General features: G+C 76.0%; 57 protein-coding genes, 1 tRNA gene, 1 rRNA gene and 1 pseudogene (1 of these 60 running past the window's edge). 39 read left to right on the top strand and 21 right to left on the bottom strand.

Annotated elements, in window-relative coordinates:
• Positions 1-9 precede the first annotated feature (9 nt).
• The 3 genes from rrf (at position 10) to ACI78S_RS19050 (ending at position 2,419) form a co-directional block, all read left to right on the top strand.
• Positions 10-126 (top strand): 5S ribosomal RNA (rrf, locus tag ACI78S_RS19040).
• 953 nt (positions 127-1,079) lie between these two features.
• A complete protein-coding gene (locus tag ACI78S_RS19045; protein WP_456976219.1) occupies positions 1,080-1,955 on the top strand; it encodes a tetratricopeptide repeat protein in 876 nt (291 codons plus the stop codon).
• A 101-nt stretch (positions 1,956-2,056) separates the two neighbouring features.
• Positions 2,057-2,419: a single-stranded DNA-binding protein gene (locus tag ACI78S_RS19050; RefSeq protein WP_456976221.1), complete on the top strand. Its 363-nt coding sequence runs from the start codon at positions 2,057-2,059 to the stop codon at positions 2,417-2,419.
• Positions 2,420-2,422: 3 nt separating this feature from the next.
• Here the strand turns inward: ACI78S_RS19050 and ACI78S_RS19055 are convergent, their stop codons facing one another.
• Positions 2,423-3,724, bottom strand: a complete 1,302-nt coding sequence (locus ACI78S_RS19055; protein ID WP_456976223.1) for a DUF1015 domain-containing protein — start codon at positions 3,722-3,724, stop codon at positions 2,423-2,425.
• A 109-nt stretch (positions 3,725-3,833) separates the two neighbouring features.
• On the opposite strand from ACI78S_RS19055, the gene ACI78S_RS19060 reads away from it, so the two are divergent.
• Together ACI78S_RS19060 and ACI78S_RS19065 are read left to right on the top strand one after the other, a co-directional pair.
• On the top strand, positions 3,834-4,229 hold the full coding sequence (locus ACI78S_RS19060; RefSeq protein WP_456976225.1) for a tetratricopeptide repeat protein: 396 nt from the start codon (positions 3,834-3,836) through the stop codon (positions 4,227-4,229).
• A complete protein-coding gene (locus ACI78S_RS19065; protein ID WP_456976227.1) occupies positions 4,226-5,317 on the top strand; it encodes an HAD-IIA family hydrolase in 1,092 nt (363 codons plus the stop codon). The genes ACI78S_RS19060 and ACI78S_RS19065 overlap by 4 nt, the downstream gene beginning before the upstream one ends.
• Positions 5,318-5,322: 5 nt before the next feature.
• On the opposite strand, the gene ACI78S_RS19070 is transcribed toward ACI78S_RS19065, so the two are convergent.
• Positions 5,323-5,652, bottom strand: coding sequence for a sterol-binding protein (locus ACI78S_RS19070; RefSeq protein ID WP_456976397.1), 330 nt, complete (start codon positions 5,650-5,652; stop codon positions 5,323-5,325).
• 117 nt (positions 5,653-5,769) lie between these two features.
• Here ACI78S_RS19070 and ACI78S_RS19075 point away from each other — a divergent pair, with 117 nt between their 5' ends.
• From ACI78S_RS19075 to ACI78S_RS19095, 5 genes are all read left to right on the top strand, one after another.
• Positions 5,770-5,943: a hypothetical protein gene (locus tag ACI78S_RS19075; RefSeq protein ID WP_456976229.1), complete on the top strand. Its 174-nt coding sequence runs from the start codon at positions 5,770-5,772 to the stop codon at positions 5,941-5,943.
• Positions 5,943-6,755 (top strand): TlyA family RNA methyltransferase, encoded by an 813-nt coding sequence (locus ACI78S_RS19080; RefSeq protein WP_456976231.1) that lies wholly within the window; start codon positions 5,943-5,945, stop codon positions 6,753-6,755. Before ACI78S_RS19075 ends, ACI78S_RS19080 begins: the two co-directional genes overlap by 1 nt.
• Positions 6,752-7,780, top strand: a complete 1,029-nt coding sequence (locus tag ACI78S_RS19085) for an NAD kinase (RefSeq protein ID WP_456976233.1) — start codon at positions 6,752-6,754, stop codon at positions 7,778-7,780. Before ACI78S_RS19080 ends, ACI78S_RS19085 begins: the two co-directional genes overlap by 4 nt.
• Positions 7,758-9,536, top strand: a complete 1,779-nt coding sequence (gene recN / locus ACI78S_RS19090) for a DNA repair protein RecN (protein WP_456976235.1) — start codon at positions 7,758-7,760, stop codon at positions 9,534-9,536. The genes ACI78S_RS19085 and recN overlap by 23 nt, the downstream gene beginning before the upstream one ends.
• Before the next feature lie 160 nt (positions 9,537-9,696).
• Complete coding sequence (locus tag ACI78S_RS19095) at positions 9,697-10,413, top strand: methylase (RefSeq protein ID WP_456976237.1); 717 nt, start codon at positions 9,697-9,699, stop codon at positions 10,411-10,413.
• A 15-nt stretch (positions 10,414-10,428) separates the two neighbouring features.
• On the opposite strand, the gene ACI78S_RS19100 is transcribed toward ACI78S_RS19095, so the two are convergent.
• Positions 10,429-11,091, bottom strand: a complete 663-nt coding sequence (locus tag ACI78S_RS19100; protein WP_456976239.1) for a TetR/AcrR family transcriptional regulator — start codon at positions 11,089-11,091, stop codon at positions 10,429-10,431.
• 380 nt (positions 11,092-11,471) lie between these two features.
• Between ACI78S_RS19100 and steA the strand changes: the two genes are divergently transcribed.
• The 8 genes from steA to ACI78S_RS19140 are packed head-to-tail and all read left to right on the top strand — an operon-like array spanning position 11,472 to position 21,926.
• Entirely contained in the window at positions 11,472-12,659 is a 1,188-nt protein-coding gene (gene steA / locus ACI78S_RS19105) for a putative cytokinetic ring protein SteA (protein WP_456976241.1), read from the top strand.
• The gene (locus tag ACI78S_RS19110; RefSeq protein ID WP_456976243.1) at positions 12,656-13,603 is read left to right on the top strand and encodes a copper transporter; all 948 of its coding nucleotides are present in this window, start codon (positions 12,656-12,658) and stop codon (positions 13,601-13,603) included. The genes steA and ACI78S_RS19110 overlap by 4 nt, the downstream gene beginning before the upstream one ends.
• A complete protein-coding gene (locus ACI78S_RS19115; protein WP_456976244.1) occupies positions 13,600-14,436 on the top strand; it encodes a hypothetical protein in 837 nt (278 codons plus the stop codon). Before ACI78S_RS19110 ends, ACI78S_RS19115 begins: the two co-directional genes overlap by 4 nt.
• Positions 14,433-16,079, top strand: a complete 1,647-nt coding sequence (gene murJ / locus ACI78S_RS19120) for a murein biosynthesis integral membrane protein MurJ (protein WP_456976246.1) — start codon at positions 14,433-14,435, stop codon at positions 16,077-16,079. Before ACI78S_RS19115 ends, murJ begins: the two co-directional genes overlap by 4 nt.
• A complete protein-coding gene (locus ACI78S_RS19125; protein WP_456976248.1) occupies positions 16,072-17,199 on the top strand; it encodes a glycosyltransferase family 4 protein in 1,128 nt (375 codons plus the stop codon). The genes murJ and ACI78S_RS19125 overlap by 8 nt, the downstream gene beginning before the upstream one ends.
• A complete protein-coding gene (locus ACI78S_RS19130; protein ID WP_456976250.1) occupies positions 17,196-19,604 on the top strand; it encodes a hypothetical protein in 2,409 nt (802 codons plus the stop codon). Before ACI78S_RS19125 ends, ACI78S_RS19130 begins: the two co-directional genes overlap by 4 nt.
• Positions 19,597-21,327, top strand: a complete 1,731-nt coding sequence (locus ACI78S_RS19135; protein WP_456976252.1) for a CTP synthase — start codon at positions 19,597-19,599, stop codon at positions 21,325-21,327. The genes ACI78S_RS19130 and ACI78S_RS19135 overlap by 8 nt, the downstream gene beginning before the upstream one ends.
• Positions 21,327-21,926 carry an NUDIX domain-containing protein gene (locus tag ACI78S_RS19140; protein WP_456976254.1) on the top strand — a complete coding sequence of 200 codons (600 nt, stop codon included), beginning with the start codon at positions 21,327-21,329 and terminating at the stop codon, positions 21,924-21,926. Before ACI78S_RS19135 ends, ACI78S_RS19140 begins: the two co-directional genes overlap by 1 nt.
• 22 nt (positions 21,927-21,948) lie before the next feature.
• Here ACI78S_RS19140 and ACI78S_RS19145 read toward each other — a convergent pair whose 3' ends face one another.
• Positions 21,949-22,890 (bottom strand): helix-turn-helix transcriptional regulator, encoded by a 942-nt coding sequence (locus tag ACI78S_RS19145; protein ID WP_456976256.1) that lies wholly within the window; start codon positions 22,888-22,890, stop codon positions 21,949-21,951.
• 88 nt (positions 22,891-22,978) lie between these two features.
• Between ACI78S_RS19145 and ACI78S_RS19150 the strand changes: the two genes are divergently transcribed.
• Positions 22,979-23,386: a VOC family protein gene (locus ACI78S_RS19150; RefSeq protein ID WP_456976258.1), complete on the top strand. Its 408-nt coding sequence runs from the start codon at positions 22,979-22,981 to the stop codon at positions 23,384-23,386.
• Between the two features lie 50 nt (positions 23,387-23,436).
• Here ACI78S_RS19150 and ACI78S_RS19155 read toward each other — a convergent pair whose 3' ends face one another.
• Complete coding sequence (locus ACI78S_RS19155) at positions 23,437-24,069, bottom strand: hypothetical protein (protein WP_456976260.1); 633 nt, start codon at positions 24,067-24,069, stop codon at positions 23,437-23,439.
• A gap of 187 nt (positions 24,070-24,256) precedes the next feature.
• Here ACI78S_RS19155 and ald point away from each other — a divergent pair, with 187 nt between their 5' ends.
• The 7 genes from ald (at position 24,257) to scpB (ending at position 31,416) form a co-directional block, all read left to right on the top strand.
• Positions 24,257-25,372 carry an alanine dehydrogenase gene (ald, locus tag ACI78S_RS19160; RefSeq protein ID WP_456976262.1) on the top strand — a complete coding sequence of 372 codons (1,116 nt, stop codon included), beginning with the start codon at positions 24,257-24,259 and terminating at the stop codon, positions 25,370-25,372.
• On the top strand, positions 25,351-26,340 hold the full coding sequence (gene xerD, locus ACI78S_RS19165; protein ID WP_456976264.1) for a site-specific tyrosine recombinase XerD: 990 nt from the start codon (positions 25,351-25,353) through the stop codon (positions 26,338-26,340). Before ald ends, xerD begins: the two co-directional genes overlap by 22 nt.
• A gap of 217 nt (positions 26,341-26,557) precedes the next feature.
• Complete coding sequence (locus ACI78S_RS19170) at positions 26,558-27,487, top strand: ParA family protein (RefSeq protein WP_456976266.1); 930 nt, start codon at positions 26,558-26,560, stop codon at positions 27,485-27,487.
• On the top strand, positions 27,484-27,963 hold the full coding sequence (locus tag ACI78S_RS19175) for a hypothetical protein (protein ID WP_456976268.1): 480 nt from the start codon (positions 27,484-27,486) through the stop codon (positions 27,961-27,963). The genes ACI78S_RS19170 and ACI78S_RS19175 overlap by 4 nt, the downstream gene beginning before the upstream one ends.
• Positions 27,964-27,980: 17 nt before the next feature.
• Positions 27,981-28,805, top strand: coding sequence for a segregation and condensation protein A (locus ACI78S_RS19180; protein ID WP_456976270.1), 825 nt, complete (start codon positions 27,981-27,983; stop codon positions 28,803-28,805).
• A gap of 169 nt (positions 28,806-28,974) precedes the next feature.
• Positions 28,975-30,537, top strand: a complete 1,563-nt coding sequence (locus ACI78S_RS19185) for a hypothetical protein (protein ID WP_456976272.1) — start codon at positions 28,975-28,977, stop codon at positions 30,535-30,537.
• Between the two features lie 24 nt (positions 30,538-30,561).
• Positions 30,562-31,416, top strand: coding sequence for an SMC-Scp complex subunit ScpB (gene scpB, locus ACI78S_RS19190; RefSeq protein ID WP_456976274.1), 855 nt, complete (start codon positions 30,562-30,564; stop codon positions 31,414-31,416).
• 136 nt (positions 31,417-31,552) lie between these two features.
• Here the strand turns inward: scpB and ACI78S_RS19195 are convergent, their stop codons facing one another.
• The gene (locus tag ACI78S_RS19195; RefSeq protein ID WP_456976276.1) at positions 31,553-32,365 is read right to left on the bottom strand and encodes an alpha/beta fold hydrolase; all 813 of its coding nucleotides are present in this window, start codon (positions 32,363-32,365) and stop codon (positions 31,553-31,555) included.
• Between the two features lie 67 nt (positions 32,366-32,432).
• Here ACI78S_RS19195 and ACI78S_RS19200 point away from each other — a divergent pair, with 67 nt between their 5' ends.
• From ACI78S_RS19200 to der, 4 genes are all read left to right on the top strand, one after another.
• Complete coding sequence (locus ACI78S_RS19200) at positions 32,433-33,275, top strand: pseudouridine synthase (protein WP_456976278.1); 843 nt, start codon at positions 32,433-32,435, stop codon at positions 33,273-33,275.
• A 250-nt stretch (positions 33,276-33,525) separates the two neighbouring features.
• The gene (aroH, locus tag ACI78S_RS19205; protein WP_456976280.1) at positions 33,526-33,888 is read left to right on the top strand and encodes a chorismate mutase; all 363 of its coding nucleotides are present in this window, start codon (positions 33,526-33,528) and stop codon (positions 33,886-33,888) included.
• Complete coding sequence (cmk, locus tag ACI78S_RS19210) at positions 33,885-34,577, top strand: (d)CMP kinase (RefSeq protein ID WP_456976282.1); 693 nt, start codon at positions 33,885-33,887, stop codon at positions 34,575-34,577. Before aroH ends, cmk begins: the two co-directional genes overlap by 4 nt.
• On the top strand, positions 34,574-35,914 hold the full coding sequence (gene der / locus ACI78S_RS19215) for a ribosome biogenesis GTPase Der (RefSeq protein WP_456976284.1): 1,341 nt from the start codon (positions 34,574-34,576) through the stop codon (positions 35,912-35,914). Before cmk ends, der begins: the two co-directional genes overlap by 4 nt.
• A 12-nt stretch (positions 35,915-35,926) precedes the next feature.
• Here the strand turns inward: der and ACI78S_RS19220 are convergent, their stop codons facing one another.
• A complete protein-coding gene (locus ACI78S_RS19220) occupies positions 35,927-38,080 on the bottom strand; it encodes an MMPL family transporter (RefSeq protein WP_456976286.1) in 2,154 nt (717 codons plus the stop codon).
• A 205-nt stretch (positions 38,081-38,285) separates the two neighbouring features.
• Between ACI78S_RS19220 and ACI78S_RS19225 the strand changes: the two genes are divergently transcribed.
• Together ACI78S_RS19225 and ACI78S_RS19230 are read left to right on the top strand one after the other, a co-directional pair.
• Positions 38,286-38,359: transfer RNA gene (locus tag ACI78S_RS19225), tRNA-Pro, on the top strand.
• A gap of 445 nt (positions 38,360-38,804) precedes the next feature.
• The gene (locus ACI78S_RS19230) at positions 38,805-39,794 is read left to right on the top strand and encodes a patatin-like phospholipase family protein (protein ID WP_456976288.1); all 990 of its coding nucleotides are present in this window, start codon (positions 38,805-38,807) and stop codon (positions 39,792-39,794) included.
• Positions 39,795-39,900: 106 nt separating this feature from the next.
• Here the strand turns inward: ACI78S_RS19230 and ACI78S_RS19235 are convergent, their stop codons facing one another.
• Positions 39,901-40,071 carry a hypothetical protein gene (locus ACI78S_RS19235; protein WP_456976290.1) on the bottom strand — a complete coding sequence of 57 codons (171 nt, stop codon included), beginning with the start codon at positions 40,069-40,071 and terminating at the stop codon, positions 39,901-39,903.
• A gap of 248 nt (positions 40,072-40,319) precedes the next feature.
• On the opposite strand from ACI78S_RS19235, the gene ACI78S_RS19240 reads away from it, so the two are divergent.
• Both ACI78S_RS19240 and ACI78S_RS19245 read left to right on the top strand, forming a co-directional pair.
• Positions 40,320-40,820, top strand: coding sequence for a pyridoxamine 5'-phosphate oxidase family protein (locus ACI78S_RS19240; protein WP_456976292.1), 501 nt, complete (start codon positions 40,320-40,322; stop codon positions 40,818-40,820).
• Positions 40,821-41,063: 243 nt separating this feature from the next.
• Positions 41,064-41,882 (top strand): GAF and ANTAR domain-containing protein, encoded by an 819-nt coding sequence (locus ACI78S_RS19245; RefSeq protein ID WP_456976294.1) that lies wholly within the window; start codon positions 41,064-41,066, stop codon positions 41,880-41,882.
• A gap of 87 nt (positions 41,883-41,969) precedes the next feature.
• On the opposite strand, the gene ACI78S_RS19250 is transcribed toward ACI78S_RS19245, so the two are convergent.
• Both ACI78S_RS19250 and ACI78S_RS19255 read right to left on the bottom strand, forming a co-directional pair.
• Entirely contained in the window at positions 41,970-42,758 is a 789-nt protein-coding gene (locus ACI78S_RS19250; RefSeq protein WP_456976296.1) for a hypothetical protein, read from the bottom strand.
• Between the two features lie 343 nt (positions 42,759-43,101).
• The gene (locus tag ACI78S_RS19255; protein ID WP_456976298.1) at positions 43,102-43,905 is read right to left on the bottom strand and encodes an ANTAR domain-containing protein; all 804 of its coding nucleotides are present in this window, start codon (positions 43,903-43,905) and stop codon (positions 43,102-43,104) included.
• Between the two features lie 326 nt (positions 43,906-44,231).
• Here ACI78S_RS19255 and ACI78S_RS19260 point away from each other — a divergent pair, with 326 nt between their 5' ends.
• The gene (locus ACI78S_RS19260) at positions 44,232-44,771 is read left to right on the top strand and encodes an ANTAR domain-containing protein (RefSeq protein ID WP_456976300.1); all 540 of its coding nucleotides are present in this window, start codon (positions 44,232-44,234) and stop codon (positions 44,769-44,771) included.
• Between the two features lie 49 nt (positions 44,772-44,820).
• Here the strand turns inward: ACI78S_RS19260 and ACI78S_RS19265 are convergent, their stop codons facing one another.
• Positions 44,821-45,156 carry a YnfA family protein gene (locus ACI78S_RS19265; RefSeq protein ID WP_456976302.1) on the bottom strand — a complete coding sequence of 112 codons (336 nt, stop codon included), beginning with the start codon at positions 45,154-45,156 and terminating at the stop codon, positions 44,821-44,823.
• An 81-nt stretch (positions 45,157-45,237) separates the two neighbouring features.
• Between ACI78S_RS19265 and ACI78S_RS19270 the strand changes: the two genes are divergently transcribed.
• Positions 45,238-45,618, top strand: a complete 381-nt coding sequence (locus ACI78S_RS19270; protein WP_456976399.1) for an ArsR/SmtB family transcription factor — start codon at positions 45,238-45,240, stop codon at positions 45,616-45,618.
• Positions 45,615-46,418: a cation transporter gene (locus ACI78S_RS19275; protein ID WP_456976304.1), complete on the top strand. Its 804-nt coding sequence runs from the start codon at positions 45,615-45,617 to the stop codon at positions 46,416-46,418. The genes ACI78S_RS19270 and ACI78S_RS19275 overlap by 4 nt, the downstream gene beginning before the upstream one ends.
• Positions 46,419-46,450: 32 nt before the next feature.
• On the opposite strand, the gene ACI78S_RS19280 is transcribed toward ACI78S_RS19275, so the two are convergent.
• The 9 genes and pseudogenes from ACI78S_RS19280 to ACI78S_RS19320 all read right to left on the bottom strand — a co-directional run.
• Positions 46,451-46,858: a hypothetical protein gene (locus ACI78S_RS19280; protein WP_456976306.1), complete on the bottom strand. Its 408-nt coding sequence runs from the start codon at positions 46,856-46,858 to the stop codon at positions 46,451-46,453.
• Positions 46,859-46,921: 63 nt separating this feature from the next.
• On the bottom strand, positions 46,922-48,346 hold the full coding sequence (locus ACI78S_RS19285) for an FAD-binding oxidoreductase (RefSeq protein ID WP_456976308.1): 1,425 nt from the start codon (positions 48,344-48,346) through the stop codon (positions 46,922-46,924).
• Between the two features lie 15 nt (positions 48,347-48,361).
• Complete coding sequence (locus ACI78S_RS19290) at positions 48,362-49,081, bottom strand: Crp/Fnr family transcriptional regulator (protein ID WP_456976310.1); 720 nt, start codon at positions 49,079-49,081, stop codon at positions 48,362-48,364.
• Between the two features lie 97 nt (positions 49,082-49,178).
• Complete coding sequence (locus ACI78S_RS19295; protein WP_456976312.1) at positions 49,179-49,916, bottom strand: ANTAR domain-containing protein; 738 nt, start codon at positions 49,914-49,916, stop codon at positions 49,179-49,181.
• Between the two features lie 72 nt (positions 49,917-49,988).
• Positions 49,989-50,186: a hypothetical protein gene (locus tag ACI78S_RS19300; protein ID WP_456976314.1), complete on the bottom strand. Its 198-nt coding sequence runs from the start codon at positions 50,184-50,186 to the stop codon at positions 49,989-49,991.
• A gap of 194 nt (positions 50,187-50,380) precedes the next feature.
• Positions 50,381-51,427, bottom strand: a complete 1,047-nt coding sequence (locus ACI78S_RS19305; protein ID WP_456976316.1) for a fatty acid desaturase family protein — start codon at positions 51,425-51,427, stop codon at positions 50,381-50,383.
• A gap of 187 nt (positions 51,428-51,614) precedes the next feature.
• Entirely contained in the window at positions 51,615-51,818 is a 204-nt protein-coding gene (locus ACI78S_RS19310; RefSeq protein WP_456976318.1) for a cold-shock protein, read from the bottom strand.
• 219 nt (positions 51,819-52,037) lie between these two features.
• Positions 52,038-52,187, bottom strand: coding sequence for a hypothetical protein (locus ACI78S_RS19315; protein ID WP_456976403.1), 150 nt, complete (start codon positions 52,185-52,187; stop codon positions 52,038-52,040).
• Between the two features lie 52 nt (positions 52,188-52,239).
• Positions 52,240-52,740 (bottom strand): annotated as a pseudogene (locus tag ACI78S_RS19320) (hemerythrin domain-containing protein); the annotation flags it as partial.
• Position 52,741: 1 nt separating this feature from the next.
• On the opposite strand from ACI78S_RS19320, the gene ACI78S_RS19325 reads away from it, so the two are divergent.
• Both ACI78S_RS19325 and ACI78S_RS19330 read left to right on the top strand, forming a co-directional pair.
• Positions 52,742-53,149, top strand: a complete 408-nt coding sequence (locus tag ACI78S_RS19325) for a YciI family protein (RefSeq protein WP_456976320.1) — start codon at positions 52,742-52,744, stop codon at positions 53,147-53,149.
• Entirely contained in the window at positions 53,146-54,303 is a 1,158-nt protein-coding gene (locus tag ACI78S_RS19330; RefSeq protein ID WP_456976322.1) for an RNA polymerase sigma factor, read from the top strand. Before ACI78S_RS19325 ends, ACI78S_RS19330 begins: the two co-directional genes overlap by 4 nt.
• Before the next feature lie 39 nt (positions 54,304-54,342).
• On the opposite strand, the gene ACI78S_RS19335 is transcribed toward ACI78S_RS19330, so the two are convergent.
• A protein-coding gene (locus ACI78S_RS19335; RefSeq protein WP_456976324.1) for an FAD-binding oxidoreductase crosses the window boundary here: on the bottom strand, positions 54,343-55,331 show its 3' portion. Its footprint extends 379 nt past the window's final position; only the last 989 of its 1,368 coding nucleotides appear in the window; its start codon lies off the right edge, out of view; it ends in the stop codon at positions 54,343-54,345.

Raw genomic sequence — 55,331 nt, forward strand, 5'->3', positions numbered from 1 at the left:
TCACAGCGTTACGGCGGCCATGGCGAGAGGGAAACGCCCGGTTCCATTCCGAACCCGGAAGCTAAGCCTCTCAGCGCCGATGGTACTGCCCCGGAGACGGGGTGGGAGAGTAGGACGCCGCCGGACATACCTTCCAGAACGGGGGTCGGAGCCAGGTGCTCCGGCCCCCGTTCTCTTTGTGTCCGGCTCCATGGGCTCGAGCCCGAATAGGCCCCCGATGCGTGAGGTACCCAGACGTCATGACAGCTCCGCGAGGCGGATCCGGCGGCTCGTCCCGGCGGGGAGGGCCGGCGCGCGGTGGCGGCTCCGCTGGGGGATCCCGCGGCGGAGCCGGCCGCCAGCAACGGGGCGGCCCGGTCCGCGGTAGCGGCTCCGGCGGGTCCGGTCGCCGGGCCGGTGGCGCCGAGGGCCGCGGCGGGCGGACCGAACGGCCGCGGTGGAGCGCGGGCGACCGGCCGCAGCGGCCCGCCGGGGGCTACCGGGGACGGCCGGACGGCGACGTCGGCGGCGACCGGCGGAACGCCGGCGGTCCCGGCGAAGGGCGCGGACGGGAGCGGGGCAGTGGTCCCCGCGGGGGCGAGCGACCGCAGCGCAGCGAGTGGCAGGACCGGCGCGCCGGCAGCGGCCGGGCGTCATGGCAGGACCGGCGTCCCGGCGAGGAATCGTCGTGGCGCGACCGGCGTCCCGGCGAGGGGTCGTCGTGGCGCGACCGGCGTCCCGGCGAGGGGTCGTCGTGGCGCGACCGGCGTCCCGGCGAGGGGTCGTCGTGGCGCGACCGCCGTCCCGAGGGGGAGCGAGCGGGGCGTGACCGGCGTCCCGCTGCTGGGCCTCGCGACGGCGCGGACTCCTGGCGTGACCGGCGGGCAGGAGAGGACCGGCCGCGCCGCTCCGGCGGCCCCCGCGGTGAGCAGCAGGGATCCGGTGACCGCCCGCAGTGGGAGGGGCGGCGGTCCCCGTCGTCCCGCACCGACCGCCCGGCCGGTGGACGAGGCCGGCAGGACTGGCGCGACCGGCGTCCCGGGGACGACCGTCGTGCCCAGCGACCCACCGACCAGCCGCCCCGTCCGGCTGGTCCCGAGGTGCCGGACTGGGCCGACCCCAAGGAACTGGACGGCTCGGTACGCGCCGCGCTGCGCGGGCTCGACCCCCGCAACGCCGATCGCGTCGCCCGCCACCTCGTCGTGGCGGGGACGCTCGTCGACGAGGAGCCCGAACTGGCCCTCGAGCACGCCCGTGCCGCCCGCGACCGGGCATCGCGCGTCGCCGCCGTGCGCGAGGCCGTGGGCGTGGCCGCCTACCACGCCGGAGACTTCGCCGAGGCGGCCCGTGAGCTGCGGGCCTACCGGCGGATGAGCGGGGACGAGGGGTACCGCGCCGTCCTCGCCGACTGCGAGCGAGCCCTCGGCCGACCGGAGGTGGCCCTGCGCCTGGTGGCCGAGGCCCTCGCCGGCGCGCCGGACGCCGAGGAGCGGGTGGAGCTGCGCCTGGTGGAGGCCGGCGCCCGACGTGATCTCGGTGAGGCGGCCGCCGCCCGGCTGGTGCTGGAGGACGCGCTCGGCGGTCGTCCCGACCCGGCATCGCTGACCGGAGCCGACCCGGGCCGCCTGCGGGTGGCCGCCGCCTATGCCGACCTGCTCGCCGACCAGGGCGACGAGGGGCGCGCCGCGGTCTGGCGGGAGGCCGTGGCCGAGGCCGACCCCGACGACGTCGCCGGCCTCGGCGACGGCCCCGCGGTCGTGTTCTCCGAGGAACCGGTCGAGGAGCCGGCGGTCGAGGAGCCGGCGGTCGAGGAGCCGGCGGTCGAGGAACCGTCGGCGGAGGAGCTGTCGGTCCCGCTGCCGGCTCTCGACGAGGACGACGAGCTCGACCTCGGCGACGACATCGAGGCCGAGGTCGCCGAGCTGCTCGGCGAGGACCACCCGCTGGCCCGGCCCGACCGCGACTCGGGGGACTGACCACCGACAGGACCGGCGTCGGACGTCCACAGCACCGCTGCGCGTCCACAGATCACCGCCGTGCCGGGGCCGCGGCCCGACCGGTGGCCAGGCTCTGTGGCATGAGCGTGGCTGTGATCGATCGGAACGACGTGCTGCTGCGGGGTCGGCTGTCCGCCCCCGCGGAGATGCGCACCCTGCCCAGCGGGGACGCGCTGGTGACCTTCCGGCTGATCGTCCGCCGGCCCGAACCCCGGGCCCGCGGGCGGTCGGTCGACGTCCTCAACTGCGTGACCTACGACCGGGCCCTGCAGCGCCGCGTGGCGCTGTGGCAGCCCGGCGACGTGGTGGAGGTCGAGGGCGCGCTGCAGCGCCGGTTCTGGCGCACCGGCGGCGGCACGAAGACCTCCGTGTGCGAGGTCAACTGCCGCAAGGGGCGCAAGGTGCCGCGGGCGACGGCCGCGGCCGACGTCCGGACCGCCTGAGGATCAGCCGGCGTGCGGTCGCAGGACCAGCCCGGTGCGGGGCTTCGGCACGAACAGCGTCGACTTCCGCGGCATCCGCGCACCCGCCCGGGCCACGGCGGCGACGTCCGCGGGCGAGGGCGCGCGGAGCAGGACGGCGGTGCCCCGGCGTTCGCCGGCCGTCCGCAGCGCCTCGGGCACGTCGTGGGCCACGAGGACCGACGCGGGGTCGTCCCGGCGCCCCCAGAGGCGCTCGAACAGGCCGTGGTGCGCCAGGACGACGTCCAGGCCCCGCCACGCCGCGGGCGCCTCGGACGGCACCGCCCGCCGGACGGGCTCCGACGGGTCCCGCAGTTCCACCAGCCGCTGCCCGTCGCTGAGCAGGAACCCCTCGGCGGCGGGGTCGGCCAGCCACCGACGGGCGGGCGGCTCGGCCGATCCGCCGTCGGTCGGCAGCTCGGTGACCCGGAAGCCGGCGGCCGCCCGTTCCGCAGCCGCCTCCAGCGGCAGGTCGGGGAGGACGCGGTGGATCGCCTCCACGCGCAGCCCGCCCGGGCCCATCGGCGTCAGCAGCGCCAGGATCGCGTCGTCGCCCCCGCCGGCGCCGCGGGCGTGCGCCTGGGCCGCGGCGAACCGGTGGTGCCCGTCGGCGATGACGGCGCCCACGCCGGCGAAGGCGGCCGCCAGCGCGGCGAGCGCCGCCGGGTCCGACACCCGCCACAGCCGGTGCGACACGCCGTCGGAGTCGTCGAGCCGCAGGGTCGGCTCGCCCTGCTGCGCCGCCTGCGTGAGCGCGGCGATGGCCGTGTCGGGGTCGTGGGCGAGCACGATCGGCTCGAGGTCGGTCCGGGTCGCGGCCAGCAGGGCACGCCGGCCCTCGACGGCCACGGGGTAGGTGTCCTCGTGCGGCAGGACCGCCCGCGAGCCGGGCTCCGGGAGGGCGACCGCGCCGAGCCAGCCCACGGTGGCCGGTGCGCCGCTCGCCGGCCGCATCTCGTAGCGCCAGAGGGCGGGTCGCTCGTCGCGCTCGAGCACGCCGGCGGCCCGCCAGTCGCGCAGCGTCCGGGCCGACAGCTCCGCCGACGGGTGCGGTCCGCCGGCGCCCGGGCTGCCGGGTTCGACGCGGGGGAGGATGAGGCGCACGATGTTGTGCGGGTCGGTCTCGGCCAGGCGCTCCCGGCGACTGGGGGTGACCAGGTCGTAGGCTGGCGAGCTCACCCGGGCCAGGTGCCCGGGGTCTCGACGCCGGTAGGTGAGGGCTCGGAAGGGCCGCACCTCCAGCCCCGTCGCCGGCAGCGACGAGGCCTGCGCCGACGACGAGAACACGACGGTGATCGTAGGAGCGCCCCGCCACCGGCTCGCCGCCGCCACCGGTCCCGCACGGGCACCGGCCGCGGCGCGCCGCGGAGGGGAGGGCGACGCGGAAGGGGCAGCGGTGTCCGAGGAAGGCTCCCCGGAGGGCGGCGTCTACGAGTGGTACCAGCGTGGGCTGCAGCTGCTCAACAACGGCGACCCGGCGGCCGCGGCCACGATCCTCGGCCGCGCCGCGGAGGCCGAGCCCGCCTCCCGCAGCGTGCTGGAGGCGCTGGCCCGGGCGCAGTACGACGCCGGTCGGTACGACGAGGCGATCGCCTCGTTCACCGAGATCATCGCGGTCAACCCGACCGACGACTACGCGCACTTCGGGCTCGGGCTGGCCGCCAGCCGTGCCGGCAACCTGACGCTGGCCGCCGAGCACCTCGCGCTGGCCGTGGCCATGCGCCCCGACCTCGGGCACTACTCGCGGGCGCTGCGCGGAGTCCGCGCCCGCCGCGCCGGGGAGTCGGCGTGAGCGGCCGCGAGGTGCCGTCCCTGGCCCGGGGATGCGTGCGGCCCCCGGCCACCGCCTTCGACGTCGCGCTGCTCGATCTCGACGGCGTGGTGTACGTCGGCCCCGACGCGGTCCCCGGCGTCCCCGACGCGCTCGCCGCGGCCCGCCGGGCGGGCATGCGGCTGGGCTTCGTCACCAACAACGCCGCCCGACCACCGGCCGAGGTGGCCGACCACCTCACCGAGCTGGGGGTCCCGGCCGAGCCGGCCGACGTGATCACGAGCTCCCAGGCGGCGGCCAGCGTGGTCGCCGAGCGGTTCGGCCCCGGTGCCCGCGTGCTGCCCGTCGGCGGGCCGGGCGTCGCGACCGCCCTGCGCGCCGCGGGGCTCACCGTCGTGTCGGGCGCCGAGGACGCCCCGGAGGCGGTCGTGCAGGGCTACGGCCGCGAGGTCGGCTGGGGCCAGCTGGCCGAGGCCGTCGTCGCGATCCGCAACGGGGCGCGGCACGTGGCCACCAACACCGACGCCACCATCCCGTCGCCCCGCGGGCCGCTGCCCGGCAACGGCGCCATGGTCGGCGTGGTCCGCGGCGTGACCGGCCAGGAGCCGCTGGTCACCGGGAAGCCCGATCCGGCCATGCACGCCGAGTGCGTCCGCCGCACGAATGCCGGACGCCCCCTGGTGGTCGGCGACCGGCTCGACACCGACATCGAGGGCGCCCGCCGGGCCGGCGCCGCGAGCCTGCTGGTGTTCACCGGCGTCACCGACGCGGCCACGCTGCTCGCCGCCCGCCCCGACCAGCGGCCCGATCTCATCGCGCACGACGTCGCCGGCCTGCTGGTCGCCCACCCGCCGGTGACCGCGGACGGCGCGGGGTGGCGGTGCGGCGCCTGGGCGGCGGCGCACGACGACGGCGGCAGCCTGGTGCTCCGGCGAACCGCGCCGCCGGCCCCGGGCGACGACGGCTCCGACGACGGCCTCGACGGGCTGCGGGCGCTGTGCGTGGCCCGCTGGGCGGCCGCCCCGGACGTCGGCGGCGCGCCGCGGGTGGTCGGGGCCGACGAGGCGGCCCGCCGGGCGCTGGCCGGCTGGCGCCTGCCGCCGGCCTGACGGGTTCAGAGCAGCTTGCGCAGCCGCAGCAGGTCGCGGAACCCCGCCTCGAGCTTCACCCGGCCCGACGCCCACGCCGGGCCGAAGGACAGCCGGCCGTCGGTCAGGGCGACCAGGTCGTCGCTGGTCATGGTCAGGCGGATGTCGGCCTTGGGCACCGACGGGCCGTCCGGCACGGGGCGCACGTCCTGCACCTCCCGGTCGCGGAGCCGGCCGAGGACGACCTGCTGCAGGTCGGTGAGCCGGCAGGACAGGCTGCGGTCCAGGTCGGCGGCGGCCGGGTTCGCCGCCAGCGGCCCGAGGATCTTGTCCAGCGCCTCGAGCGACTGCTCCATGGTGGCCACGCGGCGGTGCCCCTCCCTCGACGTCGTCCCCGGGCGGCCCGGGTCGGGGCACGGTATCCCCCTGCTGGGCACCGGTGCCCGTCGTCCCCGGCCGGTAACCTCGCTGGCATGACCGAGCCCACCCCGCCCGACGACCGGGCGGAACGCCCGACGCCGGACCAGGGGAGCGGCGCCGGCCGGTTCGCCGAGCTGGCGGAGCGCCCGGTGGCCGAGCACGTCGGGGTCTTCGAGGCCGAGCACGACCGCCTCGCGCGCGAGCTCGGCACGATCGACCAGCTCTGATGCCGCGCCGCAGCCGACTCGACGCCGAGCTGGTGCGCCGGGGCCTGGCCCGCTCGCGCGAGCACGCCGTCGCGCTCATCGCCGAGGGCCGGGTCGCCGTCGCCGGGCGCGCCGCCACCAAGCCGGCCACCGGCGTGGAGGCGGGCACCCCGGTCGTCGTGCGCACCGACCCCGACACCCCCACCTGGGTCTCCCGCGGCGCGCACAAGCTGCTCGGCGCCCTCGACGTCTTCCCGGTGCCGGTCGCGGGCCGCCGCGCCCTCGACGCCGGCGCCTCCACCGGCGGCTTCACCGAGGTCCTGCTGCGCCGCGGCGCCGCCGAGGTCGTGGCCGTCGACGTCGGCTACGGCGAGCTGGCCTGGTCGCTGCGCACCGACGAGCGGGTCCACGTGCACGAGCGCACCAACGTCCGCACGCTCACGCCCGAGGCGATCGGCGGCACCGTCGACCTCGTCGTCGCCGACCTGTCGTTCATCTCGCTGCGCCTGGTCCTGCCGGCGCTCACCGCCTGCGCCCGCCCCGACGCCGACCTGCTGCCCATGGTCAAGCCGCAGTTCGAGGTCGGCCGCGAGCGGCTCGGCGCCGGCGGCGTCGTCCGCGACCCGGAGCACCGCGTCGCCGCCGTCGTCGACGTGGCCGGCGCCGCCGCCGCGCTCGGCTGGGGAACGGCCGGCGTGGTCGCCAGCCCGCTGCCCGGCCCGGCGGGCAACGTGGAGTTCTTCCTCTGGCTGCGCCGCGATGCCGGATCGATCGGGGCCGGACCGATCGGGGAGGACGACGTCCGACGAGCCGTCCAGGAGGGCCCGCAGTGACCGAGACCGGCTGGACCCCCGCCCGGGGGCGGCACGTGCTGTTCGCCGTCCACACCGGCCGGCAGGACATCCTCGAGCTCGCCCAGCGCTCCGCCGCCCGGCTGCAGAAGGGCGGCATCACCGTCCGCGTCCTCGACGACGAGGCCGAGGCCCTGGCCATCGACGGCGCCGAGGTCGTGCCCGCCGACGCCGAGGCCGCCCGCGGCGCCGAGATCGTCATGGTCTTCGGCGGCGACGGCACCTTCCTGCGCGCCGCCGAGCTGGCCCGCTACACCCACGCCGCGCTGATGGGCGTCAACCTGGGCCGGGTCGGCTTCCTCGCCGAGACCGAGCCCGAGGCGGTCGAGGAGACGCTGCTGGCCATCGAGCGCTGCGAGTACGCCGTCGAGAAGCGGCTGGCCCTCGAGGTCGACGTCTTCGACCGCGACGGCACCACCGTCGGCGGCACCTGGGCGCTCAACGAGGCCTCCATCGAGAAGTCGGTGCGCTCCCGCGTGCTCGACGTCGTCATCTCCATCGACGGCCGGCCGCTCACCAGCTTCGGCTGCGACGGCGTCCTCTGCTCCACGCCGACCGGGTCCACCGCCTACGCCTTCTCGGCCGGCGGCCCGGTGGTCTGGCCCGACGTCGAGGCGCTGCTGCTGGTGCCCACCAACGCGCACGCGCTGTTCGCCCGCCCGCTGGTCACCTCGCCCGACTCGGTGCTGACCGTGTCCATCCCGGTCGACGGCAACCGGGCCCGGGTCTCCGCCGACGGCCGCCGGGTGCTCGACGTCCCCGAGGGCGGCCGGGTCGACGTCCGCCGGGCCGAGCGGTCGGTGCGCATCGCCCGGGTGCACTCCGCCAGCTTCGGCGACCGGCTGGTGGCCAAGTTCGGGCTGCCGGTGCGCGGCTTCCGCGACGCCCGGCCGCGCCAGCACCACGAGGGGCCCGGCCACGAGCTGCCGCCCGCCCGCAACGTGCTCGCCCGTGACATCGTCTCGGCCTCGGGGGAGGTGGGCGGTGCCGCGCACGAGGACGACTGAGCCGGCCCCCGCGCCGGCCCGGCGGCTGGGCGCGCTGACCGAGCTGCGCATCCGCGGCCTCGGCGCCATCGACGAGGCCACCCTCGACCTCGGCCCGGGGCTCACCGTCGTCACCGGCGAGACCGGCGCCGGCAAGACCATGGTGGTGACCGGCCTGACCCTGCTCTTCGGCGGCCGGGCCGACCCCGGCCGGGTCCGCGCCGGCGGCCGGGCCGGCGTCGAGGGCCGGCTGGTGCTGCCGCCCGACTCGCCGGTCTGGGAGCGCGCCGCCGAGGCCGGCGCCGAGCCCGACGACGACGGCAGCCTGATCCTCGCCCGCACCGTCAGCGCCGAGGGCCGCTCCCGGGCCCACCTGGGCGGCCGCAGCGTGCCGGTCGGCCTCGTCGCCGAGCTGTCCGAGGGGCTGCTGGCCGTGCACGGCCAGACCGACCAGCTGCGGCTGTCCCGCCCCGCCGAGCAGCGCCGGGCGCTCGACCGCTACGCCGGCCCGGCCCACCTCGAGCTGCTGGAGCGCTACCGCGCCGCCTACGCCCGCTGGCGCGAGCTCGCCGCCGACCTCGAGCGCCGGCGCACCCAGGCCCGGGAGCTGGCCCAGGCCGCCGACGTGCTGCGCCACGGGCTGGAGGAGATCGCCGCGGTCGCCCCCGAGCCGGGGGAGGACGAGGCGCTCGACGCCCAGGCCAAGCGGCTCGGCGACGCCGACGCGCTCCGGGCCGCCGCGGACGAGGCCCGGCTGGCCCTCGTCGGCGACGTCACCGGCGACTTCGGCGGGGGAGAGGCGCCGCAGGACGCCACCGCCGCGCTCTCGATCGCCGAGCGCGCCCTCGCCGCCTCCGACGACCCCGCGCTCGTCGTGCTCGCGCAGGACCTCGCCGACGCCGTCGCCGTGGTCTCCGACGTCTCCGTGCAGCTGGCCGGGTACGTCGCCGACCTCGACGCCGACCCCGCCCGGCTGGCCGAGGTCCTCGACCGGCGGGCGGCGATCACCGCCCTCGTCCGCAAGTACGCCGACGTCGGCCAGGGCGTGGCCGGCGTGCTGGCGTGGGCGGAGGACGCCCGGCAGCGGCTGTCCGAGCTCGACGTCTCCGACGAGGCCCTCGACAAGCTGGCCGCCGAGCGCGACGCCGCCCGCGCCGAGGTCGACGAGCTCGGCCGGCAGGTCAGCGACGGTCGCCGCTCCGCGGCCGAGGGGTTCGCCGCCGAGGTGGGCCGGGAGCTGGCCGGCCTGGCCATGAAGAGCGCCCGCGTCTCCTTCTCCATCGAGACCGACGCCGACGAGCCCGGGCCCGAGGGCCTCGACGAGGTCGCCCTCCTGCTCGCCCCGCACCCCGGCGCGCCACCCCGGCCGGTGCACAAGGGCGCCTCCGGCGGTGAGCTCTCCCGCGTCATGCTCGCCATCGAGGTGGTCTTCGCCGGCGCCGACCCGGTGCCGGTCATGGTCTTCGACGAGGTCGACGCCGGCGTCGGCGGGCAGGCGGCCGGCGAGATCGGCCGCCGGCTGGCCCGCCTCGCCGGCGACCACCAGGTCGTCGTCGTCACCCACCTGGCGCAGGTCGCGGCGTTCGCCGACACCCACCTGGTGGTCGACAAGTCGCCCGACACCGGCGCCGGGGTCACCGCCACCGACATCCGCGCCGTCGAGGGCGAGGACCGGGTGCGCGAGCTCGCCCGCATGCTCTCGGGCCTGGCCGACAGCGACACCGGGCAGGCGCACGCGCGGGAACTGCTGGCCGTCGCGGCTCAGGCTCGCGGGTGATCACCGGGGAAACACCGCGCACCACCGGGTGACGCGCCGCGTAAAGCGCTGACCTGCGGGGTAGGGCCGACCTCGTGCGTCTCCTCGACCGGCCCACCGTCGGGCCCGCCCCCGCTCCCGTCCCCGCGGCAGGGTCCTGCCGGGCCCCGGGCGCCGCCCGGTGAGCTGCTTCTCCTCGGCCGACGAGTCGGCGCACTACGGGTTCTCCGTCTGCATGCTCCTCGACCAGTACCGCGAGCAGCTGCGCTGGGAGCAGGAGGGCGTCGTCGAGCTGGGCACCGGGGACGCCTCGGCGATCGCCGACGTCGTCCGCTCCCTGCCCCGACTGCGGGTGCGCAGCTACGACATCAGCGCGGAGTCGCTGGAGAAGGCCCGGCGCAACATCGCCGAGCGCGGCGTCGCCGACCGGTACACCGTCGAGCTCGGCGACTTCTTCGAGCTCGCCGGCTCGGGCGGCGCGCCCCGGGTGAGCACCGTGATCGCCAACCCGCCGTACATCCCGGCGCCCGACGGCGACATCCTCATGCCCGAGCTCTGGGGCGGCGTGCACGGCAACGACCTCGTGCTGCAGCTGCTCAAGGCCGGCTACGAGAACCTCGTCGTCGCCGTCCCCAGCTACTCCGACCCCGTCGGCACCGTCACGACCGCCGGCGACCTCGGCTACCGGGTGGCCAACTTCCTCGCCATGGGGCTGGACTACGGCCCCTACAGCGGCGAGCCGAAGGTGCGCGAGCACATCCGGCGGATCTGCGCCGACGGCCGCGGCTGGAGCGGCGAGGACGAGTACATGGTCGCCGTCGCCCTGTTCACGCAGGACCCCGACATCCCCGGCGACCGGGCCACCCAGCTGCTGCGCGCCCTGCAGATCCCCGGCTGAGCGCCGGGTGGGCGGCTACCGGCGCTTGGCGTAGCCGGCCAGGCCGAACTGCAGCAGCGCCAGCCCGCGCTCGCCGCGGGCCCGCAGCTCGGCGGTCAGCTGCGGGCCGGACACCCCGGCCAGCACGCGGTCGCGGGCCAGGTCCAGCAGCGCGGCGTAGAGGCCGACGACGGCGTGCGCGGTCAGCCACGGCTCGAGCGCGCCGGGCGCCGCGCGGGTCTCCTCGGCCACGAGGTCGCCCAGCGCGGTGGTCAGCGAGTCGAGGATCTCGCGCTCGCGCACCTGCAGCGTGCGGCTGCCGCGGATGATCCGCGCCATCTCCGCCACCCCGGCGGCGGCCTCCGGGGAACCGAGCACGCTCACCGCGGCGACGACGAAGCTGCCGGCGGCCGCGGCCACCGACTCGCCGGCCGGCCGGCCGCGGACGGCGTCGAGCAGGGCCGCGCGCATCGGCGGGTCGGCCTCGAAGACCAGCCCCTCCTTGACCGGGAAGTGGTTGAACACCGTCTTCTCGACCACGCCGGCGCGCTGGGCGATCTCCACCACGCTGACCGCGTCGAAGCCGCGCTCGGCGAACAGCTCGGCGGCGGCGTCGACGATCCGGGCCCGGGTCTGCTGCCGGCGGCGCTCCCGGATGCCCGCCCCCCGCAGTCTCCGCCTACCGCGGGGGGCGGACACGCCCTCGGGCGCCGGGCCGTCCGGTGCGGCGGGCCTGTCCGGAGGTCCCGCGTCGGCGCCGGGGGCAGGGGCCGCTGACGCGGGATCGCCGGCCGCGCCCGCTCCGGCGCGCCGTGGTCCGTCCGGGACCGCGCGGACGACCGCCTCCGCCGGAGGCGGCCCCACGTCGGCCCGGGGGCCGGGGACGGTCGCTGCAGGGCTCACCGCTGACGTCCCAGGAGTCACGCGGGCCACGCTAGACACAGTTCGGTAACGGTCCTGAGGAAGCAGCGTCGCTGGCGTGTCGCACTTCCCCGGTGTCGCGCACGGTGGGTAACTGAGAGATCGCCAACGCGCGTCGGACGGAGGCCCGCCGCCCGCCGCGTGACAGCATGAAGGTCATGCGCATCGGCACCCTGCGACGCGGCCGGGCCCAGGAGGCGGCGCCTGGGGTGACCGGGACCGTCCGCCTGGACCGCCGCACGAAGAACCTCACCAAGCGGCTGCGGCCCGGCGACATCGCGGTCATCGACCACCAGGACATCGACCGCGTCAGCGCCGACTCGCTGGTCGCCGCCAAGGTGGCCGCGGTGGTCAACGCCGCGCCCAGCATCTCCGGCCGCTACCCGAACCTCGGCCCCGAGATCCTGGTCTCGGCCGGCATCCCCCTCGTCGACTCGGTCGGCAAGGAGGTGTTCGCGAAGGTCAAGGAGGGCGCGCGGGTCCGCCTCGACGGCGACACCCTCTACACCGACGACGGCGACGTCCTGGCCAAGGGCGCCGCCCACGACGCCGACTCCGTGGCGCGGGCGATGGCCGAGGCCAAGGCCGGGCTGTCGACGCAGCTGGAGGCCTTCGCCGCCAACACCATGGAGTACATGAAGCGGGAGCGGGCGCTCCTGCTCGACGGGGTCGGCGTCCCCGACGTCGAGACGCAGATCGAGGGCCGGCACGTGCTGGTCGTCGTCCGCGGCTACGACTACAAGGAGGACCTCGCGGCGCTGCGGTCCTACATCCGCGACTACCGGCCGGTGCTCATCGGCGTCGACGGCGGCGCCGACGCGCTCAAGGAGGCCGGCTACCAGCCGGACATGATCATCGGCGACATGGACTCGGTGAGCGACGACGTGCTGCGCTCCGGCGCCGAGGTCGTCGTGCACGCCTACGCCGACGGCCGGGCGCCGGGGCTGGCCCGCGTGCAGGACCTCGGCGTCGACGCGATCACCTTCCCGGCGGCGGCCACCAGCGAGGACATCGCGATGCTCCTGGCCGACGAGAAGGGCGCCAAGCTCATCGTCGCCGTCGGCACCCACGCCACGCTGGTCGAGTTCCTCGACAAGGGCCGCGGCGGCATGGCCTCGACCTTCCTCACCCGCCTGCGGCTCGGCGGCAAGCTCGTGGACGCCAAGGGCGTGAGCCGGCTCTACCGCAGCCGCATCTCCACCGCCGCCCTCGTCGTGCTGGTGCTCGCCGCGTTCATCGCCATCGGCTCGGCCCTGTGGGTGTCCTCGGCCGGCCGCGTGTACATCGACCTGCTGGTCGACCAATGGAACAGCTTCGTGTTCTGGCTGGAGAACCTCTTCTCGTGATCGACTTCCGTTACCACCTCGTCTCGCTGATCGCGGTCTTCCTCGCCATCGCGCTCGGGATCGTCATCGGCACGACGCAGCTCAACGGCCCGATCCTCGACGACCTCCGCGGCCAGGTCTCCGCCCTCGAGCAGGACAAGCGCGCACTCGAGGACTCCACCCAGCAGCTGCAGGCCCAGCAGGAGACCGGCGACGCCTTCACCGCCGCCGTCGCGCCGTCCCTGGTCGACGGCGCCCTCGCCGGCCGCAGCGTCGTCCTGGTCGTCACCAACGAGCAGGTCCCCACCGACACCGTCGAGGAGGTCACCGCGCTCATCGGCGAGGCCGGCGGCAGCGTCAGCGGCACGCTGCGGCTGCTGCCGGAGTACACCGACCCGTCCACCGCCTCGAGCCTGGAGAACTACGTGACCGGCGGCGGACTGCCGGCGGGGGTCCAGCTGCCCGACAACGGCGACGCCGGGCAGCTGGTGGCGGCCGTCCTCGGCCAGGTGCTGATGGTCCCGGCGTCCGGGGCCGCCCCCAGCACCGCCGACCTCTCCTCGGTGCTCGCCGGCCTGTCGGCGCTCGAGGTGCTCGCCCTGGACAGCGCGTCGGTCACCCCCGCCAACTACGCCGTCGTGCTCACCGCGGGCGGCTTCGCGGGCGAGGACGCCGAGCAGCGCAACGCCACCCTCACCCAGCTCGCCGCCGCGCTCGACGCGGCCGGGTCCGGCGCCGTCGTCGCCGGGGACACCGCCGCCGCGGCCGAGAACGGCCTGGTCGGCGTGCTGCGCGCCGACCCCGTGACCTCGGCCGCGGTCTCCACAGTCGACAACGTCGACACCATCGAGGGCCAGGTCAGCACCGTGCTCGCCCTCGGCCGCGAGGGCGAGGGCACGTCGGGCAAGTACGGCACCGGGGAGGACACCCAGCCGGTGCCGCCGGTCCCGGCCGACACCCCGTGACGGCCCGTCGGCGGACGGCGCTGGCGCTGGCCGGCGCCGCGGCGGCCCGGGCCGCCCTGGCCGGCGCCGCGGCGCTGACGGCCCGGCCGGCCGGCGCCGGGTGGCGCCGCACCAACTACGCCGGGCGCCCGGTCACCCTGCTCGGCGGCCCGGCCCTGGCCGCCGCCGCCACGGCGACGGCGGCGCTCGGCGCGCCGCCCGGCTACCGGGCCGCCGCCGCGCTGGTCGGCGGAGTGTCCGGGGCGGTGGGCGGCTACGACGACCTCGCCGGGGCGCGCCCGGAGCAGGCACGGGACAAGGGGCTGGCCGGGCACCTGCGCGCGCTGCGGGAGGGACGGGTCTCCGCCGGCGCGGTCAAGGTGGCCGGCATCGGCGCGGCCGCCGCGGTCGCCGCCCTGCTCACGTCGCGGGGGCGCGGGGGCGGCGCGCTGGCCGACGCCGTGCTCACCACCGGCCTGGTCGCCGGGACGGCGAACCTGGTCAACCTGCTGGACCTGCGGCCCGGCCGCGCCGGCAAGGCGGGCGCGCTGGCGACCGCGGCGACCCTGGGCGGCCCCGCCGGCGGGCTGGTCGCCGGCCCGCTGGGGGCGACGCTGGCGGTGCTGCCGGAGGACCTCGGCGAGCGGGTGATGCTCGGCGACTGCGGCGCCAACGCCCTGGGCGCGCTCGTGGGGCTGCGGCTGGCCGCGCTGCCGGGCCGCGGGACCCGGGCCGGGCTGCTCGGCGCCGTCGTCGCGCTCACCCTGGCCAGCGAGAAGGTCAGCTTCACGAAGGTCATCGAGGCCACCCCCGGGCTGCGGGAGCTGGACCGGCTCGGCCGCCGGGCACCGTGACCGCGCGCCGCGTCGCGCAGGGGGTCGCCGGGGCGGCGGCGCTGATCGCCGTCCTCACCGTGCTCTCCCGGCTGGCCGGCTTCGTCCGCACGCTGGTGTTCACCAACGCCGTCGGCGCCGACAGCACAGGCGACACCTACACGGCCGCCAACACCGTGCCCAACATCGTCTTCGAGGTCGTCGCCGGCGGCGCGCTGGCCAGCCTGGTGGTGCCGATGCTCGCCGGCGGCATCGCCGCCGGCGACGCCGAGCAGGTCCGGCGCACGGCGTCGGCGCTGCTGGGCTGGACGCTGCTGGTGCTCACCCCGCTGGCCGTGCTGGTCGCGGTGCTCGCCGAGCCGATCGCCCGGCTGCTGCTCGGCGGGGACGGCGACGCGGTCAAGGTCGACCTGGCCGCCCGTTTCCTGCTGGTGTTCGCCCCGCAGGTCGTGCTCTACGGCATCGGCATCGTGCTCACCGGCGTGCTGCAGGCGCACCGCCGCTTCGCCGGCCCGGCGCTGGCGCCGCTGCTGTCCAGCCTCGTCGTCGCGACCGCGTACCTGGTCTTCGCCGGGATGGGCGGCAGCCCCCGGGCGGCCGACCTGTCCACGCCGGCCGAGCTCGTCCTCGGCGTGGGGACGACGCTCGGCGTCGTCGCGCTCAGCCTCAGCCTGCTCGTGCCGGTCCGCCGGCTGCGGCTGGGCCTGCGCCCGTCGCTGCGGTTCCCGGTCGGTGCCGCGCCGCGGGTGCGCCGGCTGGCGGTGGCCGGCGTGCTCACCCTGGCCGGTCAGCAGCTGGTCGCCGCCGTGGCGATCCGGCTGGCCAACGACGGCGCGCCCGACGGCACCCAGGTCGTGTACGCGGCCGGGCTGACGGTCTTCCTCGTGCCGTGGGCGGCGCTCGCCGTCCCCCTGGCCACCTCGGCCTACCCCGGGCTGGCCGAGCGGGCCGAGCTCGGCGACGAGGAGGGCTTCCGCCGGTCGCTGGCGCCGGTGGCGGTGCTGGTCGTGGTCGCCTCGGCGGTGGCCGCCGCGGTGCTGGTCGCCGCCTCCGGGCCGATGGCCCGGGTCTTCCTCAGCGACGACCCGCCGGCCGACGTCGCCGCCCTGCGGGACACGATCGTGGCCTTCGCGCCCGGGCTCGTGGGCTACGGCCTGGTCGCGCTGCTCACCCGGGCCCTCTACGCCCGCGGCCTGTGGCAGGCGCCGACCGTCTGCGTGGTCGGCGGCTGGCTGCTCGCGGTCGCCGCCGACGTCGTCCTGGCGGGGGCGCTGCCGGCCGAGGACCGCGGCCCGGCGCTGGCCGCCGGGCACAGCGTCGGGGTGACCGTGGCCGGGCTGGCGCTGCTGGTGGTGGTGGCGCGCCGGGCCGGGGGACCGGCCCTCGCCGGTGTGCTGCGCACCGGCGGGCCCGCCGTGCTCGCGGCCGCCCTCGGCGGCGCGGCGGGGCTGGGGGTCGCGCGGCTGCTCGACGTCGACCCGGCGCCCACCGGCGGGCTGCTGGCCGCCGTGGGCGCCGGGGTGGTCGTGGCCGCGGTGGTGGCGCTCGTGGCCGGGGCGGTCATCATGGGTACGGCACGCGGGCCGCTCACGGCCGCCCTGCGAGGGTTGCGCGCGCCGGTCCGTCCGGAGGTGCCGGGTCGTTCGGAGGTGCAGGGTGGCTGACCGCTCGCCCCTGGCGGGCCGCTCCCTCGTGGAGGTCCTGGCCACCAGCGCCGGCGGCGTGGGCGCGCACGTGCGCGCGGTGATCGGCCCGCTGGTCGCGGCCGGCGCCGCCGTGCGGGTCTGCGGCGCACCGGCCACCGAGGAGCTGTTCGGCTTCACCGCGGCCGGCGCCGACTTCCGGCCGGTCGGCATCACGGCGGGGCTCGACCCGGTCGCCGACGCCCGCGCGGTGCTGCAGCTGCGCGCCGCGGCCGCCGGCGCCGACCTGGTGCACGCACACGGGCTGCGCGCCGGGCTGGTGGCCGCGCTGGCCCGCCGCACCGCCCGCGACCGCCGCCCGCTGGTGCTCACGCTGCACAACGCCCTGCAGGAGGGCGCCGGCCCCAAGCAGGCGCTGCTGCGCCGGCTCGAGGGCGTGACCGTGCGCGCCGCCGACCTGGTCCTCGCCGTCTCCGGCGACCTGGCCGCCAACGCCCGCCGGCTGGGCGCCCGCGACGTGCGCCTGGCGCCGGCCATCGCCCCGCCGCGGCCGCCGGCGCAGCGCTCCCGCGCCGAGGTGCGCGCCGAGCTCGGCGTCGCCGACGACCGCCCGCTCGTCGTCGCCATCGGGCGGCTGCACCCGCAGAAGGGCTACGACGTCCTGCTGGACGCCGCCGCGCGCTGGCGCGGCCGGGTCGACCCGCTGGTGGCCGTCGCCGGCGACGGGCCGCTGCACGACGAGCTCGCCGGCCGGATCGCCGCCGGGCAGCTGCCGGTCCGGCTGCTCGGCCGCCGCGACGACGTCGCCGACCTGCTCGCCGCCGCCGACCTGTGCGTGCTGCCCTCGCGCTGGGAGGGCAGCCCGTTCACCGGGCAGGAGGCGCTGCGGGCCGGGACGCCGCTGGTCGCGACCCGGGCCGGCGGCATGCCGGAGCTGTTCGGCGCCGCCACCGAGTTCGTGCCGGTCGGCGACGCCGGCGCGCTCGCCGACGCGGTCGTGCGCGTGCTCACCGACCCCGTCCGCGCGAAGGAGCTGGCCGACGCCGGGCCCCGGCAGGCGGCCACCTGGCCCGACGAGGCGGCCACCGCCCGGCAGGTCGTGGCCGTCTACCGGGAGCTGCTCGGAGACCCCGCGCCGTGAGGGCCGCCGCCCGACGCCTCGCCGTCCTGGCTGCCGTCCTGGCCGCAGTCCTGGCCGCAGTCCTGGGGGCGCTGCCGGGGCTGCCGGCCGGGCCGGCCGCCGCCGCGGACGAGACCGGCGCGCCGGCCGCGCGGGCGGTCGTCATCGGCGTGCCCGGCCTGGTGTGGAGCGACCTGGACCCCGAGCGGACCCCGCAGCTGTGGGAGCTGGCCGGGGGGTCGTCGGTCGGGGCGCTGTCGGTGCGCGCCGCCCGGGGCACCAGCTGCCTGCTCGACGGCTGGGCCACCCTCGGCGCCGGCAACCGCGCCCGGTTCCCCGGCGCCGACGAGGAGATCCCGCCGGTCCCGCTGCCCAGCGCGCCGCTGCCCGACGGCGCCGACGGCGCACCCGCGCCCGACGACGCCGCACCCGACGAGGGGGCGCCCGCCGACCCGCCCGTGGACGCCCGGCTGTCGCACTGCGGCCTGCAGGAGCAGGTGGCCGGCCTCGGGCTGGCCGACCCGGTGGCGACGGTGGGGCGGATCGCCGAGGACGAGGCGACCGCCCGCTTCGGCGCCGAGGCGGGGCTGCTGGGCGAGCAGGTCGGCTGCGCCTCGGTGGTCGGCCGCGCCGCGACGGTGGCCGTGGCCACGCCGGACACCCCGCTGGGCACCACCGACGAGCTGCCGGCCGATCCCGCCGCCCTCGCCGGTCTGCTGAGCGCCTGCCCGCTCACCCTCGTCAGCCTCGACGAGCTCACCGACGCCGGCGAACCGGGCGTCGAGCTCACCGACACCGGCACCGACCCGGTGCCCCGGGCCGAGGCCCTCGGCGTCGTCGACGCCGCGGTCGGGCAGCTGCGGGCGGCGGCGGAGGCGTCGGAGGAGCCCACCCTGCTGGTCGTCGCCGGCATCTCCGAGGTCAACGACGGGCGCCCGCAGCTCCACGTGGCCATCGTGTCGGGGCCCGGCTTCGACGAGCCGGCCTGGCTGACCTCGGCCAGCACCGGCCGCACCCCGTACGTGCAGCTCATCGACGTCGCCCCGACCGTGCTGCGGGCCCTCGGCCTCGACCTGCCCGCCTCGGTGAACGGCCGGCCGATGCAGGCGGCGGGGGAGCGGCCGGCGCTGGCCGAGGCGGTCGAGCAGCTGGACCGGATGAGCACCGCCGCGAGCGTCCACTACCGCAGCACCAGCGCGTTCTTCTGGTCGCTGGTGGCGGTCAACGGCGTCCTCGTCGCCCTCGGGCTGGCCGTGCTCGGCGGCTGGCGGGTCGGCCGGCTGCGCCGCCCCGCCGCCGTGCCCGCGGCCGCGGCCGGCGGGGCCCGGCGGGGCGGGGCGCGGCGGCTGCTGCGCGGCCTGGCCCTCGCCGCGGCCGCCCTGCCCGTGGCCACCTACCTGGCCGACCTCGCGCCGTGGGAGCGCGCGGGCTCGCCGCGCTGGGCCCTGCTCGGGGCGGTGCTCGCCGCCGACCTGCTGGTGGTGGCGCTGGCCGCCGTGGGCCCCTGGCACCGCCGGCGGCTCGGCCCGGGCCTGGTCGTCGTCGCCGTCACCCTGGCCACCCTGGTCGGCGACGTCCTCACCGGGTCGAACCTGGAGCAGAACGGACTGCTCGGCTACGACGCGATCGTGGCCGGCCGGTTCACCGGCTTCGGCAACCTCACCTTCGGGCTGGTCTCGACGACAGCGCTGCTGGCGACGGCGGCGGTGGCCACCGCCGCCGGTCGGCGGGCGCGGCCGGAGCGGGCCCGGCTCGTGGTCGCCGCGACGGTGCTGGCGAGCACGGTCGTCGTCGTCGGCCTGATCGGGGCGCCGCAGCTCGGCCGCGACTTCGGCGGCGTGCTCGCCTCGGTGCCGGGGTTCCTGCTGCTGGCCATGCTGCTCACCCGCACCCGGGTCACCGTCCTGCGGTTGCTGGCCGTCCTGGGCGCGGCGGTCGTCGTCGTCGGCTCCGTGGCGTTCCTCGACTGGCTGCGGCCGGCCGACGAGCGCAGCCACCTGGGCCGGTTCGTCGACCAGGTGCTCACCGGCGAGGCGTGGACCGTGATCAGCCGCAAGGCGCAGGCCAACCTCGACATCCTGCTCGGCAGCTCGCTGGCCTGGATGCTGCCGGTGGCGCTGGTGGCGGCGGCGTGGCTGGTCCGCCGCCGCGGGCTGCTGCGGGGCGGCCGGTCCGGGCTGCCGCCGGCCGACGCCGCCGCGCTGAGGGCGGGGCTGCTGGCCGTCGCCCTCAGCCTGGCCCTGGGCGCCGCGGTCAACGACTCCGGCGTCGCCGTGCCGGCCACCGCCGCGGCGCTGCTCGTGCCGCTGCTGGTGTGGCTGGCCGCGGGCCCGCGCGGCGCGGACGGCACCGCCCCCGACGGGGGAGCCGAGGGGGCCGACCGTGTTACGGTGGTCTCCCGTGGATCGACCGCATGGAATGCGTGACCAGTCGTATTCGCAGGGCCTCCTGCACAACTCCCAGCCGACGAAGTTCGTCTTCGTCACCGGCGGTGTCGTCTCCTCGCTCGGCAAGGGGCTGACCGCCAGCTCGCTCGGCGCGCTGCTGTCCAGCCGTGGCCTGCGGGTCACCATGCAGAAGCTGGACCCGTACCTCAACGTCGATCCCGGGACGATGAACCCGTTCCAGCACGGCGAGGTGTTCGTCACCGAGGACGGCGCCGAGACCGACCTCGACATCGGCCACTACGAGCGGTTCCTCGACACCGACCTGTCGGGCCGGGCCAACGTCACCACCGGCCAGGTCTACTCCGACGTGATCGCCAAGGAGCGCCGCGGCGAGTACCTCGGCGACACCGTGCAGGTCATCCCGCACATCACCAACGAGATCAAGGCCCGCATCCTCGCCGGCGCCAACAGCTGGGGGCCCGACGGCGAGCGGGTCGACGTCGTCATCACCGAGATCGGCGGCACGGTCGGCGACATCGAGTCGCTGCCGTTCCTCGAGGCCGCGCGGCAGGTCCGCCACGAGATCGGCCGCGACAACTGCTTCTTCCTGCACATCTCGCTGGTGCCCTACATCGCGCCGTCGGGCGAGCTGAAGACCAAGCCGACCCAGCACTCGGTCGCCGCGCTGCGCAGCATCGGCATCCAGCCCGACGCGCTGGTCTGCCGCTCCGACCGGGAGATCGGCACCGGCCTCAAGCGCAAGATCAGCCTGATGTGCGACGTCGACGCCGAGGGCGTCATCTCCTGCGCCGACGCCCCGTCGATCTACGACATCCCGAAGGTGCTGCACCGCGAGGGCCTCGACGCCTACGTCGTCCGCCGGCTGGGGCTGCCGTTCCGCGACGTCGACTGGACCGTCTGGGGCGACCTGCTCGACCGGGTCCACAAGCCCAAGCAGACGGTCACCATCGCCCTGGTCGGCAAGTACATCGACCTGCCCGACGCCTACCTGTCGGTCACCGAGGCGCTGCGCGCCGGCGGGTTCGCCCACCGCAACCGGGTGGAGATCCGCTGGGTGCCCTCCGACGACTGCGAGACCCCCGAGGGCGCCGAGAAGGCGCTGGCCGGCGTCGACGGCGTGTGCATCCCGGGCGGGTTCGGGGTGCGCGGCATCGAGGGCAAGCTGGGCGCGATCCGCCACACCCGGGTCAACGGCATCCCCACGCTGGGCCTGTGCCTCGGCCTGCAGTGCATGGTCATCGAGTACGCCCGCCACGTCGCCGGGCTGGAGAAGGCCAACTCCGCCGAGTTCGACCCCGAGACCCCCGACGCCGTCATCGCCACCATGGCCAGCCAGGTCGACGTGATCGCCGGCGAGCGGGGGATGGGCGGCACCATGCGGCTGGGCAGCTACCCGGCGGCGCTGCAGCGCGGCTCGGTCGCCGCCGAGGCCTACGGCGCCACCGACGTCACCGAGCGGCACCGGCACCGCTACGAGGTCAACAACGACTACCGGGAGCGGCTGTCGGAGGCCGGGCTGGTCTTCTCCGGCACCTCGCCGGACGGCCTGCTCGTCGAGTTCGCCGAGCTTCCGCGCGAGGTGCACCCGTTCTTCGTGGGCACCCAGGCGCACCCGGAGCTGAAGAGCCGGCCGACCCGGCCGCACCCGCTGTTCCGCGCCTTCGTCCGCGCCGCCATCGACTACGCCGAGTCCGCCCGTCTGCCGGTGCCCGTCGACGAGGCCGAGAAGGTCGGCATCTGATGGTGGAGCCCGCACGGCCGGGCGAGTACGAGGTCCTCGGGACCGAGTCGGTGTACGAGGGGCGGATCTTCCGGCTGGCCCGTGACACGGTCGCCATGCCCGGGGGCGGCGACAGCGTCCGCGAGGTCGTCCGGCACATCGGTGCCGTCTGCGTCGCCGCGGTCGACGACGAGGACCGCGTGGTGATGGTGCGCCAGTACCGCCACCCCGTGCGCGGCTACCTCTGGGAGCTGCCGGCCGGCCTGCGCGACGCCGACGGCGAGCCGCCGCTGGAGACGGCCAAGCGCGAGCTGGCCGAGGAGGCCGGGCTGGCCGCCGAGCGGTGGTCGCTGCTCGTCAACTCGTTCAGCACCCCCGGGTTCTGCGACGAGCAGGTGCTCATCTACCTGGCCGAGGGGCTGTCGGAGGTGGACCGGCCGGAGGGGTTCACCGTCGAGCACGAGGAGCTGGACATGACCGTCGAGCGGGTGCCGCTCGACGAGGCCGTCGCGCGGGTCCTCGGCGGCGGCATCCGGAACGCGTCGGCGGTGATCGGCATCCTCGCCGCCGCCCGGGCGCGGGCGACGTCCGCGCCGCTGCGCCCCGGCGACGCGGCGTAGCCCGGCCCGCCGGGGACGGCGCTCAGGCGTAGGTCGCCGCCAGCTCGGCGCCGATCCGGGCCAGCTCGGCGCGCACCGCCGGCGGCGAGAGCACCTCGACCGTCGACCCCCACCCGGCGAGGGTGCGCGCGATGTCCAGCGGCGTGGGCGCGGCGACCCGGACCCGCGCCCGCCCGTCGGGCTGCTCGGCCTCGACCGCGCAGTGCCGCCCGAAGTGGTCCTGCAGGATCGGCACGAAGCGGGCCGGGATGAGCAGGGTCGCCTCGGTGCGCGCGCGGCGCTGCTCCACCTCGCCGACGACCTGGCGCCACGCGTCGGGGAGCGCGAAGCCGTCGGGTCGCTCGGCGGGCTGGTCGGTGGGCTCGGCGGCCACGATCCGGTCGACGCGGAAGGTGCGCTGCCCGCGGTCGGTGCCGGCGACGAGGTACCAGACGTCGTCCTTGTCGACCAGGCCCCACGGGTCGACCAGCCGCTCGCTCCGCCGGCGGGCGCCGTCGCGGTAGACCAGGCGCACCCGGCGCCGGCGGACGACGGCGGTCTGCAGCGCGTCGACCGTGCCGGGTCGCGCGCGGTCCCGCTCGCCCCACCGGGTCGGGTCGACCAGGGTCGCCGCGGCGGCGGCCTGCGCCTCGGCCCGGAACGGTGTCGGCAGCGCGCGGACCAGCTTGCGCAGCGCGGCCCGGGCCTCGTCGGAGACCGCCGCGGCGGGGCCGACGAGCAGGAACAGCGCCTGGGCCTCGCGCGCCGACAGCCCGCTCAGGTCGGTGCGCGCACCGCCCACCAGCGACCAGCCGCCCCCGCGCCCGGGCTGCGGGTAGACCGGGACGCCCGCCGCCGACAGCGCCTCGAGGTCGCGCCGGGCCGTGGCGACCGAGACCTCGAGCTCCTCGGCCAGCTGGGCCGCGGTCACCCGGCCGCGCGCCTGCATCAGCAGCAGGACGGCCACCAGCCGGTCGGCTCGCACGCGTCAACTCCTCGGGAAAGTGCTCAGGAGGTGAGCGCTTTCGGGACGAGGCTAGAGCCGGAACCGCACCCCGACCAGAGGAGCTCCCGTGCTGCGCGGCCTGACCACCATCACCTACTTCGCCGACGACGTCCCCGCCGCGGTCCGCTGGTACACCGAGGTGACCGGCGCCGAGCCCTACTTCGCCCGCCCAGTCGACGGCCCGCCGGCGTACGTGGAGTTCCGGCTCGGCGACTCCCTGCACGAGCTCGGCGTCCTCGACCGGCGGTTCGCCCCGCACGGGCCCGGCGTCGGCGGCGTCGTCGCCTACTGGGCCGTCGACGACGTGCACGCCGCCCACGACCGGCTGCTCGCCCTCGGCGCCACCCCGCACGACCCGCCGACCGAGCGGGGGCCCGGCTACGTCACCGCCTCCGTGGTCGACCCGTTCGGCAACGTGCTCGGCGTCATGTTCAACCAGCACTACCTCGACGTCGTCGCCTCGCGCCGATCATGAAGTTCCGGGAGCGACACGCCGCTCGGGATCGGCGTGTCGCCTCCCGACCTTCATGATCGCGGGGATGCCTCGAGGCTCGGCTCGGGCAACCGGAGGCCGAGGCGGGCCAGCTCGAGGCCGGCGAGCGCCCGCACGGTCGCCGGGTCGCCGTCCCGCCAGCGGGCCCCCGTGCCGGCCGGCAGGGCGGCCAGCCGGGGCAGGGGAGCGGAGGCCAGCGCCCGGGCGGCGAGCAGCTCGAGATCGGGGTCGCCGCGCAGCAGGCGGGCGGCGGCGCCGGCCTCGCGGGCGTAGGCCAGCCGCGCGGGCAGCCAGCGCAGCAGCAACCAGCCGACCGGCAGCAGCACCAGGAGGACGGCGAGCCAGAAGGCCAGCGTGCCGACGGCGTCCTGCGCCGACCGGCCGGCGCCGCTGACCGAGCTGCCGGCGTCGCCGAGCGCCGAGAACGGCTCGGCCAGCGCGTCGCCGGCGACCGGCACCCGCCCGGCGGTCTCGGCGGCGGACTCCATGTTCCGCGCCACCGAGCCGCCGAGGTCCTCGACGGCGCGCCCCGGCTCGGCCAGCACCAGGACGGCGCCGTGCACGGCCCGGGCGACCAGCACCCACAGCACGATCCAGGCGAGCAGCCCGAGGTCCCCGGCGAGCTGCCGGGCGCGCAGGTCCGGGCGGTCGGCGTAGAGGCGCATCCGCGGACCCTTCCCGCGGCGCGCGGCGGCTACTCCTGACCGGCACGCCGCCGGCGGCACTCGGGGATCGGCACGCCACCTGCCTAGACTCCGGCCGAGGGCGGGCCCCGACCGGGCCGGCCCCGATCGCGGTGCGCGTCCCCGGTCACCCGCGGGGGCGCGGCCCGCGCCGGACGAAGGAGTCTTCATGCGCGTCGGGGTCCCCCGAGAGGTCAAGAACCGCGAGTACCGGGTCGCGCTCACCCCTGCCGGGGTGACCGAGCTGGTCCGCGCGGGGCACGAGGTGCTCGTCGAGCAGGGCGCGGGGGAGGGCTCGTCCATCCCGGACGCCGACTACGTCGCCGCGGGCGCCCGCACCGTGCCCACGGCCGACGACGTCTGGGGCGCGGCCGACCTGCTGCTGAAGGTCAAGGAGCCGGTCACCGAGGAGTACGGCCGGCTGCGCGCCGACCAGACGCTGTTCACCTACCTGCACCTGGCCGCGTCCAAGGAGTGCACCGACGCGCTGGTCACCTCCGGCACCACCGCCATCGCCTACGAGACGGTGCAGAAGCCCGACGGCACGCTGCCGCTGCTGGCCCCGATGTCGGAGGTGGCCGGCCGCATGGCCCCGCAGGTCGGCGCGCACGCCCTGGAGCGGGCGCACGGGGGGCGCGGGGTGCTGCTCGGCGGCGTCTCGGGCGTCTACGCGGCGAAGGTCGTCGTCATCGGCGCCGGCGTCTCGGGGATGAACGCCGCCGCGATCGCCCTCGGCATGCAGGCCGAGGTCATCGTGCTGGACAAGGACGTCGACAAGCTCCGCGCCGCCGACCGCATCTACCAGGGGCACATGCAGACGGTCACCTCGAACGCCTACGAGGTCGAGCGCGCCGTGCTCGACGCCGACCTGGTCATCGGCGCGGTGCTCGTGCCGGGCGCCAAGGCGCCGACGCTGATCAGCAACGAGCTGGTGAGCCGCATGAAGCCGGGATCGGTGCTGGTCGACATCGCCGTCGACCAGGGCGGCTGCTTCGAGGACACCCGGCCGACGACCCACGACGACCCCACCTTCCGGGTGCACGGGTCGGTCTTCTACTGCGTCGCCAACATGCCCGGCGCGGTGCCCAACACCTCCACCCACGCGCTGACCAACGTGACGCTGCCCTACGTCATGGCACTGGCCAACGAGGGGACGGCGGCGGCCGTCCGCGCGCACGCCGACCTCGCGCACGGCCTCAACGTCGTCGCGGGGCAGGTCGTGCTGCCCGAGGTCGCCGAGGCGCACGGGATGGGCGCCGTGCCGTGGGAGGAGGTGCTCGTCTGACCGCCACCGCCACCCGGGCCGCCACCGGCTCGACGACCAGCCCGATCGAGCGCGTGGTCTCCGGCTACCTGGACCACCTGGCCGTCGAGCGCGGGCTCGCGGCCAACACCATCGCCTCCTACCGGCGCGACCTGCGGCGCTACACCGAGTACCTCGCCGGCGCGGGGGTCACCGCCCTCGGGGAGATCACCGAGTCCGACGTCGCCGGGTTCCTGGCCGCGCTGCGCCGTGGCGACGACGAGCACCCCCCGCTGTCGGCGACGTCGGCGGCGCGGGCCGTCGTCGCCGTCCGCGGCCTGCACCGTTTCGCGCTGCTCGACGGGCTGGTCCCCGACGACGTGGCGCACGAGGTGCGCCCGCCGACGCCGGCGCGGCGCCTGCCGAAGGCGATCCCCGTCGAGTCGGTGGTGGCGCTGATCGAGGCGGCGGGCGCGGTCGAGGGCCCGCGCGGCCTGCGCGACCGGGCGCTGCTCGAGCTGCTGTACGGCACCGGCGCCCGCATCTCCGAGGCGGTGGGCCTGGCCGTCGACGACCTCGACCGCGGGCAGGCCGCCGTCCGCCTGGCCGGCAAGGGAGGCAAGGAGCGCGTCGTCCCCGTCGGGTCGTACGCGGTCAGGGCCGTGGAGGACTACCTGGTGCGCGCCCGGCCGGCGCTGGCCGCGGCCGGGCGGGGCGGGGTGCGCGGCGGCGCGCTGTTCCTCAACGTGCGCGGCGGGCCGCTGTCGCGGCAGAGCGCGTGGGCGATCCTGCGCACGGCGGCCGAGCGGGCCGGGCTCACGGCGGAGGTCTCGCCGCACACCCTGCGGCACTCGTTCGCCACGCACCTGCTCGACGGCGGCGCCGACGTCCGCGTGGTGCAGGAGCTGCTCGGCCACGCCTCGGTGACCACCACGCAGGTGTACACGCTCGTCACCGTCGACCGGCTGCGCGAGGTCTACGCGAGCAGCCACCCGCGGGCGCTGAAGTGACAGCCGCCCACAGGCCGTATCGGTAGATCTCGCCAGAGCTTTCGGCTCGACCACGCACCGTGCTTGGCATCGTTCGCCACGCCATGGCCGACGCGCGGCGTGCCTCCTCGGGAAAGCGCGCCACCCTCCCTACCGTCGGGGACACCCGAGCGGGCAGGACGGCTGACCGCACCCCGGCGATCCCGGGATCGGGCAGCTTCGTGGAGGCAACGGACACATGGCGATCCGAGCGGACGCGGCAAGCGCTGCCGTCGCGCGCCCGCACGACATCGACGCGGGACGGGAAGCGACGTCGGAGATGGGGGCGGCCGCGCTGCGGTCGGGCGACCCCGCCCGAGCCCGTCAGCGGAAGCTGCCCGAGCCACCTCCCCTCACCGAGCACGGCCCCGCCCGCGTCATCGCGATGTGCAACCAGAAGGGCGGCGTCGGCAAGACGACGTCGACGATCAACTTGGGCGCCGCGCTGGTGGAGTACGGCCGCAAGGTGCTGCTCATCGACCTCGACCCGCAGGGCGCGCTCTCGGTGGGCCTCGGGGTGCCGGCGCAGAACCTCGACCGCACGGTCTACAACGCCCTCATGGAGCGGCGGACCACGCTGGCCGACGTCACCGTGCCCACCGACATCCCCGGCCTGGACCTGGTCCCCAGCAACATCGACCTGTCGGCCGCCGAGGTGCAGCTGGTCAGCGAGGTCGCGCGCGAGCAGACCCTGCTGCGCGTGCTGGCCGACGCCCGCCGCGAGTACGACTACATCCTCATCGACTGCCAGCCGTCGCTGGGCCTGCTGACGGTCAACGCGCTCACCGCCGCCCAGGGCGTGATCATCCCGCTGGAGTGCGAGTTCTTCTCGCTGCGCGGCGTCGCGCTGCTGGTCGACACCATCGACAAGGTCAAGGAGCGGCTCAACCCGCAGCTGGAGATCTCCGGCATCCTCGCCACGATGTACGACTCGCGGACCGTGCACTGCCGCGAGGTGTTCAGCCGGGTGGTCGAGGCCTTCGGCGACACCGTGTTCCAGACCGTCATCACCCGCACCGTGCGCTTCCCCGAGACGACCGTCGCCGGCCAGCCGATCACCACCTGGGCGCCGACGTCGTCGGGGGCCTCGGCCTACCGCGACCTCGCCAAGGAGGTGCTGGCCCTGTGACCCGGCGGCCCGTGCTCCCCGGCGCGAACGAGCTGTTCCGCCGCACCGACGCCCCGGCCGTCGAGGCCGAGGTCACCGAGCTGCCCAGCCTGAGCTCCACCGTGAGCTCGCCGGCGCTGCGCACCGCCGTGCGCAAGGAGGAGCCGGCCGGCCAGCCGCTCACGCTGGTCCCCGGCGGGGCCTCCGACGAGCTCGCCGGTCTCCGGGCGCCGGTGGCGACGCCGTCCATCCCGACCCGGGGCCGCCCGCAGAGGTCGGTGCGGGCCGAGCGGACCAAGCACGACGAGAAGATCACCGTCTACCTCTCCGCCGAGGAGCTGCTGGCGCTGGAGAGCGCCCGGCTGACGCTGCGCGCCCACCACGGCGTCGCCGCCGACCGCGGCCGCATCGTCCGCGAGGCGGTCGCCGTGCTGCTCGCCGACCTCGAGGAGCGGGGCGCCGACTCGGTGCTGGTGAAGCGGCTGCGCGGCGCCTGAGCACTACCCTCGCCCGCGTGGGCACCCCGGACGTCGCCGCACCGGACGGCGACAGGCCGTCGCGGTTCACGGTCCGGCTGACCAACTTCGAGGGCCCGTTCGACCTGCTGCTGCAGCTGATCGGCAAGCACAAGCTCGACGTCACCGAGATCGCGCTGTCGAAGGTCACCGACGAGTTCATCGCGCACCTGCGCGCGCTCGGCGACGAGCTCGACCTCGACCAGGCCAGCGAGTTCCTCGTCGTCGCCGCCACCCTGCTCGACCTCAAGGCCGCCCGGCTGCTGCCGGCCGCGGACGTGGAGGACGAGGAGGACCTCGAGCTGCTCGAGGCACGCGACCTGCTCTTCGCGCGGCTGCTGCAGTACAAGGCCTACAAGGAGGCCGCGGCCTTCCTCAAGGAGCGCGAGGCCCGGGCCGCCCGCCGGTTCCCGCGCGACGTCGGCCTCGAGCCGCGCTTCGCCGACCTGGTGCCGGAGGTGCTGCTCGGGGTCACCCCGCAGCAGCTGGCCGCGCTCGCCGCCCGGGCGCTGGCCCCGAAGGCGCCGCAGACGGTGAGCGTCGCGCACCTGCACGCCCCACCGGTCAGCGTCGCCGAGCAGCTGCTTGCCGTCCGCAACCAGCTGATCCGGCACGGCACCGCCAGCTTCCGCGCGCTGACCGCCGACTGCGCGCACACCCTCGAGGTGGTGGCCCGCTTCCTCGCCCTGCTGGAGCTGTACCGGCAGCAGCGGGTGGTGTTCGAGCAGGTGACCCCGCTGGGCGACCTCACCGTGCGGTGGATCGGTGGCGAGGAGGTCGACGAGACCGCCCTCGCCGACCTCGGCGGCGCCGCGGACGAGTGACGGCTGGGGCCACACGGGCTCCTCGCGCCCCCTCCGTCACGCCCGCGCGGGCTCCGACGACGCCGATCCGCTCCGGTACGTACATTGCCGGTGACTCTGCGCGTCTGCACGGCTCCGGCGATGGCCCCCGGCCGGTTGGGGGATGCGCGCGACCATGGAGGCGAGACGGGTGGAGACCACCGGATCCGCGGTGCGCGAGCGCGCCCTTCGCTGGGCGGCGCCGGCGCTGATCGTGGCGCTGCAGCTCGTCGTGACGGTGCTGCGCGTCGTCCAGGTGCGCGGCGGCTACGGGGCCCGCAACCTCGAGGCCTCCTACCACGCCCTGCTCACGGCCGAGTCGCTGCTGCGCACCCCGCTGAGCCGGACGTGGGGGCTGCCGATCGTCACGCTCGGCGAGGACAACGACAAGTGGATCTCCTGGGGCGCCACCGTGGCGACGTCCCACGGCGACTACGTCTACACGTCCTTCCCGCCGGCCGGCTTCTGGCTGCCCACCCTCGCCGCCGCCGTCCGGGGCGGCGAGCTCGGCATGGCGGGGCTGGTGCTGCTCAACGGGGTGCTGGCGGCCGTCACCGGGGTCCTGCTGTACGTGCTCGTCCAGCGCGCCGTCGTCCGCATGGACCGGTCGGTGTGGCTGGCGCGCGGGGCCGGCGTGGCCGCGGCGGTCGTGTACCTCTTCAGCGCCGAGGCGCTGCAGTCCCACGGCACCGTGTACTGGCCGCACTCGATGCTGCAGCCGCTGCTGGTGGGCCAGCTGGTCCTGCTCGAGCGCCTGCTGCTGCCCTCGGCCTCGACGGCCGCGCGGCGCCGGCTGCTGTGGGGCCTGGGCCTGCTGACCCTCGTGGCCTGCTACACCGAGTGGACGGCCTACGTTTTCGCCTTCCTCACCGGCGCCCTGCTGCTGGCCGTGCCCGCGCTGCGCCGGCGGGCGGCCGCGGCGGGCGTCGTCCTCGTGGCGGTCGCGGCCGCCACCGCCGTCCTGCTGTCCCTGCACTTCGTGCTGGCGATCGGCTTCGACGGCGCGGTCGAGGCGTGGCGGATGCGGTTCGTCGCCCGCTCCGGGTCGGGCGCGACGTACCTGGGCCTGTTCTACGGCTACGCGCTCTCCTTCGGGGCGGCGCTGCTGGCCGCGCTCGCGGTGACGGGGCTGGCGATGCTGCGGCCCTCGCCGCGCGCCCGCCGCGACGCCGTCTCGCTGGCGATCGTCGCCTTCTCGCTGACCGCCGTCGTCGAGAACGTGGTCCTGCTCCAGCACGCCAGCCAGTTCACCTTCGACCGGCTCAAGCTCGGCGTCCCGCTGGCGCTGCTGACCGGGCTGGCCATCGGCCGGCTCACCCGGCGCGGGGTCGCCGCCGCGGCCGTGGCCGTCTGCGCGGCGGCGCTGCTGGGCGTGGCCGCGGACCGCGCCGACTCCGCCGGCTACCAGGTCTGGACCGAGGCCGACCGGCACAACCGGACGGTGGTCGACCAGGCCCGCGAGGAGATCGACCTCAGCTGCGCCACGCTGGCCACCAACACCAGCGTCCGGGGGTACCTGAACCTGCTGTTCGACCGGGGCATCCACGAGATGACCGGCCCGGAAGAGCTCGCCGAGCTCGCCCGCGACGAGGACTCGTGCGGCACCGTGTACATCGAGGCGCAGCTGATCCTCGCCGACCTGCCCCAGATCTCCTCGATCACCGTGGTGCACGCGGGCGGGGACGAGGTGACCCTGCCCCGTTCCCGGCCCTGACCCGGGGCCGGGGATCATCGGGGCGTGACGAGCGAGGAGCCGGTGAGCGAGGAGCGCGGTCCCATCTCGTGGGAGGCGCTCGCCGCTGAGCTGGCCGCCACCCGCGAGGAGGCCGAGGCCCGCGGCGACGAGGACCCGGCCACCTGGGACGCCGTCGCCGCCGAGCTGGCCGCGCGGGTGGCCGAGCGCCCGGACGACGCGGTGGAGGAGCGGCTGCGGCCGGTCGAGGAGCCGGCGCCGCTGCCGCCGCCGGTCGCCGTCCGCACGCCGCCGGCCCCTCCCGAGCCCGACGCGGAGGACGAGCCGGAGCAGCTGGAGATCGCCGTCCTCGACCCCGCGCGGTTGCGGGGCGGGCTGGAGGCGCTGCTGTTCGTCGTGGACAACCCGGTCGACGAGGAGACGCTGGCCGCGGCGCTGCGCTGCCCGCCGGGGCAGGTGGCCGGGGGGCTGCGGGCGCTGGCGGCGGACTACGACGCGCGCGGCGCCGGCATCACGCTGCGCCGGGTGGGGGAGGGCTGGCGGCTCTACACCCGCGAGGACCACGCCGAGGTGGTCGAGCGCTACCTCGTCGGCGGCCAGCGCAGCCGGCTGACCCAGGCGGCGCTGGAGACCCTCGCCGTCATCGCCTACCGGCAGCCGGTGACCCGCGCCCGGGTGTCGGCGATCCGCGGTGTCGGCGTCGACGGCGTCATGCGCACCCTCCTCGCCCGCGGGCTGGTGCACGAGGTGGGCACCGACCCCGACAGCGGCGGCGGGCTGTACGGGACGACGCCGCTGTTCCTCGAGCGGCTCGGCCTGACCGGCCTCGACGAGCTGCCCGAGCTGGCGCCGCTGCTCCCGGAGACCGCCGCCGTCCTGCAGGAGCACCCCGACGCCTGAGGTCGGCGGCGCTGCTCCGGCGACTCTGCGATCTCACCGTGCCCTCGGCGTCTTCCCCTTCCCCCTCTCCCGGCGCCGGGAGCGCGAGGGAGCCGAGCACGGCAGGCGACCGGGGCGGGGCGAGCGGCGCGACCGCTCACGGACCGGACGGCGCCACGGTGGGCAGGAAGGCCGCGATGTCGGCGGCGAGCCGTTCGGGCTCGTCCCACAGGACGACGTGCCCCGCGTCGCGGTACCGGACGGGGCGCGCGTGCGGGATCGCGGCGAGGAGCTGCGCGGCCTGGTCGGCGAGCAGGTGGTCGCGGTCGCCGCTGACGACCAGCGTGGGCGCCCGGATCGCCCCGGAGTCCGTCGGTGCCGGTGCCTCGCCGAGGCCGCGCAGGCTCGCCCGCCAGACGGCGGCCGGGATCCGCAGCGCGTCCTCGACGCACAGCTCCACGTACCAGTCGGGCAGCGGCCGGTCGGTGAACCCGCGGGTGAACGCCCGGACCCAGGCCGGGTCCACCGGGTCGCGCAGCCGGTCCACCTCGTCGGCGAACGGGGCGCGGCGGCGGTGCAGGTCCCGCGGCGCGCCGGCCAGCAGCAGCCCGTCGACCCGGCCGGGGGCGTCCACGGCCACCTGCTGCGCGACGTAACCGCCGCTGGAGGCGCCGACCAGCACGGCGGCCGGCAGGTCGAGGGCGTCCAGCACCGCGACGACGTCCCGGGCGAGGGTGGGGACGTCGTAGCCCGACGCCGGCTTGTCGGCGTCCCCGTGCCCCCGCAGGTCGACCGCGACCGAGCGCAGCCACGACGGCAGCAGCGGCTGCAGGCGGGCGAACTCGCGGCGCGAGGCGGCCCAGGAGTGCAGCAGGAGCAGCGCGGGGCGGCCGTCGGGATCGCCGGCCTCGGTGAAGCCGGTGCGCAGGCCCGTCGACAGGTGCAGCGTGCCCTCGGTGCGGGGCGCCATGGCCGGACGCTAGCCCGGTCGGCGGTCGCCCGGGAGGGACGGCGGCAGCGGTGGGAGACTGGACGGGATGAACACCGCCCTGCCTGACGAGGACCCCACGACCGGCGGCGGCGAGGGCTGGTCGGAGGACATGGAGCTCGCGCCGGCGCACCCCGGCGACCGCGACGACGCCCCCGGCGAGCAGCGCCAGGGCGAGCGGCTGCAGAAGGTGCTCGCCCGGGCCGGCGTCGGCTCCCGCCGGGTGGTCGAGGACATGATCGACCAGGGCCGGATCAGCGTGAACGGGCGCACCGTCGCGGTGCAGGGCATGCGGGTCGACCCGCACACCGACAAGATCGCCGTCGACGGCGCCCGGATCGAGCTGCGCGACGACCGCGTCACCTACGCGCTCAACAAGCCGGCCGGCGTGATCACCGCGATGAGCGACGACCGCGCGCGGCCCACCGTCGGCGACATCCTGGGGGACCTCGCGCCCGGGCTGGTGCACGTCGGCCGCCTCGACCAGGACACCGAGGGCCTGCTGCTGGTCACCAACGACGGCGAGCTCGCCCACCGGCTGGCCCACCCCTCCTACGAGGTGCGCAAGACCTACCTGGCGCAGGTGTCGGGCTCGGTGCCGCGCAACCTGGCCCGCCGGCTGCGCGCGGGCGTCGAGCTGGAGGACGGCCCGGTCGCGGTCGACGCGTTCCGCGTCGTCGACACCCACGCCGGGCAGTCGGTGGTCGAGGTGGTGCTGCACGAGGGGCGCAAGCACATCGTCCGGCGGCTGCTGGCGCACGTCGGGCTGCCGGTCAACCGGCTGACCCGCACCGCGATCGGCCCGGTGCAGCTGCAGCGCATGCGCGTCGGCTCGATCCGCAGGCTCAACCGGCAGGAGCTCGGCGCGCTCAAGGAGCTCGTCGGCCTGTAGACGTTCCCGCGGGAACGCCGGCGGGTGATCACCTCGGGGGCAGCGGTGCCTCCGCGCCGCCGAGACGACGCCGCACCCGAGGTGATCACGGGACGGCTCGACGGCGGGTCGTCGGCGTCCGAGGTGGCTGGGACGGCCCCGCTGCGGGGACCCGCGCCGAGCGTGCGAGGCGAGGGGGGCAGCGCGGTCCTTCTAGACTCGACGGGGCTTCCCGGAGGGCGGGGCGCCGGGGAGCGAACGAGGAGAGTGCATGGCCGTCCGAGCCATCCGGGGCGCCACCCAGGTGGACGCCGACGACCGGGAGCAGGTGCTCGAGGCCACCCGCGAGCTGGTCACCGCCGTCATGGAGCGCAACCAGCTGCAGCACGACGACGTCATCAGCATCCTGTTCACCGCCACCCCCGATTTGGTGTCGGAGTTCCCGGCGCTGGCCGCCCGCGAGCTCGGCTTCGGCGACGTGCCGCTGATGTGCGCCACCGAGATGGACGTGCCGCACGCGCTGCCGAGGGTGCTGCGGCTCATGGCCCACGTCGAGGTGGAGAAGCCGCGGTCGGAGATCCAGCACGTGTACCTGCGCGGCGCGGTCGCCCTGCGACGGGACATCGCCCAGTGAGCGACTTCCGGGGCTGCGTGACCCTCGACGGGCCGTCGGGCACGGGCAAGTCGAGCGTCGGCCGGTCGGTCGCCGCCCGGCTCGGGGCGTCCTACCTCGACACCGGCGCCATGTACCGCGCGGCGACGGTCGCCGTCCTCGACGCCGGCGTCGACCCGGAGGACGCGCAGGCCGTCGCCGACGTCGTCGCCCGGACGACGATCGAGGTGGGGACGGCGGCCGACACCGAGCTGGTGCGGGTGGACGGCGTCGACGTGGCCCGGCGCATCCGCAGCGCCGAGGTGACCCGGGCGGTGTCCGCCGTCTCCGCGGTGCCGGCCGTGCGCCGGCAGCTGGTCGACCAGCAGCGCGCGCTGGTGGCCGGCGCCGACGCCGTCGTGGTCGAGGGCCGCGACATCGGCACCGTCGTCCTGCCCGAGGCGACGCTCAAGGTGTACCTGACCGCCGCGCCCGAGGCCCGGGCCGAGCGGCGGGCCCTGCAGCTCGGCCTGACCACGCCCGAGGAGGTCGCCGAGCTCGCCGCCGACCTGCGGCGCCGCGACGAGTACGACAGCAGCCGGGAGGACAGCCCGCTGCGGCCGGCCGCGGACGCGGTGACGGTCGACAGCACCGACCTGGTGCAGGAGCAGACGGTGGCGCGGATCGTCGCGTTGGCGCTCGACGCCGTCGGGGCAGGACACAGGGCATGACGCAGCAGAACGGCGGACCGCTGCCCGTCGTGGCGATCGTCGGCCGGCCCAACGTCGGCAAGTCGACGCTGGTCAACCGGATCCTCGGCCGCCGCGCGGCGGTCGTGCAGGACACCCCGGGCGTGACCCGCGACCGCATCGCCTACGAGGCGCTGTGGAACGGCAAGCGGTTCACCGTCGTCGACACCGGCGGCTGGGACCCGAAGGCGGCCGGGCTGGGGGCGTCGATCACCCGGCAGGCGGAGTACGCCATGCGGACGGCGGACGTCATCGTCTTCGTCGTCGACAGCTCGGTGGGCGCCACCGACACCGACCTGGCCGCCGCCCGCATCCTGCGCCGGTCGGACCGCCCGGTGCTCCTGGTGGCCAACAAGGTCGACGACGAGCGCAGCGAGGCCAACGCCGCCGAGCTCTGGTCGCTGGGCCTGGGCGAGCCGCAGCCGGTCAGCGCGCTGCACGGGCGGGGGAGCGGCGACCTGCTCGACCTGGTCCTGGACGCGATGCCCGAGGCGCCGCGCGAGCAGCTCGAGGAGGGCGGCCCGCGCCGGGTCGCGCTCGTCGGCCGGCCCAACGTGGGCAAGTCCAGCCTGCTCAACCGGCTGGCCCGCGACGAGCGGTCGGTGGTCGACTCGGTCGCCGGGACGACGGTGGACCCGGTCGACTCGATCGTCGTGCTCGGCGGCGAGGAGTGGCGGTTCGTCGACACCGCGGGGCTGCGCCGCAAGGTCAACACCGCCAGCGGCATGGAGTACTACGCCAGCCTGCGCACCGAGGCGGCGATCCAGGCCGCCGAGGTCGCCGTGGTGCTGCTCGCCGCCGACGAGGTGATCAGCGAGCAGGACCAGCGGGTGATCAGCCAGGTCGTCGAGGCCGGGCGGGCGCTGGTGCTGGCGGTCAACAAGTGGGACACCCTCGACGAGGACCGCCACGCCGAGCTGGAGAAGGAGGTCGAGCGGGAGCTGGCGAGGGTGCGGTGGGCGTCGCGGGTCAACATCTCGGCCAAGACCGGCCGGGGTGTCGAGAAGCTGGCCCAGCACCTGCGGGCCGCGCTGGCCTCCTGGGAGACCCGCATCCCCACCGCGGAGCTCAACACCTACGTCCGCGCGCTGGTGCAGGAGACACCGCCGCCGGCCCGCGGCGGCCGCGCACCGAAGATCAAGTACGTGACGCAGGCCGACGTCCGCCCGCCGCGGTTCGTCGTCTTCTCCACCGGCTTCCTCGAGGCCGGCTACCGGCGCTTCATGGAGCGCAAGCTGCGCGAGAAGTGGGGCTTCGGCGGCACGCCGGTCGAGATCTCGGTGAAGGTGCGCGAGGGCCGCGACCGCGGCAGGGGCTGAGCCCGGCCTTCCTCACCGCCCGGGGCGGACGCGCGGGGCGACGTCGGGCTCCCCGCGGGGGGTGGGCACGAGCGCCGCCCCGCTCCCGGCGGGCCCCTCCGGTTCGTCGAGCCGCTGCCCCAGCCGGCTCGGCCACCACATCCGCCGGCCCAGGTCGAGGTTGAGCGCGGTGACGAGCACCGACCGCACGATCAGCGTGTCGAGCAGCACGCCGAGCGCGACCGCGATGCCGAGCTGGGTGGTGAAGGTCAGCGGCAGCGTGGCGAGCACCGCGAAGGTCGCGGCGAGCACCAGCCCGGCGGAGGTGATCACGCCGCCGGTGGCCGACAGGCCGATCAGCGCCGCCCGCCGGGTGCCGTGGTCGGCGGCCTCCTCGCGCACCCGGGTCATCAGGAAGATGTTGTAGTCGATGCCGAGGGCGACCAGGAACACGAAGACGAACAGCGGGAACGAGCTGTCGGTCGAGGTGACCCCCAGCACCCAGTCGAAGATCAGCGCGCTCAGGCCCAGCGCGGCGGCGAAGGAGAGCACCACCGTCGCGACCAGGACCAGCGGCGCGACCACCGCCCGCAGCAGCACGGCCAGCACGACCAGCACCACGAGCAGGACCAGCGGGATGATCACCCGGTTGTCGCGCTGGGCGGCGTCCTGCACGTCGAGGTTGAGCGCGGTGTTGCCGCCCACCAGCGCCTGGCCGTCGCCGACGTCGTCCAGGGTGGTGCGGAGCTCCTCGACGGTGGCGTAGGCGGCCGGGCTGTCTGCGGCGTCGGCCAGCGTCACCTCGACGAGGGCGTCGTCCCCGACCACCGTCGGGGCCGCGACCGCGCTGACGCCGTCGGTGCCCGCCACGGCCTGCGCCACCTCGTCGGCGGTGCCGGCGGTGGTGAGCACGAACACCGGGTTGCCCGCGGCGGCGGGGAAGTGCTCGGCGGCCACCTGCTCGCCCTCGACCGACTCGGGGGTGCCGCGGAAGGCCTCGGCCTGGGTCAGCCCGCTGGGGTCGAGCCGGAACAGGCCGAGGGCGGCGACCGCGAGCAGCGCGCTGGTGACCAGCCACACCACCCGGGGGCGGGGCCGGATCAGCCCGCCGACCCGCGCCCAGAAGCCGGTCGCGCTCGGTTCGGCGCTGCCGAAGGTGGGCTTGACCGGCCAGAACACCCAGCGACCGCAGATGACCAGCAGCGCCGGCAGCAGGGTCATCAGCACCGCGAGGGAGACGGCCACGCCGATCGCGGCGACCGGTCCGAGGCTCGCGGTCGAGTTCATGTCCGCGGCGAGCAGGCAGAGCATGCCGAGGACCACCGTGCCCGCGCTGGCCAGCACGGCGGGGCCGGCCCGGTGCACCGCCTCGGTCATGGCCTCGTGCCGGTCGCCGTGCAGCCGCAGCTCCTCGCGGTAGCGGGCCACGAGCAGCAGGGCGTAGTCGGTGCCGGCGCCGACGACCAGGACGGTGAGGATGCTGGCGCTCTGGGCGTTGACCGTGAGATCGGCGTATCGGGCGAGCAGGTAGACGATGGCCTGCGCGCAGAACAGCGCGATGACCGCGCAGAAGATCGGCAGGATCCACAGGACCGGGCTGCGGTAGGTCAGCAGCAGGATCAGGACGACGACGCCGAGCGCCGCGAACAGCAGGGTGCCGTCGATGCCGGCGAAGGCCTCCGACGAGTCGGCCGCGTTGCCGGCCGGGCCGGTCACCCAGGCCGACAGCCCGTCCGGGCCGTCGGCGGTCTCGGCGCGCATCGCGTCGACCGCCGGGGCGAGCGCCTCCCAGCCGCCCGCGCCCGCGTTCAGCGGCACGACCAGCTGCACCGCCTCGCCGTCCTCGGCCGGGACCGGGCCGACGACCTCGCCGGCGACGATGTCGATCTCCGCGAAGGCGACGGCGTCCTCGGCGACGGCCTCGGCGTCGGCGGCCGTGAGCCCGCCGCTCCGCTCGTAGACGACGACGGCGGGGAAGGTGTCGGGATCCGACCCCAGCGCGGCCTGCTGCCGCAGCGCGATGGTCGATTCCGCGTCACCGGGCAGCCACGACGCGATGTCGTTGTCCTGCTCGCCGGTCAGCCGGCCGGCCAGCGGCGCCGCGGCGGCGGCGAGGACGAGCCAGAAGACGAGGATGACCCACTTGAAGCGGCGGTGGCTGACCCGGGACGCGAACGACCTGCCCATGACGGAGCCCTTGCTCGACGACGGCGGTTCCCCGTGCGGCACGCACGCTGGCACAGCAGGGGAGTGCTGTCACCCCGATCGCGCCCGAGTCGGCAGAGATGCGGACGCGCGACGGCCGACCGGCGGCAGGTCGCGCCGGGCGGTGCGGTAACCTTCTCGGGCGGTCGTCGACCGGCCCGGGGCTCCCGGGCGGACGGACGGCGCGCGGGCTGTGGCGCAGCTTGGTAGCGCACTTGACTGGGGGTCAAGGGGTCGCAGGTTCAAATCCTGTCAGCCCGACATCGGAAGTCCGCAGGTCGGGGGCCGTGTCCGGAGGAGTCCGGAACGGCCCCTGAGCGCTTTCCGGGGCGGTTGAACCAGGCCAGGTCACGCCACGGCGTGCGCGACGTGCCGGAGCCGACATCGGGGAACCGCAGCTCACAGGCGGTTCCGGAGCGGCCCATGATCGCTTCCGAGGCGGCGTGTTTCATCAGCCGCGCTCGACCTCGCGATCGAGCTGCTCGGGCGGCCGGCGGCTCGTGACGGCGACACCACGACCGGCGTCATCCCGGTTGCGCGGGGCGTCGTCGGTGTGTGATCGTCCCGGCGATCGTGATCATCGGCAGGAGGTGAGACCCGTGAACGCAGTGTCCGCAGTGGGTGCTCTCCTGCAGTCCACGATCGCGCGACCGACGTAGTCGCCACCGGGAGCGCCCCGCCAGGCAATTCGCGAGAGGCGGCTCCCATGAGCACGACACCTGCTCCACCCCGGCACGTCACCTCGGCTCCCTCCGACCGGCCGAGGTCCGACCAGGCCCAGCCGCACGTGTACGCCAGGAAGAGGGCGCCCGCTGCGGGGGAGCGGGCGCTGGTCCTCGGCGGTGGTGGATCGACGGGCAACGCGTGGTTGATCGGCGTCATCGCCGGCCTGCTCGATGCCGGGCCGGACGTGACCGGAGCCGACCTGGTCATCGGGACGTCGGCCGGAGCGACGGCCGCGGCCCAGATCACCAGCGCGAGCCCGGCCGACCTGCTGGCCGCCGTCCTCAGCGCTGCGCCCCGGCACCGGACGGGTCCGGTCGGACCCGACGGGGGACGCGGTCCGGGTGGGTCGGTGACCGACCACCTGCAGCGGATGAGCGAGATCATCGCCGCCGCCGACGATGCGGCCGACATGCGCCGCAGGATGGGCGCAGCGGCGCTCGACGTGGAGGCGGCGTCGGACGGCTCCGGGCAGACGCGGTGGCGCGCCACCGTCGCCGCCCGGCTGCCCAGCCAGCACTGGCCGCGACGAACGGTGCTCATCACGGCGGTCGATGCCCGTACCGGCGAACCGGTCGTGTTCGACCGCCACAGCGGGGTGGACCTGGCCGACGCCGTCGCCGCCAGCTGCGCCGGTGTCCACCCCTACGCGATCGGCGACCACCGGTACCTCGACGGCGGGTACCGATCCGTCGAGAACGCCGACCTGGCAGCCGGCTACGGCCGGGTGCTGGTGCTCGCACCGCTGGGCGGCAGATCGCGGCACCCGCGGGAGTGGGGCACCCATCTGGCAGCCCAGGTCGACGAACTGCGCGCGGGTGGCAGCAGGGTCGAGACGATCGTCCCCGACAACAGCTCCGAGCACCTGTTCGGCGTCGACGCGATGGACCTGTCGCTGCGTCCGCCCGCCGCTCGAGCCGGTCACGACCAGGGCCGAGCCCTCGCCGCGCGGCTCGGCGGGTTCTGGCGCTGACGCCTGGACCACCGTTCCGCGTGCACGGCCGACGGCTGGGGTCGAGGGGGCGCCGGCTGCGGCTACCGGTGTCGAGGACGGGGGCCCGGGGCGGCACGGTCGTGGGTCAGAGCCGTTCCAGCCGCTCGATCTCGAAGGCGATGCGAAGACGTGCTGCGTGGACCCGGGGATCACCGCTGCCCACCTGGGACCGCGTCGCCGACAGCAGCTCCGTCAGCTCCCCGAGCGTCGTCGGCCGCGGGCCGTCCAGCCTTCGGTTGATCTCGTCGATCGTCATGCCGGCGCCCCCGTCGTCCCGTTCCGCGGTACCTACGTACTGCCCACCAACGGTTGTGCGCAACCAAAATAACCACCACAGGTCTGGCGAGCCGCGCCGGGCACCACCGCCCCGACGCACTCCTCGCCGCGCTCCTGCGACGACGTGCTCCGTCACCTCCGGGTGTCGAGGACGTGCTCCGGACTCCGTCCCAGGTGCAGCGGTGGCCACCCACGGCCGCGCAACCCACGACGACAGGAGGACCAGCCGTGCGACCTGGCGAGATCACCGGGGTTCTGGACCGACCGGTCAGCCGGGAACTGCTGGCCCGCGACGTCACCCGCCTGGCCTACGTCGCCACGGACGGCACGCCCCGCAACGTCCCGATCATCTTCAGCTGGAACGGCTCGCAGATCGTCATGTGCACGTCGAAGAACGCTCCCAAGCTCCGGCCCCTGAGCCGGAACCCGATGGTCGCCCTGACCATCGACACCGAGGTGCACCCGCCCAAGATCCTGCTCATCCGCGGTCGGGCCGAGCTGGACCCCGTCGACGGCATCCCGGACCAGTACCTCCGGTCGACCAGCACCTACGAGATGACACCCGGGCAACGGGTCGGGTGGGAGGCGGAGGTGCGTTCGCTCTACCACGACGGCATGGTCCGGATCGTCGTGACCCCGACCTGGGCGAAGCTGATCGACTTCGAGACGACCCTGCCGAGCGCCGTCGCGGAGCTGATCCGGCGGCGGGAGGAGCGTCAGCGGGCCTGAGCGCCGCGCGGCGAGGACCGGCCGAGATCGCGGGCGCACCGCGGCCTCGCCGGTGCGGGTCGTCGTCGATCCGGGGCGTGCGGCCCGGCGTCGGCGAGGTCGGCGATCGCCGCGGGCGACCGGTGGTGGCGGAACCACGATGGGCACGGGGAGGGCTCGCCCGGCCGCCGTCGGCGGTGCCGGACGTGAGCGGCCGCCCCGCAACGGCGTGTGCTGACGGCGTTCCCTGTGCCAGAGTGCGCCATGGGGCCGGAGCGCGATGAGGTCGTGGAGCGGCGAGGGCGGCCCTCGGAGCAGGCGACCGGCAGCGCCGCGGTGCACGAGGACCTCTCGCAGCGGCTGGCCGACCTCGCGCGGGAGATGCAACGACAAGGCGACAACGCCTCGGTCATGGGCATCATCGTGGCGGCCGTGAGAGGCGCGATCCCTGGTGCCGAGGAAGCCTCGATCAGCCTGACGCAGGGTCGGCGGCGCGTGGTCTCCTCGGTGGCCACCAGCGAGCTGGCGAGACGCTTCGACGACCTGCAGCAGGAGACCGGCCAGGGGCCGGCGCTGGATGCGATGTACGAGCACGAGACCATCCGGGTCGACGACCTGACCGGCGACGGACGCTGGCCGCTGTTGGGGCGCCGAGCTGCGGAGATCGGCGTGGCCAGCGCGCTGTGCTTCCAGTTGTTCGTCGCCGGCGAGGACCTCGGAGCCCTCAACCTGCTCGCCCGGCAACGGGGAGCGTTCACCGACGAGTCCGAACGCGTCGGGTTGCTCTACGCCAGCCACGCCGCCGTGGCGGTCGCCCAGGCCCAGAAGCTGGGCAACCTGGACACCGCACTGGTCAGCCGGGACGTGATCGGGCAGGCCAAGGGCGTCCTCATGGAGCGGTACAAGATCACCGCCGAGCAGGCGTTCGCGCTGCTGGCGCGAACCAGTCAGGACACCAACCGGAAGCTGTCCGAGGTGGCCGAGTACCTCACGCGCACCGGCGCCCTCGAGAGCGCCCGGCGCCGCCGTGGTGATGCCGACCCGGCGCCCAGGGGCGGGCGGGAACGTCAGGACGGGGGCTAGGAGCCGCGGCCGGGCGCAGCGAGGAGTGCCCGGCGTCAGGTGCGGAGGGGTGGGGCGTCGGTCCGACCGGTGCACCGAGCAGTACAGCTAGGCGGCCGGTCCTGCGCGGCGGTCCTGGCTGGCCGCGACCGTGACCGCGGCGCTCTCGCGCACCCATGCGGCCCGCAGGCCCAACCACGTCGACTGACGCCGGAGCTGGTCGGACCACCGGGCCAGTCGGCGTCGGCGTTCGGAGGCACCGGCGCCGGCGCGCTCCCCGGTGGCCCATGGGAGACCGCCCAGCCGGTCCGCGGACACGGCGCAACCGTTCGGGCAGTCGAACTCCACCGGTTCGTCGGGCACCCAGCCGGCGGCTGCCAGCCGGCCACAGGCCAGGCACGTCGCCCAGGTGATCCACTCGTCCATGCGGGCCCACGTCCCCGATCCCGGCGACGAGGGCCGGACCGAGGGGATCGGCCGCTCGCCTGGACCGAGGTGCCCTCGTGGCTCACGGGATGGTCGGCCGTGGAGCCCGGCGCGGTACCCGTGATCGCCGGACGAGCCGTACCGGGACTCCGGGGTGGGGTGGGGAGGCCCGGGGCGGCCCCGGCCCGGCCCGACCGGAAGCGGTTGCCGGCCGTCGGGGACGTCGCGGTACGGGGCCAGGCTGGGGCAGGTCAGCTCCCACAGGGCCTCGTTGAGGGTGTGCGCGAGGGAGTTGTGGTCGGGTGCGGGCCAGTCGGCGGCGCCCTCGAGGTAGGCGGCCAGCTCGGCGCTGCCGCGGTCGCCGCCGAGCTCGACGAAGCGCCACCACAGGGCGCTCGGCGTCAGACCGCCCAGGCGCCAGGCGATCACGGTCAGCGCGCACGCGGGGGCAGGAGTGGTCGTGGTGGGCACGTGGATCCTTCGCGGCTAGGGGCAGGGGGCGAGCTCCCGGAGGCGGTCGGGACGCGAGCACACGAGGCCCGGCCCACCGACGTCCCGCAGGGTCTCGTCCGAGGACGGGACAGGGCGCTGTGCTCGGAGAACGGGCCGCGGAGCGGCCGCGCCCGGGTGCTCGGCCGACCGGCCGCAGGGGTGGGCTCCACAGCGGGGGCAAGGCCGACCGCAGCACGTCGGGGGACAGGCCCCCCGCCCACCAGGCGACGACGGCCGAGGGCCATGCGGAGGCAGTGGTGATCACAGGACCCCCTCACGACGTGACCGCCGGGGTCGCCCCGGGGACGACGCCGGTGGCTGATCAGGAGATACGTTTCCCCGGGCCGGAGCGACCGTGCCCGTTCCCGGGCCGGTGACGACCGCGCACGTCGCCCCGTGGCGCGCCGAGGAGTTCGCCGGTGCGCACGAGGTGGTCGGCGACGTCGCGGACCTTGCGGTTGCTGTGCATCGACGCCCCGGCCAGCAGATGGAAGGCCTGGTCTGGGGTCACCTTGCAGCGCTCGACGAGCACGCCCTCCGCCTGGTCGATGACCGCCCGGGACTCCAGCGCGGCCTGCAGGTCGTCGGCCATGTCCCGGGCGCTCCGGTAGGCGTGCAGGTTGCCGGCCGCGACCGCGGCGTACGGGCCGAACCGGGTGGCGGCCGCCCGGCACTCCTCGTCGAAGGCGTGGGCACGGCGGGCGTAGATGTTCAGCGCTCCGGTCACCCGCGCCTCCTCGTCGATGACCAGCGGGATCGACAGCGAGCTGAGGACGCCGAGCCCGGCGGCGTGCTGCCCGTAGCCCGACCAGCGGGTCTCGGTGCGGGTGTCGGCGACCTCGGTCAGCTGCCCGGTGCGAGCGGCGTGCAGGCAGGGACCGTGGCCGCGCTCGTACTGCGTCTCGTCCAGGTCGACGGCCAGCCGGCTGGTGTGCGCCGTCGTGGTCGGGCGGTCCTCGACCAGCAGCAGCACCGAGGTCTCCGAGTTGCCGGGCATGACCGTCCTGGTCAGGTCGGCCACCGTCTGCAGCAGACCGTCCATCGACAGCTCGCGCAGCGACAGCCGCCCGAGCTGCTCCAGCGCCTCGACGGTGCTGGTGGGGCGGGCTCTCCGGTCGCCGTCCACGGCGCGGCCTCCGGTCGGATCTGCACCGGGGGCGGGGGCCTCGGCGGCGGCACCCCGATCGAGGGCACCGCATCGCGGGTGCGCCGCTGCTGGACGCACCGCCGACGCATGTCCACGTCGACGCTGGACGCGACAGTACGCGCCCGGGGTGGCGGGACCGCCGGCACACCGGCGTGCGGCGAGGGCCGTCGGACCCGGACGCCCGCCCGCCGCCCACCTCGGTGGGCCGGTGGCACGCTGCGTGCCGAGCCAGCAGAATCGGGCGACCCCCCGGTCGTCCGACCACGTGCTTCCGGGCCACCGCCGAACGGAGCGGGTGAGAGACCATGACCGGGGAGCACGACGGGACGACGCGGCCGCGAGGGCCGAAGGGTGACGACGGCGCGGTGCGCGAGTGGGCGCTGGAGCGGCGGGTGGTGGCCCGGACGATCCGGGAGCAGGCAGAGCAGATGCGCGCCCGCACGGCCGTCACCCGGCTGGCGCTCCGGAGCCGGCGGGCTGCGGTGGTCGACACCCCGGCGCTGCGCCGCAGGCTGGCGGTGGCCGAGCGCAGGGCGGGGAACCTCGAGGTGGCGCTGACCAGCAACCGGCGCATCGGCATGGCGATCGGCATCCTCATGGCCCGGCACCGGCTGACGGAGGCCCGGGCCTTCGACCTGCTGCGGCAGTGCAGCAACCGCCGGAACGTCAAGCTGGCGGCGCTGGCCGAGGACGTCGTGCACACCGGCGAGCTGCCGAGCGTCCCCGCTCGGCCGTCGTCCGCCGCTGCCGGCCGACCGGGGCGCCGATCAGGGCCGTCACCGGCGAGCGACATCGGCGGAGGCGTGGCCGGGAGCGTCGGAGTGCGCCTCCCGACCCCCACCTGAGGACCTCGGGGCGGCGGGTCGCCCGCCGTGGTGCCGGGGACGGCGCCGACTAGGCCGAGCGCGGGGCGTACATGATGACGGCGACGCCGACCAGGCAGATGAGCGCGCCGATGACGTCGAACCGGTCGGGCCGGAACCCGTCCGCGACCATGCCCCACACCAGGCTGCCGGCGACGAACACGCCGCCGTAGGCGGCGAGGATCCGCCCGAAGTGCGCGTCCGGCTGGAGGGTAGCGACGAACCCGTACGCGCCGAGCGCGGCGACGCCCAGCCCCATCCACAGCCAGCCGCGGTGCTCGCGCACGCCCTGCCACACCAGCCACGCCCCGCCGATCTCGGCGACCGCGGCCAGGACGAACAGCACGATGGAGCGGGTGACCGTCATGCGACGCAGCCTGCCAGCGGCCGGCGCGGCCGCGTCCCGGTGCGGGACGCGTACCGGCCCGGCTAGCATCGGTCGGTGCCGATGTCACCGGAGGTCGCCGACACACCCGTTCTCGAGGCGCAGGTCGACGAGTCGACGGCCCTGTCCACCGCCGCGGCCCTGTTCCGCAGCCTGGGCGACCCGACCCGGTTGGCCATCGTCCGGCACCTGGCGCTGGGCGAGCACCGGGTGGTCGACCTGACGGCCCACCTGGGCCTCGCCCAGTCGACGGTGAGCGGGCACCTGGACTGCCTGCGCTGCTGCGGCGTGGCCACCTCGCGCCCGCGGGGCCGGGCGTCGATGTGGTCGCTGGCGGCGACCCCGGAGGTGCTCGGGGTGCTGGCCGCGGCGGAGCGGCTGCTGGCGGCCACCGGCGACGCGGTGGCGCTGTGCCCGACCTACGGCGCGGCGGTGGACCGGTGAGCACGACGCGCACGCCACCGGACCCGGCCGACCGCGCGCGACTGGGCCGGCGGGCCCGGTGGCTGGCCGGCGCGAGCGTCGCCTACAACGTCCTCGAGGCCGTCGTGGCGGTCGCCGCGGGCCTCGTCGCCGGTTCGGTGGCGCTGATCGGCTTCGGGCTGGACTCCGTCGTCGAGGTCTCCAGCGGCCTGGTCGTCCTGTGGCAGTTCCGGCACCGGGTGCCCGAGACCCGGGAGAGGCAGGCGCTGCGCCTGATGGCGCTGGCGTTCTTCGCCCTGGCCGCCTACGTCACCGTCGAGTCGGTGCGCGCGCTGCTCCTCGGCGGCGAGCCGGAGTCCTCCCCGGTCGGCATCGGTCTGGCGGCCGCCTCGCTCGTGGTCATGCCGTTCCTGTCCTGGGCGCAGCGCCGCACCGGCCGGGCGCTCGGCTCGGCGACGGTGGTCGCCGACTCCACGCAGACCTTGCTGTGCACGTACCTCTCGGCGGTGCTGCTGGTGGGGCTGGTGCTCAACACGACCGTGGGCTGGGGGTGGGCCGACCCGATCGCCGGCCTGGTCATCGCCGCGGTCGCCGTCAAGGAGGGCGTCGAGGCCTGGCGCGGCGACGGCTGCTGCGCCCCGGGCCGCTCCGCCGGAGATGCCGCCGAGGCCGGCTGCGCCGGCGATGCCGCCGAGGCCGGCTGCGCCGGCGATGCCGCCCCGGCCGGCTGCGGCTGCGCGGACGGGTGCGGTGACGCGTGGGGCACACCCGCACCCGCGCCGGTCGCCGACCTGGAGCTGACCCGTCGGCCGGGCCGGTGAGCGTCGAGCTCGTCGCAGGACGATCCCGTTGATCAGGCGCGCCGCGACCTGAGCAGGTGCAGCAGCGCCAGGGCGTACGCCTCGGCCGCATCAGGGCCGTCGTACCCGCTCGTCGCGCCGTCGATTCGGAGGGTGACCCGGTAACCGTCGCCGGTGGGCGCCAGCCCGGCGAACGCGTCGCCGAGCAGCTCGCGCAGCTGGTGCTCGGCCGGCACCCACAGCGCCTCCGACTGCTCGATCGAGTCCAGCGCCCACTCGGTCGTGCCGTTGAAGCCGATCACCGGCCCCGCGGGGAACTGGTGGACCTCGATCGTCATGTCCGAGAGCACGAAGACGTCGGAGTCCATGTCGCGGTCGGGCATGACGAAGCTGTCGCCGCGGGCCGGTGTCCACTGCAGCCCGGCGTCACGCAGGGCGCGGGCCAGGGCGATCGACAGCACGCCCCCATCCTGCGTCATCCCCGGACCGGCCGGGTGGTGCGTCGTCGGGGCGCGGCCCCCTCCTCATGCGGGAGGGATGTTCTGGTTGAGCCGGAAGACGTTGGTCGGGTCGTAGGCCTGCTTGAGCGCGGTCAGCCGCCGGTACTTGGCCTCGCCGTAGGCCTGGCGGACGCGCCCGTCACCCTCCTCCATGAGGAAGTTGACGTAGACGCCGGTGTGGAACCGGGCCAGGGCCGACCAGTAGTCGCGGGCCCACCGGCGTTGCTCCTCGAACCCGTCCGCCGTCGGCGTGTTGCCGTTGATGTTGAAGGTGAACCCGGCGCCGCGGCCGCTGAACGCCGTCGCCTCCTCCGGGACCCGGGCGACGGCGCCGCCCTTCTGCCACAGCGCGATGCTGCTCAGCGGCGAGCTGATGCGCCGGCCGTGCTCGACCACGACGTCGATCACCTCGTCGGTCAGCGCGGCGACGTCGCAGGAGCGCACGTAGTACCAGCAGCCGTGCCGGAAGGACGGGTCGAACATCTGCTGGTGGGCCACGAACGGCTTGGGGGCGAACAGGTCCAGCACCGGGGAGCCGAAGCCGCGCATCGGCCGCAGCACCCGCTCGCCCTCCTCGACGTCGCCGACGTGGCAGGCGGCGACCGCGACGACCGGCCGGCCGACCAGATCGGGAGGGACGACGGGCAGCGCCGGCGCGAGCCGCTGCACGACCAGGGTCATCAGCTCGTCGGGGCAGTCGGCGAGCCAGTCGCGGTAGAAGCGCAGGACCCGGTCCGCCTGGTCCATCGGCCAGAACACGGCGCCGGCCACCACCTGCGGGCCGACGGGGTGCAGCCGGAACCGGAAGTCGGTCACCACGCCGAAGTTGCCCCCGCCGCCGCGGAGTCCCCAGAACAGCTCGGCGTCGTGGTCCTCGTCGGCGCGCACGAGCTCGCCGTCGGCGGTGACCAGGTCCGCCGACTCCAGCGAGTCGACGGTCAGCCCGTACCGGCGCATGACCCAGCCGATGCCGCCGCCCAGGGTCAACCCGGCCAGGCCGGTGTGCGACACGATGCCGGCCGGCACCGCGAGCCCGTGCGCCTGGGTCTCCCGGTCGAGCTCCCCGAGCAGGACGCCGGCCTGCACGCCGACCCGCCGGGCGTCGGGGTCGACCCGGATGGCGTTCATCGGCCGCAGGTCGATCACCAGGCCGCCGTCGCAGGTGGACAACCCCGGGAAGCTGTGGCCCCCGCTGCGCACGGCGACCAGCAGGTCCCGGTCCCGGGCGAAGCGGAGGGCGGTGCGCACGTCGTCCACCCCGGCGCACCGGGCGATCAGGGCGGGGCGGCGGTCGATCGACCCGTTCCACACCCGGCGGTGCTCCTCGTACCCGTCGTCGGACGGGGCCACCACCTCACCGGCGAGGGCGGCCCGGAAGGCGGCGACGTCGGCGTCGGGGACCGGCGCCGGGCGGGCCCGGACGTCGTCCCGCGCGATCGGAACGGCCATCCCGGGAGTGTGGCGTCAGCGCGGTGGCCGGGCAGGAACCCAGGTTCCACCCTGCTCCCGGCTCAGCCGGACGGGGTCGAGGATCTCGATGTGGTCGCGGTGGGTGGCGACGACCCCGGCCGCGCGGAGGTCGCGCAGCACCCGCACGACCACCTCCCGCGCCGTGCCGACCGCCTCGGCGAGCTCCCGCTGGGTGACCGGGACGGACGGCGACGGACGCGCTCCGGCGGTGACCCTCGACTCCTGGGACGCCAGGTCGAGGAGGTGGCGGGCCACCCGCTGCCGCACGCTGGTGAACGCGCGCCCCGGGATCTCGGCGAGGAAGCTGACCACGCGGTCGGCCAGCTCGCGCAGCAGCGCGTCCGCCACCCGCGGGTCCGCCGCGGCGGACCGCCGGACGACGTCCGGCCGGAGCAGCAGCACGTCCGCGTCCACGACGGTCTGGATGCCCACCGGCAGGCGGAAGTCCGTCGCGTACATCGACACGACGCCGAGGAGGGCGCCCCGCCGGGCGTAGCGCACGGTCAGGCTGCGGCCGTCCGGAGCGGTCACGTAGGCGCGGACGAGACCGTCGACCACCAGCTCCAGGTGCTCGGCCGCCTCCCCCTCCCGGTGGGTCACCGAGCCGGCCGGCACCCGCACGAGGCGCGCCGCCGTCAGCAGGTCGCCCAGCGCCCGGCCCGGCAGCCGGCCGAGGCTTGAGGCGGCGAGGGCAGCCGCGACCCGGTCCTCCACGACGGCACGGTAGGCCCGCGGGAGGCACTCCAGCAGGGCCGCGCGCACGGGCCCGCGTCGGGCGCACCGGCACCGCGCAGGGCCGTCGCGTCCGGCGTCAGTCGCCGGCCGTGCCCGTGCGCAACCGGTCGACCGGGATCCGTCGCGCGACGATGTCGGCGGCGAGGTCGTCGACGGTCCGGTCGCCGGCGTAGGCGCGGCCGCGGAGCAGCTCGAGCGCGTCCTCGGCGGAGAGCCGGAGGGCCAGGACGACCATGCCGACGGCCATCCACAACCGTCCCCGCTCCCGCGCGGCGGGGGAGCGGAGCCAGCCCGGGCCCTCGGTCGCCGTCCAGACCGACCAGTCGGCGGCGCCGCCCAGGTGCGTGGAGAGCAACCCCGCGACGCAGCGGGCGTCGTCGACGTCGATGACGACGGGACCGGTCGGGTCGGTGAAGTAGCAGTCCAGCGCCCCCAGCCCGCGCAGGTACCCGGGCAGGGCGAGGGTCAGCACGCTGCTGTACGGCGTCTTGGTGCGCAGCAGGTCGTGGAAGGCCGGCCACCGGCGGGCGAGCAGGTCCTCGGTGCCGAACACCGGCAGCCCGACCCGGGCGGCGGTCAGGCAGGGGCCCGAGCCGGCGGTGAACTGCAGCCTCTCGGCCAGCGCGGCGGTGTCGCTGCTGGACGCCAGGGGCGTTCGCAGCTCCCCGTCGCCGTGCACGCTCAGGCCCAGGCCGTCGACCGCGAGCACCGCGGCCGCCGCCCGGGCGAGGCGCACCGGCAGCAGCGCGGGATCCCCGGGATCATCGCCGGTGTCGGCGGTGAGCACCCGGGTGAACCGGTTGGCGAGGTCCACGGCGCGGTGGTCCTCCTCGGCGGGATCGGTCCGGGGGTGGGCGTCCGGCGCGGAACGGGGGTCGAGGTCCGCTCACCAGCGGTGGACGGAGGTCCCCCGGCGTCCGGGCGGGAGGGCGGTCGACGGCCGGCTGCGGTCGGCGACCTCCTGCTGGGACGGCCGGCACCCACCGGGGCAGTCGACCGCGACGACCACGCCGTCGACCCAGCCGACGGCGGCCGCCCGACCGCAGAGGGGGCAGTTCTCCCAGGTCACCCGTTCGCTGGCCATGCGCTCTCCCGGGTCGCGACTCGTCGCCGGGCACGCGACCACCCGGGCCACCTCCGGCTCGGGGGCCGGGTCGACTTCCCGGGGCGGCGTGGTGCTACCCACGGCCACCGGTCGGCAACCCTGTTCTCCCCCGCGGAGCCGGACCGGTCGCACGGCCTCGGAGACGCCGGACGCCGCTCGCGCCGGCGCGCGGGTCAGGTGGAGGTGCTCGCGGGACGAGGACCGGGCTGCGGGATCTCGTGCAGGTGCCGCAGCACCTGGCGGTAGGAGTCGAGCAGCCCCGTCTCGACGTAGCGGACCCCGCGCTCGGCGCAGAACTCGGCGACCAGCCGTTGGGCCCGGCGCAGGTTGGGGCGCGGCATGCTCGGGAAGAGGTGGTGCTCCACCTGGTAGTTCAGCCCACCCAGGAGCAGGTCGACGAACCGCCCCCCGCGGACGTTGCGCGAGGTGAGTACCTGGCGGCGCAGGTAGTCGCGCTCCTCGGCGTCGGTGAGCGGCGGCATCCCCTTGTGGTTCGGGGCGAACGAGCAGCCCATGTAGAAGCCGAACACGGCCTGGTGGACGGCGAGGAACGCCAGCGCCTGCCAGGGGGTGAGCACGAGGAACGGCGCCACCGCGAAGGCGGTGAGGTGGACGCCGAGCAGGGCGCCCTCCCTCCAGCGGGCGCGCACGGTCCCGTCGCGCAGCGCCCGGACGCTGCTGACGTGCAGGTTCAGGCCCTCCAGCATCAGGATGGGGAGGAAGAACACCGCCTGGTGGCGGGTGAACCACGCCAGCACGCCGCGGCGACCGGCGTCCTGGCCGCGGAGGAACACGAGGGGGCCGGCCGGCTCGACGTCGGGGTCCAGCTCGGCGTGGTTGGGGTGGGCGTGGTGGCGGTTGTGCTTGTCCAGCCACCAGCCGAAGCTGAGCCCGACCGCGAGGTTGCCGAGCAGCAGGCCCATCGCGTAGCTCAGCCGCCCGGTGCGGGCGACCTGCTTGTGCCCGGCGTCGTGGCCCAGGAAGGCGACCTGCGTGGAGAGGACGCCCAGGGCGGCAGCCGTGGCGAGCTGCCACCACGTCTCGCCGATGAGGACGAAGGCCACCCAGCCCGCCGCGAAGGCGGCGAGCGTGAGGGCGAACTTGGCGGTGTAGTAGGCCGGGCGGCGCTCCAGCAGCCCTGCGGCGCGGATGCGCGAGGACAGCTCGGCGTAGTCGGACCGGGTTCGGCGGGGCGGCGCAGGGGCGACCGTGCTGCTCACGGGGAGTCCTTCGGAAGGGTGAGGCACGCCGGGGGCTGCAGCGCGTCGCGCCCGCGACGGGGCGCTGGGAAGAGGGGACGGGTCTCGTGCGGCCGAGACGTCCGGCCTCGACGGTAGACGCGGTTCGACGACCGCGCCCGGTGCGGCGGAGGGGGCCACGGCCGCACCGGCCGCGGCCCCCTCGCACTCAGACCGCGCGGACGTTCTCCGCCTGCGGGCCCTTCTGGCCCTGCGTGATGTCGAACTCCACCCGCTGCGCGTCGTCCAGCGACCGGTACCCGTTGCCGCTGATCGCGGAGTAGTGGCAGAACACGTCGGGACCGCCGCCGTCCTGCTCGATGAAGCCGAAGCCCTTCTCCGCGTTGAACCACTTCACAGTGCCCTGAGCCATGTCGATCTCGCTTCCTTCAGGAGGTGTCCCGGCCGACGGAGCGCCGACCCGGGGATCGCCGCACCACCGGGAGAACCGAGAGGAACGTCGGGCAGAGACGACTGCGGACGTTCGAGAACGAGGCAGAGGCACGACAGCGATCGCGCCCAGCGTACGTCCATCCCGCGGGGAGGCGGCGCCTCGTCGACGAGCACCCCCCTGGCGCCGTCGTCGATCGCGTCACAGCGGTCCCAGCGCCGCACCCGGGTCGGCGGACAGGTCCACGGTCTCGAGCACCGTGAGCAGCGCGCGCTCCTCGTAGCGGAAGTGGTTCTCCACCACGGCGGCGATCCCCTCGAGGTGCCGGTCCAGCTCCGCGGGGTGCCGCACGCCCGGCCGCCGCCCGCAGGCCCGCCAGGAGGTGGGCGATCATCGAGTGGTCCTGCGACAGCGACCGCAGCACCGGGGCCAGCTCGGGGCGGGCGGCCGCGACGGCCGGGAACGAGGTCCGGTCCTCGCCGCGGTGGTGGCCGTCGAGGGCGGCGCAGAACCCGTGGCAGTACAGCAGCAGGTCGCGGGTCGCCGCCTCCCCGGGCACGCCGCCCTCGAGGGACCTCCGGGTCAGCGCCAGGGCCGCGCGCAGGCGCTCGTGCACCCCACGCAGCTCACGGCTCCAGGCGACGAGCCTGGTCGTCTCGCGGTCGGTCACGCGAGGACGAAGGGTGCGACGGGGGCATCGTCGTCCTCCTCCGGTCCGGCGCCTCCATGCCCGGCACGGTCTGCCACCGGCACGCGACGCCGGCGCCGACCCAGCGGGCCGACCGGGACCGCGGGCGAGAGGCGGGAAGAAACCCCGGACGGCGGTGTCGAGAACGCGCGACCGGCTCCGTCCCCGGGGTGCATGCGGCCAGGATGGGCCGCGACCAGCGCAGAGGAGGAGCACGATGGCCAAGTACCTGCTGCTCAAGCACTACCGCGGCGCCCCGGCCGCGGTGAACGACGTCCCGATGGAGAAGTGGACGCCGGAGGAGATCTCGGCCCACGTCCGGTACATGACCGACTTCGCGGCCAAGCTCGAGGCGACCGGGGAGTTCGTCGACGGCCAGGCGCTCGCGCCCGAGGGGACCTGGGTCCGGTACGACGGCGAGGGCCGCCCGCCGGTGACCGACGGGCCGTTCGCCGAGACCAAGGACCTCATCGCCGGCTGGATGGTCGTCGACGTCGACAGCCACGAGCGCGCCGTCGAGCTGGCCGGCGAGCTGTCGGCGGCGCCCGGCGCGGGTGGCGAGCCGATCCACGAGTGGCTCGAGGTGCGTCCCTTCCTCACCGCGCCGCCCACCATCACGGAGTGACGACCCCGTTGGACGAGGTCCTGCTCCGGACGCTCACGCCGGAGGTCCTCGGCGTCCTCGTCCGCCGCGGAGCCGACTTCGCGGCGGCCGAGGACGCCGTGCAGGACGCGCTGGTCGAGGCGGTCCGCGTCTGGCCGGCCGACCCGCCGCGCGACCCCAAGGGCTGGCTGGTCACCGTGGCCTGGCGCCGGTTCCTCGACGCCACCCGTGCCGACACCGCCCGTCGCCGGCGCGAGGACCTCGTCGACGAGCAGCCGGCGCCCGGCCCGGTGCCGGGGACCGACGACACGCTCCGGCTGTACTTCCTGTGCGCCCACCCGTCCCTGACGCCGTCCTCCGCCGTGGCGCTCACGCTGCGCGCCGTCGGCGGGCTGACCACCCGGCAGATCGCCCAGGCCTACCTGGTGCCCGAGGCGACGATGGCGCAGCGCATCAGCCGGGCCAAGCGCACCGTCTCCGGCGTCCGGTTCGACCGGCCCGGCGACGTCGCCACCGTGCTGCGCGTGCTCTACCTGGTCTTCAACGAGGGCTACTCCGGCGACGTCGACCTCACCGCCGAGGCCATCCGGCTGACCCGGCAGCTCGCCGCCGCGATCGACCACCCCGAGGTGGCGGGCCTGCTCGCGCTCATGCTGCTCCACTCCGCCCGGCGGGCCGCGCGGACCGCGCCCGACGGCAGCCTGGTGCCGCTCGCCGAGCAGGACCGCGGCCGGTGGGACACCGGGATGATCGCCGAGGGCGTGGAGATCCTGCAGGCGGCCCTGGCGCGCGACCGGCTCGGCGAGTTCCAGGCCCAGGCGGCCATCGCGGCACTGCACGCCGACGCCCGCACCGCCGAGGAGACCGACTGGGTGCAGATCGTCGAGTGGTACGACGAGCTCGTCCGGCTCACCGGCAGCCCGGTCGTCCGGCTCAACCGCGCGGTCGCCGTCGGCGAGGCCGACGGGCCCCGCGCCGGGCTGGCGGCGCTCGCCGAGCTCGACGGGTCGCTGCCCCGCCGCACCGCGGCGGCGGCGTACCTCCACGAGCGCGCCGGTGACCTGACGACGGCCGCGCGGCTGTACGCCGAGGCGGCCGCCACGGCGGCCAACACGGCCGAGCGCGACCACCTGACGCGGCAGGCCGCCCGGCTCAACGCCCGCCTGCGCCCCTGACGGGCCCGCGCGAACGCGGGGACGGCGCGCCGCTGCGGCTCAGAGCACCTTGCCCGGGTTGAGGATGCCCAGCGGGTCGAACAGCTCCTTGATCCGCCGCTGCAGCGCGTAGGACGTCTCGCCCAGCTCCTCCCGCAGCCACGCCTTCTTCAGCACCCCGACCCCGTGCTCGCCGGTGATCGTGCCGCCCAGGTCGAGGGCCAGCCGCATGATCGCCGAGAACGCCTCCTGGGCGCGGGCGGCGGCGGCCTCGTCGCCGCGCTCGAAGACGACGGTCGGGTGCATGTTGCCGTCGCCGATGTGGCCCGGGCACACGATCTGCACGCCGGAGCCGGCGGCGATCTTCTCCATGCCGGCCAGCAGGTCGACCAGCCGGGCCCGCGGGACGGCGACGTCGTCCACCAGCGTGACGCCGAGCTCCTCCACGGCGGGGTTCACCAGGCGGCGGGCCTGCAGCAGCATGGCCGACTCGGCGGCGTCGTCGGCGACCGCCACGTCGGCCGCGCCCGTCTCCGCGCAGATCGCGCCCATGGCGGCGACGTCGGCAGGGGCCAGGGACCCGCGGTCGGACTGGGTGATGAGCATGGCCTCGGCGTCCTCGGGCAGGCCCATGTCCCGGTAGGCCTGCACGGCCCGGATGCAGGCCCGGTCGAGGAACTCCATGAGCGACGGGCGCATCCCCGAGGCCATGATCCGCGCGACCGCGACCATCGCGTCGGCGGTGCGGTCGAACAGCGCGGCCATGGTCAGGGCCGGCTCCGGCGCGGGGCGCAGCGCGAGCGTGGCCTCGGTGATGATCCCGAGCGTGCCCTCGGAGCCGACCATCAGCCGGGTCAGGTCGTAGCCGGCGACGCCCTTGGCGGTGCGGCGGCCGGTGCGCACCACCTCGCCGTCGGCGAGCACCACCTCGAGCCCGCGCACGAAGTCGGCGGTGACGCCGTACTTCACGCAGCACAGCCCACCGGCGTTGGTGGCCAGGTTGCCGCCGATCGTGGACATCTCCCAGGACGACGGGTCCGGCGGGTAGA

Source organism: Geodermatophilus sp. SYSU D00815 (assembly GCF_054050035.1).

Bases quoted from the DNA above. Each gene is read 5' to 3' on its own strand.
- ACI78S_RS19230 (WP_456976288.1), top strand. From the start codon at position 38,805: ATGAGCACGACACCTGCTCCACCCCGGCACGTCACCTCGGCTCCCTCC.
- ACI78S_RS19200 (WP_456976278.1), top strand. From the start codon at position 32,433: ATGAACACCGCCCTGCCTGACGAGGACCCCACGACCGGCGGCGGCGAG.
- steA (WP_456976241.1), top strand. From the start codon at position 11,472: ATGCGCATCGGCACCCTGCGACGCGGCCGGGCCCAGGAGGCGGCGCCT.
- ACI78S_RS19265 (WP_456976302.1), bottom strand. From the start codon at position 45,156: ATGACGGTCACCCGCTCCATCGTGCTGTTCGTCCTGGCCGCGGTCGCC.
- ald (WP_456976262.1), top strand. From the start codon at position 24,257: ATGCGCGTCGGGGTCCCCCGAGAGGTCAAGAACCGCGAGTACCGGGTC.
- ACI78S_RS19075 (WP_456976229.1), top strand. From the start codon at position 5,770: ATGACCGAGCCCACCCCGCCCGACGACCGGGCGGAACGCCCGACGCCG.
- ACI78S_RS19300 (WP_456976314.1), bottom strand. From the start codon at position 50,186: ATGGCCAGCGAACGGGTGACCTGGGAGAACTGCCCCCTCTGCGGTCGG.
- ACI78S_RS19325 (WP_456976320.1), top strand. From the start codon at position 52,742: ATGGCCAAGTACCTGCTGCTCAAGCACTACCGCGGCGCCCCGGCCGCG.
- ACI78S_RS19235 (WP_456976290.1), bottom strand. From the start codon at position 40,071: ATGACGATCGACGAGATCAACCGAAGGCTGGACGGCCCGCGGCCGACG.
- ACI78S_RS19285 (WP_456976308.1), bottom strand. From the start codon at position 48,346: ATGGCCGTTCCGATCGCGCGGGACGACGTCCGGGCCCGCCCGGCGCCG.
- ACI78S_RS19050 (WP_456976221.1), top strand. From the start codon at position 2,057: ATGAGCGTGGCTGTGATCGATCGGAACGACGTGCTGCTGCGGGGTCGG.
- ACI78S_RS19260 (WP_456976300.1), top strand. From the start codon at position 44,232: ATGACCGGGGAGCACGACGGGACGACGCGGCCGCGAGGGCCGAAGGGT.
- ACI78S_RS19220 (WP_456976286.1), bottom strand. From the start codon at position 38,080: ATGGGCAGGTCGTTCGCGTCCCGGGTCAGCCACCGCCGCTTCAAGTGG.
- ACI78S_RS19080 (WP_456976231.1), top strand. From the start codon at position 5,943: ATGCCGCGCCGCAGCCGACTCGACGCCGAGCTGGTGCGCCGGGGCCTG.
- ACI78S_RS19310 (WP_456976318.1), bottom strand. From the start codon at position 51,818: ATGGCTCAGGGCACTGTGAAGTGGTTCAACGCGGAGAAGGGCTTCGGC.
- aroH (WP_456976280.1), top strand. From the start codon at position 33,526: ATGGCCGTCCGAGCCATCCGGGGCGCCACCCAGGTGGACGCCGACGAC.
- ACI78S_RS19070 (WP_456976397.1), bottom strand. From the start codon at position 5,652: ATGGAGCAGTCGCTCGAGGCGCTGGACAAGATCCTCGGGCCGCTGGCG.
- ACI78S_RS19135 (WP_456976252.1), top strand. From the start codon at position 19,597: ATGCGTGACCAGTCGTATTCGCAGGGCCTCCTGCACAACTCCCAGCCG.
- der (WP_456976284.1), top strand. From the start codon at position 34,574: ATGACGCAGCAGAACGGCGGACCGCTGCCCGTCGTGGCGATCGTCGGC.
- ACI78S_RS19155 (WP_456976260.1), bottom strand. From the start codon at position 24,069: ATGCGCCTCTACGCCGACCGCCCGGACCTGCGCGCCCGGCAGCTCGCC.
- ACI78S_RS19270 (WP_456976399.1), top strand. From the start codon at position 45,238: ATGTCACCGGAGGTCGCCGACACACCCGTTCTCGAGGCGCAGGTCGAC.
- ACI78S_RS19140 (WP_456976254.1), top strand. From the start codon at position 21,327: ATGGTGGAGCCCGCACGGCCGGGCGAGTACGAGGTCCTCGGGACCGAG.
- ACI78S_RS19170 (WP_456976266.1), top strand. From the start codon at position 26,558: ATGGCGATCCGAGCGGACGCGGCAAGCGCTGCCGTCGCGCGCCCGCAC.
- ACI78S_RS19195 (WP_456976276.1), bottom strand. From the start codon at position 32,365: ATGGCGCCCCGCACCGAGGGCACGCTGCACCTGTCGACGGGCCTGCGC.
- ACI78S_RS19245 (WP_456976294.1), top strand. From the start codon at position 41,064: ATGGGGCCGGAGCGCGATGAGGTCGTGGAGCGGCGAGGGCGGCCCTCG.